This window comes from Enterobacter sp. UPMP2060 (assembly GCF_053709655.1).
On the sequence record NZ_JBSKJQ010000014.1, the window covers coordinates 56,264 to 99,896 of the forward strand.

40 protein-coding genes (1 of these 40 only partly in view) are annotated in these 43,633 nt (G+C 55.1%); 15 read left to right on the plus strand and 25 right to left on the minus strand.

The genetic code is table 11. The features are described 5' to 3' along the window. From yidC to ACWKXN_RS20305, 6 genes are all read left to right on the plus strand, one after another. Positions 1-1,323: the 3' portion of a membrane protein insertase YidC gene (gene yidC / locus ACWKXN_RS20280; protein WP_033144356.1), read on the plus strand. The gene continues 321 nt to the left of window position 1, outside the view; the window shows 1,323 of its 1,644 coding nt (coding positions 322-1,644); the start codon falls outside the window, past its left edge; the stop codon is at positions 1,321-1,323. A gap of 72 nt (positions 1,324-1,395) precedes the next feature. Continuing rightward, a complete protein-coding gene (gene mnmE, locus ACWKXN_RS20285) occupies positions 1,396-2,760 on the plus strand; it encodes a tRNA uridine-5-carboxymethylaminomethyl(34) synthesis GTPase MnmE (protein ID WP_454544265.1) in 1,365 nt (454 codons plus the stop codon). 111 nt (positions 2,761-2,871) lie between these two features. Continuing rightward, complete coding sequence (locus tag ACWKXN_RS20290) at positions 2,872-4,047, plus strand: MdtL family multidrug efflux MFS transporter (protein ID WP_454544266.1); 1,176 nt, start codon at positions 2,872-2,874, stop codon at positions 4,045-4,047. After that, positions 4,016-4,987, plus strand: a complete 972-nt coding sequence (yidZ, locus tag ACWKXN_RS20295; RefSeq protein WP_029741480.1) for an HTH-type transcriptional regulator YidZ — start codon at positions 4,016-4,018, stop codon at positions 4,985-4,987. Before ACWKXN_RS20290 ends, yidZ begins: the two co-directional genes overlap by 32 nt. Before the next feature lie 122 nt (positions 4,988-5,109). Further along, entirely contained in the window at positions 5,110-5,856 is a 747-nt protein-coding gene (locus tag ACWKXN_RS20300; RefSeq protein ID WP_047059239.1) for a 4'-phosphopantetheinyl transferase family protein, read from the plus strand. 36 nt (positions 5,857-5,892) lie between these two features. After that, positions 5,893-6,459 carry an NADPH-dependent FMN reductase gene (locus tag ACWKXN_RS20305; protein WP_023309798.1) on the plus strand — a complete coding sequence of 189 codons (567 nt, stop codon included), beginning with the start codon at positions 5,893-5,895 and terminating at the stop codon, positions 6,457-6,459. 92 nt (positions 6,460-6,551) lie between these two features. Here ACWKXN_RS20305 and adeP read toward each other — a convergent pair whose 3' ends face one another. Then, a complete protein-coding gene (adeP, locus tag ACWKXN_RS20310) occupies positions 6,552-7,889 on the minus strand; it encodes an adenine permease AdeP (protein WP_023309797.1) in 1,338 nt (445 codons plus the stop codon). A 164-nt stretch (positions 7,890-8,053) separates the two neighbouring features. On the opposite strand from adeP, the gene yieH reads away from it, so the two are divergent. After that, positions 8,054-8,719, plus strand: a complete 666-nt coding sequence (gene yieH / locus ACWKXN_RS20315) for a 6-phosphogluconate phosphatase (protein WP_211438807.1) — start codon at positions 8,054-8,056, stop codon at positions 8,717-8,719. Between the two features lie 94 nt (positions 8,720-8,813). Here yieH and phoU read toward each other — a convergent pair whose 3' ends face one another. From phoU to asnC, 20 genes are all read right to left on the minus strand, one after another. Next, entirely contained in the window at positions 8,814-9,539 is a 726-nt protein-coding gene (gene phoU / locus ACWKXN_RS20320; protein WP_008500182.1) for a phosphate signaling complex protein PhoU, read from the minus strand. A gap of 26 nt (positions 9,540-9,565) precedes the next feature. After that, the gene (gene pstB / locus ACWKXN_RS20325) at positions 9,566-10,339 is read right to left on the minus strand and encodes a phosphate ABC transporter ATP-binding protein PstB (RefSeq protein WP_010426574.1); all 774 of its coding nucleotides are present in this window, start codon (positions 10,337-10,339) and stop codon (positions 9,566-9,568) included. 47 nt (positions 10,340-10,386) lie between these two features. Continuing rightward, entirely contained in the window at positions 10,387-11,277 is an 891-nt protein-coding gene (gene pstA, locus ACWKXN_RS20330; RefSeq protein ID WP_023309794.1) for a phosphate ABC transporter permease PstA, read from the minus strand. Continuing rightward, entirely contained in the window at positions 11,277-12,236 is a 960-nt protein-coding gene (gene pstC / locus ACWKXN_RS20335; protein ID WP_023309793.1) for a phosphate ABC transporter permease PstC, read from the minus strand. Before pstC ends, pstA begins: the two co-directional genes overlap by 1 nt. Positions 12,237-12,364: 128 nt before the next feature. Continuing rightward, entirely contained in the window at positions 12,365-13,405 is a 1,041-nt protein-coding gene (gene pstS / locus ACWKXN_RS20340) for a phosphate ABC transporter substrate-binding protein PstS (protein ID WP_008500186.1), read from the minus strand. 321 nt (positions 13,406-13,726) lie between these two features. Further along, entirely contained in the window at positions 13,727-15,556 is a 1,830-nt protein-coding gene (gene glmS, locus ACWKXN_RS20345) for a glutamine--fructose-6-phosphate transaminase (isomerizing) (RefSeq protein WP_023309792.1), read from the minus strand. 362 nt (positions 15,557-15,918) lie between these two features. Further along, a complete protein-coding gene (gene glmU, locus ACWKXN_RS20350) occupies positions 15,919-17,289 on the minus strand; it encodes a bifunctional UDP-N-acetylglucosamine diphosphorylase/glucosamine-1-phosphate N-acetyltransferase GlmU (RefSeq protein ID WP_033144363.1) in 1,371 nt (456 codons plus the stop codon). A 138-nt stretch (positions 17,290-17,427) separates the two neighbouring features. Further along, on the minus strand, positions 17,428-17,847 hold the full coding sequence (locus ACWKXN_RS20355; protein ID WP_006177560.1) for a F0F1 ATP synthase subunit epsilon: 420 nt from the start codon (positions 17,845-17,847) through the stop codon (positions 17,428-17,430). Between the two features lie 20 nt (positions 17,848-17,867). Beyond that, entirely contained in the window at positions 17,868-19,250 is a 1,383-nt protein-coding gene (atpD, locus tag ACWKXN_RS20360; protein WP_006177559.1) for a F0F1 ATP synthase subunit beta, read from the minus strand. Positions 19,251-19,281: 31 nt separating this feature from the next. Further along, on the minus strand, positions 19,282-20,145 hold the full coding sequence (atpG, locus tag ACWKXN_RS20365) for a F0F1 ATP synthase subunit gamma (protein ID WP_008500191.1): 864 nt from the start codon (positions 20,143-20,145) through the stop codon (positions 19,282-19,284). 51 nt (positions 20,146-20,196) lie between these two features. Then, a complete protein-coding gene (atpA, locus tag ACWKXN_RS20370; protein WP_006808751.1) occupies positions 20,197-21,738 on the minus strand; it encodes a F0F1 ATP synthase subunit alpha in 1,542 nt (513 codons plus the stop codon). 12 nt (positions 21,739-21,750) lie between these two features. After that, positions 21,751-22,284 carry a F0F1 ATP synthase subunit delta gene (gene atpH / locus ACWKXN_RS20375; RefSeq protein ID WP_023309790.1) on the minus strand — a complete coding sequence of 178 codons (534 nt, stop codon included), beginning with the start codon at positions 22,282-22,284 and terminating at the stop codon, positions 21,751-21,753. A 14-nt stretch (positions 22,285-22,298) separates the two neighbouring features. Continuing rightward, entirely contained in the window at positions 22,299-22,769 is a 471-nt protein-coding gene (gene atpF / locus ACWKXN_RS20380; RefSeq protein ID WP_014072436.1) for a F0F1 ATP synthase subunit B, read from the minus strand. Between the two features lie 48 nt (positions 22,770-22,817). Next, on the minus strand, positions 22,818-23,057 hold the full coding sequence (atpE, locus tag ACWKXN_RS20385) for a F0F1 ATP synthase subunit C (protein WP_000429386.1): 240 nt from the start codon (positions 23,055-23,057) through the stop codon (positions 22,818-22,820). A 49-nt stretch (positions 23,058-23,106) separates the two neighbouring features. Beyond that, positions 23,107-23,922, minus strand: a complete 816-nt coding sequence (gene atpB / locus ACWKXN_RS20390) for a F0F1 ATP synthase subunit A (RefSeq protein WP_023309789.1) — start codon at positions 23,920-23,922, stop codon at positions 23,107-23,109. Between the two features lie 8 nt (positions 23,923-23,930). Then, positions 23,931-24,311, minus strand: a complete 381-nt coding sequence (gene atpI, locus ACWKXN_RS20395) for a F0F1 ATP synthase subunit I (RefSeq protein ID WP_008500194.1) — start codon at positions 24,309-24,311, stop codon at positions 23,931-23,933. 616 nt (positions 24,312-24,927) lie between these two features. After that, positions 24,928-25,551 carry a 16S rRNA (guanine(527)-N(7))-methyltransferase RsmG gene (gene rsmG, locus ACWKXN_RS20400; RefSeq protein WP_023309787.1) on the minus strand — a complete coding sequence of 208 codons (624 nt, stop codon included), beginning with the start codon at positions 25,549-25,551 and terminating at the stop codon, positions 24,928-24,930. Between the two features lie 106 nt (positions 25,552-25,657). Beyond that, positions 25,658-27,547: a tRNA uridine-5-carboxymethylaminomethyl(34) synthesis enzyme MnmG gene (gene mnmG, locus ACWKXN_RS20405; protein ID WP_454544267.1), complete on the minus strand. Its 1,890-nt coding sequence runs from the start codon at positions 27,545-27,547 to the stop codon at positions 25,658-25,660. 374 nt (positions 27,548-27,921) lie between these two features. Then, a complete protein-coding gene (mioC, locus tag ACWKXN_RS20410) occupies positions 27,922-28,371 on the minus strand; it encodes an FMN-binding protein MioC (RefSeq protein WP_023309786.1) in 450 nt (149 codons plus the stop codon). Between the two features lie 90 nt (positions 28,372-28,461). Continuing rightward, positions 28,462-28,920: a transcriptional regulator AsnC gene (gene asnC, locus ACWKXN_RS20415; RefSeq protein ID WP_023333916.1), complete on the minus strand. Its 459-nt coding sequence runs from the start codon at positions 28,918-28,920 to the stop codon at positions 28,462-28,464. Between the two features lie 151 nt (positions 28,921-29,071). Between asnC and asnA the strand changes: the two genes are divergently transcribed. Then, on the plus strand, positions 29,072-30,064 hold the full coding sequence (gene asnA, locus ACWKXN_RS20420; protein ID WP_454544268.1) for an aspartate--ammonia ligase: 993 nt from the start codon (positions 29,072-29,074) through the stop codon (positions 30,062-30,064). Here the strand turns inward: asnA and viaA are convergent, their stop codons facing one another. Continuing rightward, on the minus strand, positions 30,065-31,516 hold the full coding sequence (gene viaA / locus ACWKXN_RS20425; RefSeq protein WP_058842016.1) for an ATPase RavA stimulator ViaA: 1,452 nt from the start codon (positions 31,514-31,516) through the stop codon (positions 30,065-30,067). Next, a complete protein-coding gene (gene ravA, locus ACWKXN_RS20430; RefSeq protein WP_454544269.1) occupies positions 31,510-33,006 on the minus strand; it encodes an ATPase RavA in 1,497 nt (498 codons plus the stop codon). The genes viaA and ravA overlap by 7 nt, the downstream gene beginning before the upstream one ends. 222 nt (positions 33,007-33,228) lie before the next feature. Between ravA and kup the strand changes: the two genes are divergently transcribed. The 7 genes from kup (at position 33,229) to rbsR (ending at position 41,147) form a co-directional block, all read left to right on the plus strand. Next, on the plus strand, positions 33,229-35,097 hold the full coding sequence (kup, locus tag ACWKXN_RS20435) for a low affinity potassium transporter Kup (protein WP_023309781.1): 1,869 nt from the start codon (positions 33,229-33,231) through the stop codon (positions 35,095-35,097). A gap of 197 nt (positions 35,098-35,294) precedes the next feature. After that, complete coding sequence (gene rbsD / locus ACWKXN_RS20440; protein ID WP_003862392.1) at positions 35,295-35,714, plus strand: D-ribose pyranase; 420 nt, start codon at positions 35,295-35,297, stop codon at positions 35,712-35,714. Positions 35,715-35,721: 7 nt separating this feature from the next. Continuing rightward, positions 35,722-37,227, plus strand: coding sequence for a ribose ABC transporter ATP-binding protein RbsA (rbsA, locus tag ACWKXN_RS20445; RefSeq protein ID WP_023309779.1), 1,506 nt, complete (start codon positions 35,722-35,724; stop codon positions 37,225-37,227). A 4-nt stretch (positions 37,228-37,231) separates the two neighbouring features. Continuing rightward, complete coding sequence (gene rbsC / locus ACWKXN_RS20450; RefSeq protein ID WP_006808742.1) at positions 37,232-38,197, plus strand: ribose ABC transporter permease; 966 nt, start codon at positions 37,232-37,234, stop codon at positions 38,195-38,197. A gap of 27 nt (positions 38,198-38,224) precedes the next feature. Beyond that, positions 38,225-39,115: a ribose ABC transporter substrate-binding protein RbsB gene (rbsB, locus tag ACWKXN_RS20455; RefSeq protein WP_010426610.1), complete on the plus strand. Its 891-nt coding sequence runs from the start codon at positions 38,225-38,227 to the stop codon at positions 39,113-39,115. A 106-nt stretch (positions 39,116-39,221) separates the two neighbouring features. Further along, positions 39,222-40,151 carry a ribokinase gene (rbsK, locus tag ACWKXN_RS20460; RefSeq protein ID WP_454544270.1) on the plus strand — a complete coding sequence of 310 codons (930 nt, stop codon included), beginning with the start codon at positions 39,222-39,224 and terminating at the stop codon, positions 40,149-40,151. A 3-nt stretch (positions 40,152-40,154) separates the two neighbouring features. Then, the gene (rbsR, locus tag ACWKXN_RS20465; protein ID WP_073001901.1) at positions 40,155-41,147 is read left to right on the plus strand and encodes a ribose operon transcriptional repressor RbsR; all 993 of its coding nucleotides are present in this window, start codon (positions 40,155-40,157) and stop codon (positions 41,145-41,147) included. On the opposite strand, the gene mdtD is transcribed toward rbsR, so the two are convergent. Both mdtD and ACWKXN_RS20475 read right to left on the minus strand, forming a co-directional pair. Continuing rightward, positions 41,113-42,546 (minus strand): multidrug transporter subunit MdtD, encoded by a 1,434-nt coding sequence (mdtD, locus tag ACWKXN_RS20470; RefSeq protein WP_033144368.1) that lies wholly within the window; start codon positions 42,544-42,546, stop codon positions 41,113-41,115. The two genes, rbsR and mdtD, sit on opposite strands and share 35 nt — an antisense overlap. Further along, positions 42,543-43,250 carry a FadR/GntR family transcriptional regulator gene (locus ACWKXN_RS20475; protein WP_033144369.1) on the minus strand — a complete coding sequence of 236 codons (708 nt, stop codon included), beginning with the start codon at positions 43,248-43,250 and terminating at the stop codon, positions 42,543-42,545. The genes mdtD and ACWKXN_RS20475 overlap by 4 nt, the downstream gene beginning before the upstream one ends. Positions 43,251-43,633: the final 383 nt, after the last annotated feature.

Consider the following 43,633-nt stretch of genomic DNA (forward strand, 5'->3'; position numbering starts at 1 on the left):
CAGGCGCAGAGCGGCCTGACCGGTCGTGATGGCCCGGATAACCCGGCTAACGGTGCGCGTCCACTGTATAACGTCGAGAGCGACACCTTTGTACTGGCTGATGGTCAGAACGAACTCGCGATCCCGATGACGTACACCGACGCCGCAGGCAACACCTTCACTAAAACCTTCACCCTGAAACGCGGTGAATATGCGGTGAACGTGGGCTACAGCGTACAGAACGCCAGTGCGAAACCACTGGAGCTGTCGACCTTTGGCCAGCTGAAGCAGTCCATCAATCTGCCGTCTCACCGTGACACCGGAAGCAGCAACTTTGCGCTGCATACCTTCCGTGGCGCGGCGTACTCCACGCCAGACGCGAAGTATGAGAAATACAAATTCGACACCATTGCCGATAACGAAAACCTGAACGTTAGTTCCAAAGGCGGTTGGGTTGCGATGCTGCAACAGTATTTCGCAACGGCCTGGATCCCAAACAACGACGGTACGAATAACTTCTATACCGCGAATCTGGGTAACGGTCTTGCAGCCATCGGCTACAAATCCCAGCCGGTTCTGGTTCAGCCGGGTCAAACCGGTAAGATGGCAAGCACCCTGTGGGTCGGCCCGGAAATTCAGGACAAAATGGCCGCTGTTGCGCCGCACCTGGATCTGACCGTCGATTACGGCTGGTTGTGGTTCATCTCTCAGCCGCTGTTTAAGCTGCTGAAGTTCATCCACAGCTTCCTGGGTAACTGGGGCTTCTCCATCATCGTTATCACCTTCATCGTTCGTGGCATCATGTACCCGCTGACTAAAGCGCAGTACACCTCCATGGCGAAGATGCGTATGCTGCAGCCGAAGATTGCGGCGATGCGTGAGCGTCTGGGCGATGACAAACAGCGTCAGAGCCAGGAAATGATGGCCCTGTATAAAGCAGAGAAAGTAAACCCACTGGGTGGTTGCTTCCCGCTGCTGATTCAGATGCCAATCTTCCTTGCGCTGTACTACATGCTGATGGGTTCCGTTGAGCTGCGCCACGCGCCGTTCGCACTGTGGATCCATGACCTGTCCGCACAGGACCCGTACTACATCCTGCCGATCCTGATGGGCGTGACGATGTTCTTCATCCAGAAGATGTCGCCGACCACCGTGACCGACCCGATGCAGCAGAAGATCATGACCTTTATGCCGGTCATCTTCACCGTGTTCTTCCTGTGGTTCCCGTCAGGTCTGGTGCTGTACTATATCGTCAGCAACCTGGTGACCATCATCCAGCAGCAGCTGATTTACCGTGGTCTGGAAAAACGTGGCCTGCATAGCCGCGAAAAGAAAAAGTCCTGATTCGGTAAGTTAACGCTAAAATAAGGGCGGTCGATTGACCGCCTTTTTTATTTGTATTGAACGAGACCAACCATGAGCCATAACGACACTATCGTCGCCCAGGCAACCCCACCGGGACGCGGTGGTGTAGGCATTCTGCGTATCTCCGGCCTGAAGGCGCGCGAGGTGGCCGAAGCGGTGCTGGGTAAACTGCCAAAGCCGCGCTACGCTGATTACCTGCCGTTTAAAGATACCGACGGCACGCCGCTGGACCAGGGCATTGCGCTGTGGTTCCCTGGCCCGAACTCCTTTACCGGCGAAGACGTGCTGGAGCTGCAGGGCCACGGCGGCCCGGTTATCCTCGACCTGCTGTTAAAACGTATCCTGACCCTGCCTGGCCTGCGCATTGCGAAGCCGGGCGAGTTCTCCGAGCGTGCCTTCCTCAACGACAAGCTCGACCTGGCGCAGGCAGAAGCGATTGCAGACCTGATCGACGCCAGTTCTGAACAGGCGGCCCGCTCCGCCCTGAACTCGCTGCAGGGGGCATTCTCCGCGCGCGTAAATCACCTTGTGGAAGCACTTACTCACCTGCGGATCTACGTGGAAGCGGCTATCGACTTCCCGGATGAGGAGATCGACTTCCTCTCTGACGGTAAAATCGAAGCGCAGCTCAACCAGGTGATGGCCGATCTCGACGCCGTTCGCGCCGAAGCGCGCCAGGGCAGCCTGCTGCGTGAAGGGATGAAGGTCGTTATCGCCGGACGTCCTAACGCCGGGAAATCGAGCCTGCTGAACGCCCTGGCGGGCCGTGAAGCGGCAATCGTCACCGACATTGCCGGCACCACCCGCGACGTGCTCCGCGAGCATATCCACATAGACGGCATGCCGCTGCACATCATTGATACCGCCGGCCTGCGCGATGCCAGCGACGAGGTTGAACGCATCGGTATCGAACGCGCCTGGCAGGAGATCGAACAGGCAGACCGCGTGCTGTTTATGGTGGACGGCACCACGACCGACGCCGTTGACCCGGCAGAAATCTGGCCAGACTTTATCGCCCGTCTGCCGGCGAAACTGCCCATCACCGTGGTACGCAACAAAGCGGACGTCACCGGCGAAACGCTGGGCATCAGCGATGTGAATGGTCACTCACTGATTCGCCTGTCCGCGCGTACCGGTGAAGGCGTTGAAGACCTGCGCAACCATCTCAAGCAGAGCATGGGCTTTGACATCAGCATGGAAGGCGGTTTCCTCGCGCGTCGTCGTCACCTGCAGGCGCTGGAAGAGGCGGCAAACCACCTTGTTCAGGGTAAAGCGCAGCTGATCGGCGCATGGGCGGGCGAACTGCTGGCGGAAGAGCTGCGCCTGGCGCAGCAGAATCTGAGCGAAATCACCGGGGAGTTTACGTCGGACGATCTGCTGGGACGGATCTTCTCAAGCTTCTGTATTGGTAAGTAATTCCCGCTAATCCATGGTGATTTCCTCCCGGGAAATCACCATTGTCCAAATGGCAACTCGCCTAATCCCTTTTCACCCCCTATCCTGCATGCCTGCATCTATGGGGGGTTTATGGCGCGTTTTCTGTTTTGTAGTTTCGCATTAGTTCTGCTTTATCCGTCCGGCATTGATATGTATCTGGTGGGATTACCGCACATCGCCCGCGATCTGGGCGCCAGCGAAGCGCAGCTCCACATCGCGTTTTCGGCTTACCTAGCGGGGATGGCGTCGTCGATGGTGTTTGCCGGGAAGATCGCGGATAAAGCAGGCCGTCAGCCTGTCGCCATAACGGGCGCCATCATTTTTGCCCTGGCTTCTCTTATCTGCTCACTGGCGCAAAACAGCACGCTGTTCCTGGCCGGACGGTTTATCCAGGGCATTGGCGCCGGTGGCTGCTACGTCGTCGCGTTTGCCATTTTGCGCGACACCTTAAGCGCCCAGCGTCGCGCCAAAGTGCTTTCGATGCTGAACGGTATTACCTGCATCATCCCGGTGCTGGCCCCGGTCGTGGGATATCTGATCATGCTGAAATTCCCGTGGCAGAGCCTGTTCTGGACCATGGCGGCGATGGGCGCGCTGGTGTTTGTCCTGTCCATCGCCGTGCTGAAAGAGACCCACCCGGGCTCGCAGAATACCGGTCATACCGTAGCCATTCACCCAGCCGAGAAGCTGCTTAACCGCTTTTTTCTCAGTCGTCTGGCCGTGACCACGTTAAGCGTGGCGGTGATCCTGACCTATGTAAACGTTTCCCCGGTTTTACTGATGGAAACCATGGGCTTCGATCGGGGTGAGTATTCAACGGTGATGGCATTAACCGCCATGGTCAGTATGGCAGTGTCGTTTTCTACCCCGTTTGCGCTAAATGTTTTTAGCCAGCGTACGTTGATGCTGACCTCACAGGTTTTATTCCTCACGGCAGGCGCGATCCTGGCAACCGCCAGCTCGCATGCGGTAATGCTGGCCGGCATTACCCTCATTTGCGCCGGGTTCTCGGTTGGCTTTGGCGTGGCGATGAGTCAGGCGCTTGGTCCCTTCTCGCTGCGGGCAGGCGTAGCAAGCTCGGTGCTGGGAATTGCGCAGGTCTGCGGCTCGTCGCTGTGGATTTGGCTGGCGGCGGTCATCGGGCTTAACGCGCTGAATATGCTGATCGGGGTTCTGATTGGCTGTAGCATACTGTGCATCACCTTACTTATGGTCATCCAGCCCGCGGCGCATTATGAAGAAGCCCATCAGCAGTCTCGATCTTAACCTGTTGCTGTGCCTGCAGCTTTTGCTGCAGGAGCGCAGCGTCACCAAAGCGGCGAAACGGATGAACGTGACGCCGTCTGCGGTGAGTAAATCGCTGGCCAAGCTGCGTGACTGGTTTGACGACCCGCTGTTTGTCAAAACGCCGTTGGGGCTGCTGCCGACCCCGCTGACGGTAAGTCTGGAGCAGGATCTGGCTGACTGGATGCAAATCGGCAACCAGATCCTCGATAAATTCCACCATGATTCCCCGGGCGGGCTAACGTTCGTGCTGGCCGCCGAAACGCCGTTGATGCTGATCCGCTTTAACGCCCTGCTGGAGCAGGTGAACCAGCGCTATCCGCAGGCTACGGTGAAGATGCGTCACTGGGATTACGACTCGCTGGACGCCATTACGCGTGGAGAGGTGGATCTGGGATTCACCGGACGCGAAACGCACCCGCGCTCGCGTGAATTGCTGAAGCTAATGCCGTGGTTCATCGACTATGAGATCCTGTTCAGCGACCGTCCGTGCGTGTATCTGCGTGAGGATCACCCCGCGCTACAGGACGAATGGAACCTAGAGACCTTCCTGCGCTACCCGCACATCAGCATCTTCTGGGAACGCAGCGACACCTGGGCACTGGACGAAGTGCTAAAGGAGATGGGTCGGGAGAGAAACATTGCCATGAGCGTGCCGGGCTTTGAGCAGTCGATGTTTATGGCGGCGCAGCCCGGCCATAACTATATCGCCACGGCTCCGCACTACTGCCATCACTACAATCAACTCCACCAGCGGAAGCTGATCGCGCTGCCCATTCCCATTGACGAAGCGCAGGCTGAAAAGCTTACCGTTCCCTTCACGCTGATCTGGCATAAACGGAACAGCCATAATCCGAAAATCCTCTGGCTGCGGGAAACCATCAAGGCGCTGTACGGTGCCAGCGATCCAATTTTTGCCTAAGAAAATGTAAAGTTCGGTCCTGAGGCTTCTCTTACTCCCATTTACTGATTAAAACAGGAGTCAAGTTAAGCGATAATCATGTAACCGTTTAACCGATTACGACCATTATCAAGGAGCGAAAAATGGCTACGCACTTTGCAAGAGGGATACTTACGGAAGGACGTCTCGTATCGGCAAGAATTTCTTCAGCCTGTCACAATGAAGCACTCACTCTCCCGGAACACCGCAGAACGCGGTTTTTAGCTTCCCGGGCGCTTCTCGCAGAACTGCTGTTTATGCTGTACGGCACCAGCGAGCTGCCGGACATCATTACCCAACCCGAAGGTCGCCCGATCTTTGCCGACCCGGATCTCCCTCGTTTTTCGATTGCCTACGCGGGCAATATCATTGGCGTCGCGCTGACCACCGAAGGGGATTGTGGGCTGGATATGGAACTTCAGCGCGCGACACGTAGCTTCCATGGCGGTAATGCGCATGAAGACTATCCGCTCTCCAGCAATGAGAAGCTGTGGGTACGCAACCAGAACGATCCTGTCGAAGCCCGAGCCCAGCTCATTACCCTGCGCCAGAGCATCCGAAAGCTCTGTGGATGCGCCTCAGACGACGCCAGCCTGCTGCAGCTGCTGCCAGGCTCCGGACGTCTGCGTGCCGCCCAGGCCACGCTGGTAGAGGCGCTCAGTGACGCAGAGGATGTGCTCATTTGGTCCATTGCGGTTACCCCCGCCATCGAACGCATGAAAATCTGGGAATTTGACAGCCAACAGGGATGGCGTAGCCTTCCTGATGTGCCCGAGCGCGCCAACGAGCCCGCCGCACGCCTGATGCGTTTAACCAGTTTACCGGCAGAAAAAGCATTCACCCTTAGCTGATCCAATCAGGGTCATCATGATGAAACAGGAGTAATCATGTCTGATACGTTGAAAGTAGTTACGTTACTGGGAAGCCTGCGCAAAGGTTCATTTAACGGGATGGTTGCCCGCACGCTGCCACAGCTGGCACCGGCAGGAATGGAAATTAGCGCCCTGCCGTCTATTGGCGATATTCCGCTGTATGACGCTGACGTACAGCAAGAAGAGGGTTTTCCGCAGAGCGTTGAGGCGCTGGCAGAGCAGATCCGCCAGGCCGACGGCGTGGTCATCGTCACGCCGGAGTACAACTATTCGGTTCCGGGTGGCCTGAAGAATGCCATCGACTGGCTGTCCCGCTTACCTGAGCAGCCGCTGGCAGGCAAGCCGGTGCTGATCCAGACCAGCTCAATGGGCGCGATTGGCGGCGCGCGCTGCCAGTATCATCTGCGCCAGATCCTAGTGTTCCTGGATGCGATGGTCATGAACAAGCCGGAATTTATGGGTGGTGTGATTCAGAACAAGGTCGACCCACAAACGGGTGAAGTGGTGGATCAGAGCACGCGCGATCATCTGTCTGGCCAGCTGACGGCGTTTGGGGATTATATTAAGCGGGTGAAGGCGTAAGCTTATTGCAGCCTGATGCCCTTACCCTGGCCCTCTCCCACAGGGAGAGGGAACAAACATTAAAGCCCTTTTCGAAGAAAAGGGCTTGCTGTTTATTTGGCGTCAATAAACACAATCTTCAGCACAAACAGCAGCGCCACAACGATGACGCAAGGGCTGAGGTCGCGGAAGCGGCCGGTACCGATCTTCATTACGCAGTAAGAGATAAAGCCCAGCGCGATACCTTCGGTAATCGAGAAGCTGAACGGCATCATCACGGCGGTAATAAACGCCGGCACCGCTTCGGTTAAATCATCCCACTTCACGCGTGACAGGCTGGAGGTCATCAGCACCCCCACATAGATCAGCGCGCCGGCTGCCGCATACGGAGGAACCATACCCGCCAGCGGAGAGAGGAAGATCACCAGCAGGAACAGAATACCCACAACCACCGCCGTCAGGCCGGTACGGCCGCCCACGGACACGCCGGAAGACGATTCAATGTACGCGGTAACGGACGAGGTTCCGATAAAAGCACCGGTCACAGAGGAGACGCTGTCCACAAACAGCGCCTGCTTCATGCGCGGGAATTTCCCTTTTTCATCCGCCAGGCCCGCTTTATCGGTCACGCCAATCAGCGTGCCGGAGGAGTCAAACAGGTTGACCAGCATGAAGGAGAAAATCACGCCCGCCAGGCCCAGGTTCAGGGAACCCGCCAGATCGACGTGACCAATCACGGTAGAGACGCTCGGTGGCGCGGAGACGATACCGTTATAGTGAACGTCGCCCAGCATCCAGCCCAGCAGGGTGGTGACAACGATGGACACCAGCACCGCCGCGTGAATATTACGGGAAGCCAGGATCGCGATGATAAAGAAGCCCAGCACGCCCAGCAGCACGTTATGAGAGGTCAGGTGACCGATGCTCACCAGCGTATCCGGGTTCGCCACGATAACGCCGGCGTTTTTCAGCCCCATCATACCGATGAACAGACCGATACCGCTGGTGATGCCCACGCGCAGGCTCACGGGAATGTTCGCAATCATCCAGTAACGCACGCGGAAAATGGTCAGCAGCAGCAGGCCAACCGCGCCCCAGAAGATGGCGCCCATGCCAACCTGCCACGGCAGACCCATAGCCTGAACCACCACGAACGCGAAGAACGCATTCAGGCCCATTGCCGGTGCCAGCGCAACAGGCAGGTTAGCGAACACACCCATCAGGATGCTGCCAAGAGCCGCGATCAGACAGGTTGTCACGAAGACGGCGCTGGTATCCATGCCAGCGACGCCCAGAATTTGAGGGTTCACAAAAACGATATAGACCATCGTCAGGAAGGTGGTGAAACCAGCGATCACTTCGGTGCGTGCCGTTGTGCCGTGCTCGCGCAGTTTAAAAACGCGCTCAAGCAGACCCTGACCAGATGTCTGGGTAGTGTGTTGTTGACTCATCATCAATTCCGAACAAGGAGGGAAAATTCGTCGCTATCCTATACCAAAATGCGACAATAGTGGCGGTTACGTGATACTTTTTTCATTGATTTTGCTTATACGGCAACGATTGCGTGCCGGCGAACTGCCGTACGTAAACGTTAAACTTGTTAAAAGGGAAAGGCATGTCCGGAATTGAAGCGGTATTTTTCGACTGCGACGGTACGCTGGTCGACAGTGAGGTCATTTGTTCCCGCGCGTATGTCACCATGTTCCAGGAATTTGGCATTACGCTGGAACTCGAAGAGGTGTTTAAACGCTTTAAGGGCGTAAAGCTCTACGAGATCATCGACATCATTAACGAAGAACACGGTGTGAATCTGGCGAAAGCCGATCTGGAACCGGTGTACCGCGCCGAGGTCGCACGCCTGTTCGACTCCGAGCTGGAGGTTATCTCCGGAGCTAACGCGTTGCTGGATGCGATGACGGTGCCAGTCTGCGTCGTCTCTAACGGCCCGGTCAGCAAAATGCAGCACTCGCTGGGCAAGCTTGAGATGTTGCACCATTTCCCGGAAAAACTGTTCAGCGGCTACGATATCCAGCGCTGGAAGCCAGACCCGGCGCTGATGTTCCATGCGGCAAAAGCGATGAACGTCAACGTAGAAAACTGCATTCTGGTGGATGACTCGTCTGCGGGCGCGCAGTCGGGGATTGATGCGGGGATGGAGGTGTTTTACTTCTGCGCCGACCCGCACAACAAGCCGATCGATCATCCCAATGTCACGACCTTTACCGATCTGGCGCAGCTGCCAGCGCTGTGGAAGGCGCGCGGGTGGGATATTACTCGCTGAGTTTTCCCCTCACCCCGACCCTCTCCCCAGGGGAGAGGGAGAAAACCGAATTGTCCCCTCTCCCTGTGGGAGAGGGTTAGGGTGAGGGTAAAAATCACTCTTTCGGATCTTTACCCGCCAGCAGCTTGTCCAGCTCGTCGCCGCCCACGTGACGGAAGTCCTGACCTTTCACGAAGTAGAAGATGTATTCGCAAATGTTCTGGCAGCGGTCGCCGATACGCTCAATAGAGCGCGCGCAGAACAGGGCGGTCAGTACGCTTGGGATCGTACGTGAATCTTCCATCATGTAGGTCATCAGCTGACGCACGATGCCTTCATACTCCTGGTCGACCTTCTTGTCTTCACGGTAGATACGCACCGCTTCGTCCAGGTCCATACGCGCAAAGGCATCCAGCACATCGTGCAACATCTGCACGGTGTGGCGGCCCAGCGACTCCAGGCTCACCAGCAGCGGCTGGTGCTGTTGAGAGAACTTCTCCAGCGCGGTGCGGCAGATTTTATCCGCAACGTCACCAATACGCTCCAGCTCGGCGATGGTTTTGATGATCGCCATTACCAGACGCAGATCGCTCGCCGTCGGCTGGCGTTTCGCGATAATGCGCACGCAGGCCTCGTCGATAGCGACTTCCATCATGTTGACGTTTTTGTCGCCTTCAATGACGCGCTTCGCCAGCTCGCTGTCCTGGTTGTGCATTGCCGTAATCGCATCAGAAAGCTGCTGCTCGACCATGCCGCCCATGGTCATTACCTGGGTGCGAATGCTTTCCAGCTCTGCGTTGAACTGGCCGGAAATGTGTTTATTAAGATTGAGGTTGTCCATGGTTTCTCCACATGCACTAAGGCAAATCAACCGTAGCGGCCAGTAATATAATCTTCGGTTTGTTTCTTCGCGGGCCTGGTGAACAGCGCGTCCGTATCGCTGAACTCAATCAACTCGCCCAGGTACATAAACGCCGTGTGATCGGAACAACGTGCAGCCTGCTGCATGTTATGGGTCACGATAACCACGGTGTAATCCTGCTTCAGCTCGGTGATCAGCTCTTCAATACGGCCGGTTGAGATCGGGTCCAGCGCTGAACACGGCTCATCCAGCAGCAACACTTCCGGGCGAATAGCAATACCGCGCGCAATGCACAGACGCTGCTGCTGACCGCCGGAGAGAGAGTAACCGCTCTGGTGCAACTTATCTTTGGTTTCGTTCCATAATGCGGCCTTGGTCAAAGCCCACTGCACGCGCTCGTCCATATCGGCACGGGAGAGTTTTTCAAACAGACGCACGCCAAACGCGATGTTGTCGTAAATCGACATCGGGAACGGCGTTGGTTTCTGGAACACCATCCCCACTTTGGCGCGCAGCAGGGCGATATCCTGCGCCTGGGTCAGAATGTTTTCACCGTCCAGGATGATTTCACCCTCAGCGCGCTGCTCCGGATAGAGCGAATACATTTTGTTAAAGGTGCGCAGCAGCGTGGATTTCCCACAGCCGGACGGACCGATAAATGCCGTGACCTGGTTCTTCGCGATATCCAGGTTGATGTTCTTCAGGGCATGGAATTTGCCGTAGTAGAAGTTCAAATCACGAACCTGAATCTTACCCGGGGCAGTATCAACCATACTCATTGACTCATTTCCTCATTCGGCGCCGCGAGCTGCCGCGCCGTAAAAAATTAACCGTGTTTCTTCTTCGCGAAAATGACGCGCGCCAGAATGTTCAGCAACAGTACGCAAAGGGTAATGATCAGCACTCCGGCCCAGGCCAGCTGCTGCCATTCCGCGAATGGGCTCATCGCAAATTTAAAGATCGTCACCGGCAGGTTGGCGATCGGCTGCATCATGTCCGTGCTCCAGAACTGGTTGGAGAGAGACGTAAACAGCAGCGGCGCCGTTTCACCCGCGATACGCGCAACTGCCAGCAGGATACCGGTCATGATCCCGGAGACGGACGCCTTCAGCGTAATCGCAGAGATCATCTTCCATTTCGGCGTACCCAGCGCATAAGCCGCTTCGCGCAGGCTGTCCGGCACCAGTTTCAGCATGTTCTCGGTGGTACGAATAACAATCGGCACCTGCAGCAGCGCCAGGGCAATAACACCCGCCCAACCGGAGAAGTGTTCCATCTGCGCCACCACCACGGTGTAAACAAACAGACCCACGACGATAGAAGGTGCAGACAGCAGAATGTCGTTGATGAAGCGAATGACTTCCGCCAGCCAGGATTTACGACCGTATTCAGCCAGGTAGATACCCGCCATGATGCCCAGCGGCGTGCCGAAGACCGTCGCCCAGAGGATCAGCAAGCCGCTGCCCGCCAGGGCATTCGCCAGGCCACCACCCGCCGTGTTCGGCGGCGGCGTCATTTCGGTGAAAAGCGACAGTGACATCCCGTCAATCCCGCGAACGACCGTCGAGAAGAGGATCCAGACCAGCCAGAACAGGCCGAATGCCATCGTCGCCATAGAGAGCGACAGGGCAATACGGTTTTTCATGCGGCGTCTGGCCTGCATTTTGCGGCGGGATTCCGCCAGTTCAGCGGTTGCTTGCATTTCGAGAGTTGCCATTAGCGTGCCCCCTCATTTTTAGCGAGGCGCATAATCATCAGCTTGGAAATCGCCAGAACAATAAAGGTGATAACAAACAGAATCAGACCCAGCTCCATCAGCGCCGCCACGTGCAGCCCGGATTCCGCTTCTGCAAATTCATTCGCCAGCGCCGAGGTAATACTGTTACCCGGCATGTAGAGCGACGCGCTGTCGAGCTGGTAGGTGTTACCGATGATAAAGGTGACCGCCATGGTTTCACCCAGCGCACGACCCAGGCCCAGCATCACGCCCCCGATCACCCCATTTTTGGTGAACGGAAGGACAATGCGCCAGATAACTTCCCAGGTGGTGCAACCGATACCGTAGGCCGACTCTTTCATCATCACCGGCGTTTGTTCGAAGACATCGCGCATAACCGCCGCAATGTACGGAATAATCATGATGGCGAGGATCACACCTGCCGCCAGAATGCCGATACCGAAAGCCGGGCCAGAGAACAAGGCACCCACAAACGGAATGGCGGAAAGCACGTTACCGACCGGTTCCTGGAAATACGTGGCGAACAGCGGAGCAAAGATGAACAGGCCCCACATGCCGTAAACGATACTTGGAATGGCCGCCAGCAGTTCGATAGCAATACCCAGCGGGCGTCGCAGCCAGCCCGGCGCCAGCTCCGTCAGGAACAGGGCAATACCAAAGCTCACCGGAACCGCAATCAGCAGGGCGATGAACGAGGTCACCAGCGTGCCGTAAATCGGCACCAGGGCACCGTAGATGTCGTTCGGCGCGTCCCACTCTTTGGTCCACAGGAAGGAAAAACCGAATTTCTGGATGCTCGGCCATGAGGAGAAAATCAGAGACACGATAATGCCGCCCAGCAGCAATAGCACAATCAGCGCAGCCAGTTTCACCAGCGCGCTGAAAATCATGTCACCTTTTTTACCCGGAGGGTTAAATGCAGGCTTGGTTGCAGCCATAAATTACTCTTCTGTTTGAGACGTTTTTACGAATATGCCCGGTGGCGCTGACGCTTACCGGGCCTACAGCTTAAACCGTAGGGCGGGTAAGCGCAGCGCCACCCGCCATCTTCGTTAAATATATCCTGTTAGTACAGCGCTTTACCGCTGCTGTCTTTCACGTTGGTTTTCCATGCAGCGCGAATCTGCTCAACCACGTTGTCCGGCAGGGTGGCGTAATCCAGGGCGTTAGCCTGTTTGCCGCCGTTTTTGTACGCCCAGTCGAAGAACTTCAGCACTTCGGCGCCCTGCTCAGGTTTCTTCTGCTCTTTGTGAACCAGGATGAAGGTGGTAGAGGTGATTGGCCATGCACCTTCGCCTTTCTGGTTAGTCAGATCCTGCGCGAAGGATTTGCTCCAGTCAGCGCCTTTCGCCGCGTTAGCAAAGTTCTCTTCGGTCGGGCTAACCGGTTTGCCGTCGGCTGAAACCAGTTTGGTGTAGGACAGGTTGTTCTGCTTAGCGTACGCATACTCTACGTAACCAATTGAGCCAGGCAGACGCTGTACGAACGCGGCGATACCGTCGTTACCCTTACCGCCCAGACCGGTTGGCCAGTTAACGGTAGAGCCGGAGCCGACTTTAGATTTCCACTCTTCGTTCACTTTTGCCAGGTAGCTGGTGAACACGAAAGAGGTACCGGAACCATCCGCGCGGCGAACCACGGCGATGTTCTGAGAAGGCAGCTTCAGGCCTGGGTTGAGTTTAGCGATCGCTTCGTCATCCCATTTTTTGATTTTGCCCAGGTAGATGTCACCCAGCGTTTTGCCGTCCAGCACCAGCTCACCCGACTTCACGCCCGGCAGGTTGATGGCCAGAACCACACCGCCGATCACGGTAGGGAACTGGAACAGGCCTTCCTGAGCCAGTTTGTCATCAGACAGCGGAGCGTCTGATGCGCCGAAATCAACAGTGTTCGCGGTAATTTGTTTAACGCCACCGGAGGAGCCGATACCCTGATAGTTAACCTTGTTACCGGTTTCTTTCTGGTAGGTATCCGCCCATTTGGCATACACCGGCGCAGGGAAGGTTGCACCAGCGCCAGTCAGGCTTGCTTCTGCAAATACAGAGAACGCGCTCAGAGATAAGGTCGCGGCGACAACAGTTGCGACAGTGGTACGCATAACTTTCATAATGTCTCCTGCAAGATTTTCGTAAATCGTTGTTTAGTGGCTACGATGAGCAAAATAGGACAAACAGGTGACAGATAAATGTACGAATTATGACAGTTTTATGACAACGTAAATTTCACTTAAAAACAAGCAAAAGAAAGCTTATTTTTCATCGCGTTAGCCGCTTTTATGACAAGAGGTTTTCAGAAATATTTTCTTTATGTGACACTGAAAAAAGTAGCTGAAGATGACAAAATGTCATTATTAAAAACGAGAAAGGATTGATTAAAAACAAGCCGGGCAGGATAAAAAGGCTCCACCCGAAGGTGGAGCCTGAAGGGATTATTCTACGGTAACCGATTTCGCCAGGTTACGCGGCTGGTCAACGTCGGTGCCTTTGATCAGCGCAACGTGATAGGCCAGAAGCTGCAGCGGAACGGTGTAGAAGATTGGTGCAATCACCTCTTCCACATGCGGCATCTCGATGATATGCATGTTGTCGTTGCTGACAAAACCGGCATCTTTGTCGGCGAAGACGTACAGAACGCCGCCGCGGGCGCGCACTTCTTCGATGTTAGACTTCAGTTTTTCCAGCAGTTCGTTGTTTGGTGCCACAACGATGACCGGCATATCCGCGTCAATCAGCGCCAGCGGGCCGTGCTTCAGCTCGCCAGCCGCATAGGCTTCAGCGTGAATGTAGGAGATCTCTTTCAGCTTCAGCGCGCCTTCCAGTGCAATCGGATACTGATCGCCACGACCCAGGAACAGGGCGTGATGTTTGTCAGAGAAATCTTCCGCCAGCGCTTCAATGCGTTTGTCCTGAGACAGCATCTGCTCAATACGGCTCGGCAGCGCCTGCAGGCCGTGAACGATGTCGTGCTCAACGGACGCATCTTCACCTTTCAGACGCGCAAGCTTCGCCACCAGCATCAGCAGAACGGTCAGCTGAGTGGTAAACGCTTTGGTGGAGGCCACACCGATTTCTGTGCCCGCTTTGGTCATCAGCGCCAGATCGGACTCACGCACCAGCGATGAGCCAGGAACGTTACAGATAGCCAGCGAGCCCAGGTAACCCAGCTCTTTAGACAGACGCAGCGCTGCCAGCGTATCCGCCGTTTCGCCGGACTGGGAAAGGGTGATCATCAGGCTGTTACGACGCACCGCGGATTTGCGATAGCGGAATTCAGACGCGATTTCCACATCGCACGGCACGCCCGCCAGGGATTCAAACCAGTAGCGAGAAACCATACCGGAGTTGTAGGAGGTGCCGCAGGCCACGATCTGAATATGTTCGACCTTGCCGAGCAGTTCGTTCGCGTTTGCGCCCAGCTCGCTCAGATCCACTTCACCGTGGCTGATACGCCCGGTCAGCGTGTTTTTGATGGCGTTTGGCTGCTCGTAAATCTCTTTCTGCATGTAGTGACGGTAAGCGCCTTTGTCGCCCGCGTCGTACTGCAGATTCGATTCGATCTCCTGACGTTTCACCTGCTCGCCTTTGGTATCGAAGACGGTCACGCTGCGACGGGTCACTTCCGCGATATCACCCTCTTCGAGGAAGATAAAGCGACGAGTGACCGGCAGGAGCGCCAGCTGGTCAGAAGCGATGAAGTTTTCGCCCATGCCCAGACCGATAACCATCGGGCTACCGGAACGCGCGGCCAGCAATGTGGACGGATCGCGGGAATCCATGATCACCGTACCGTACGCACCGCGCAGCTGAGGGATAGCACGCAGCACCGCATCACGCAGTGTACCGCCCTGCTCCAGCTCCCAGTGCACCAGGTGAGCAATCACTTCGGTGTCAGTTTCAGAGACGAAGGTGTAGCCGCGCGCTTTAAGTTCTTCACGCAGCGGTTCGTGGTTTTCGATAATGCCGTTGTGCACGACCACGATGTGTTCAGACACATGCGGGTGCGCGTTACCTTCAGACGGTTCGCCGTGCGTCGCCCAGCGGGTGTGCGCAATACCGGTACCACCGTGCAGCGGATGTTCTTCCGCGGCCTGGGCCAGCATCTGCACTTTACCGAGACGACGCAGACGGGTCATATGACCTTCTGCATCGACGACAGCCAGACCGGCTGAGTCATAACCACGGTATTCCAGACGACGTAAACCTTCGAGAAGGATTTCAGCAATATCACGCTGCGCAACTGCGCCAACAATTCCACACATAATTTTAGATTCCGAATTTAGGCATTATGCCTGCGTTGTCGCTGACCTGTATTTTCCCTGCGTCTTTCACGCTGCGGCTGCGTTGGCTTCTCGTACTCGCCACGGTCACTTACTTAAGTAAGCTCCCATGGACTCATACGCTTGCCGCCTTGCCACAACGCGAAATCCTTTGGGTAACGCCCTTTCCGGGCACCCCGAGCCTTGTAGAGAGTGGGGTTATTTTTATGGGTACTGCTTGTGGGGGGAGGATTATATTATCCCCTCACCCCGGCCCTCTCCCCAAAGGGGCGAGGGAGAAAAACACCGCACCGAACGATCCCCTCTCCCCTGTGGGGAGAGGGTTAGGGTGAGGGGTAAATCCGTTACTTTTTCTTCACCGGGCGTTTCCAGCCCTGCTTGCTGACCTGCGGCACGCGGCTTAACACCAGCTCGTTCTCGGCCACATCGCGCGTAACGGTTGTTCCGGCGGCGATAGTCACCCCGTTACCCACGGTAACAGGCGCCACCAGCTGCGTATCGGAGCCAACGAACACGTCGTCACCGATGATGGTTTTAAACTTATTCGCGCCGTCATAGTTACAGGTAATAGTCCCTGCACCAATATTCACGTTATTGCCAATTTCCGCGTCGCCCAGATAGGTCAGATGACCGGCTTTCGAGCCTTTACCCAGACGCGCTTTTTTCATTTCCACGAAGTTACCCACGTGAGCGCCTTCCAGCAGCTCAGCGCCCGGGCGCAGACGCGCAAACGGGCCGATGGTACAGGCCGCATCCAGACGAGCATCTTCTACCACGCTGTACGGGCTGATTTCGCAATCGTCGCCGATGACGCTGTTTTTAATCACGCAGCCGGCGCCAATTTTAACGCGATTGCCCAGCGTGACGTGACCTTCGAGGATAACGTTCGTATCAATTTCAACGTCACGACCGTGAGATAACGAACCACGCAGATCGAAACGCGCCGGATCGCGCAGCATCACGCCCGCCAGCAGCAGTTTTTCGGCCTGCTCGGACTGATAAACGCGCTCCAGGCGGGAAAGCTGAAGACGGTTATTCACCCCTTCGGTTTCGCTGATGCGCGCCGGATGAACCGCCGCAATCTCACGTCCTTCCTGGTACGCCATCGCAATGATGTCGGTGATGTAGAATTCACCCTGTGCGTTGTTGTTGTTGAGCTGAGACAGCCAGCGCTTCATGTCCGCGCCACTGGCAATCAGAATACCGGTGTTGATCTCCTGAATCTGGCGCTGTTCGTCGCTGGCATCTTTATGCTCAACAATACCCGTGACGTTGCCGTTTTCACGGGTGATGCGGCCATAACCGCTTGGATCGTCCAGCACGACGGTCAACAAACCGATACCGCCCTGCGGTTTGGCTTCACGCAGGCGAGTCAGGGTTTCAACGGAGATCAGCGGGACATCGCCGTAGAGCATCAAAATGTCTTCGTCATCCGCAAAGAAAGGCGCAGCCTGCTGCATCGCATGGCCTGTGCCCAGCTGTTCGGCCTGAAGCACCCAGTTGAGCTTGTCATCGCTCAGCGTCTTTTTAAGCAGATCGCCGCCGTGGCCGTAGACCAGGTGGACCTGACCGGCACCCAGTTCGTTCGCTGCATCAATGACATGCTGCACCATTGGCTTTCCTGCAAGCGTGTGGAGCACCTTAGGCAGATCGGAATACATGCGGGTCCCTTTGCCAGCGGCAAGGATCACCACGCTCATCGCACTGTTTGACATACGCATCCTGACGGTAGTTTGAGTGTGAAGTAAAAACGTTTGATGCTTAAAATTCTACATCTTTTTCATCATGAATTAAGGCCGAAAAAAAAAGCCAGCCTGGTATCCAGACTGGCTTTTGTGCTTTTCAAGCCGGTGTTACATCGCTTTTTTGGTCAACTCGATAACGCGCAGTTTCGCGATCGCTTTGGCCAGCTCCGCAGACGCCTGAGCGTAATCCACGTCACCATGAGAGCTGCTAATGTGCTCTTCAGCCTTACGCTTCGATTCCAGGGCTCGCGCTTCGTCGAGATCCTGTCCACGGATAGCGGTATCGGCCAGAACGGTCACACTGCCAGGCTGCACTTCAAGAATGCCGCCGGAGAGATAGATAAACTCTTCGTGACCGAACTGTTTAACGATGCGGATCATACCAGGCTTAATGGCGGTGAGCAGCGGTGCGTGACCCGGGAAAATACCCAGTTCACCTTCACTACCCGTTACCTGGATTTTCTCGACCAGACCAGAGAACATTTGTTGCTCTGCGCTGACGACGTCCAGGTGGTAAGTCATTGCCATATCACCCTCCGATTAAGGCGTTAAAGTTTTTTGGCTTTTTCCACGGCTTCGTCGATGGAACCAACCATGTAGAACGCCTGCTCCGGCAGGTGATCGTATTCGCCTTCCATGATGCCTTTAAAGCCACGGATGGTGTCTTTCAGGGAAACGTATTTACCCGGAGAACCGGTGAATACTTCCGCAACGAAGAACGGCTGGGACAGGAAGCGCTGGATCTTACGCGCACGTGCTACCACCAGTTTGTCTTCTTCAGACAGTTCATCCATACCCAGGATGGCGATGATGTCTTTCAGTTCCTGGTAACGCTGCAGCAGGGACTGTACGCCACGCGCGGTGTCGTAGTGTTCCTGACCAACAACCAGTGGATCCAGCTGACGGCTGGTGGAGTCCAGCGGGTCAACGGCCGGGTAGATACCCAGAGACGCGATCTGACGGCTCAGTACCACGGTTGCATCTAAGTGCGCAAAGGTGGTTGCTGGAGATGGGTCAGTCAAGTCATCCGCAGGTACGTATACCGCCTGAACGGAGGTGATAGAACCGGTTTTGGTAGAGGTGATACGTTCCTGAAGAACACCCATCTCTTCCGCCAGCGTAGGCTGATAACCTACCGCTGAAGGCATACGACCCAGCAGTGCAGATACTTCCGTACCGGCCAGGGTGTAACGATAGATGTTATCAACGAACAGCAGAACGTCACGGCCTTCGTCACGGAATTTCTCAGCCATAGTCAGACCGGTCAGCGCAACGCGCAGACGGTTTCCAGGTGGCTCGTTCATCTGGCCGTAAACCAGGGATACTTTGTCCAGAACGTTGGAGTCGGTCATTTCGTGGTAGAAGTCGTTACCCTCACGAGTACGTTCACCTACGCCCGCAAACACGGAGTAACCGGAGTGCTCGATCGCGATGTTACGGATCAGCTCCATCATGTTTACGGTTTTACCAACACCCGCACCACCGAACAGACCGACTTTACCGCCCTTCGCGAACGGACACATCAGGTCGATAACTTTGATACCGGTTTCCAGCAGTTCCTGAGAGCTTGACAGCTCTTCGTAGGAAGGTGCTGCGCGGTGGATAGCCCAACGCTCTTCTTCACCGATGTCGCCTTTCATGTCGATTGGCTGACCCAATACGTTCATGATACGACCCAGTGTTGCTTTACCTACCGGGACTTCGATCGGGTGCTCAAGGTCTTTGACTTCCAGACCACGACGCAGACCGTCGGAAGAACCCATCGCGATGGTACGCACGATACCGCCGCCGAGCTGCTGCTGAACTTCCAGCACCAGGCTCTCGTTACCATTCTGTACCTCAAGCGCGTCGTACACGCGTGGTACGGCGTCCTGAGGGAACTCGACGTCCACCACGGCGCCGATTACCTGGACAATCTTTCCAGTAGCCATCTTGAATCCTCTACGTAATTCGTAAACCTGGTTAAACCGCGGCGGCCCCCGAGACGATCTCGGTGAGTTCCTGAGTAATGCTGGCCTGACGAGCTTTGTTGTAAACCAACTGCAGCTCTTTAATCAGGCTGCCGCCATTATCGGTCGCGGCTTTCATCGCCACCATTCGTGCGGCCTGCTCGCTGGCCAGGTTTTCTACAACGCCCTGATAAACCTGAGATTCAACGTAACGACGCAGCAGGGTATCCAGCAGCGGTTTCGGATCGGGTTCATACAGGTAATCCCAGGCTTTTTGCTTCAGCTCGTCATCTTCTGATGCCGGTAACGGCAGCATCTGAGTGAGCGTTGGAACCTGAGACATGGTGTTAATGAATTTGTTGCTGACAACGTACAGTCTGTCCAGACGGCCTTCATCATAGGCCTGCAACATCACTTTAACCGGGCCGATCAGTTCGGACAGGGACGGGTTATCACCCATACCGGTCACCTGAGCGACAATGTTGCCACCAACGGAGTTAAAGAAAGAGACGCCTTTAGAGCCGATCATTGCGATATCGCACTGAACGCCTTTTTCAGACCATGCTTTCATATCCGCCAGCAGTTTTTTGAACAGGTTAATGTTCAAGCCGCCACACAGACCACGGTCGGTCGACACCACCAGGTAGCCCACGCGCTTAACGTCGCGTTCTTCCAGGTAAGGGTGCTTATATTCCAGATTACCGTTCGCAAGGTGACCAATCACTTTGCGCATGGTTTCTGCATAAGGACGGCTGGCCGCCATGCGATCCTGCGATTTACGCATTTTGGAAGCGGCGACCATCTCCATCGCTTTAGTGATCTTTTGCGTGTTCTGGACGCTTGCGATCTTACTACGTATCTCTTTTGCGCCGGCCATGAGCTTCTCCTCAATGCCAGGCGGCTTGTCCTGAGACAAGCCGCCGGACGATTACCAGGATTGGGTTGCTTTGAAGGAATCGAGGATAGCTTTCAGCTTGCCTTCGATTTCGTCGTTATAGCCACCGGTCTGGTTGATCTCTTGCATCAGCGGAGCGTGATCACGGTCGACGTAAGCCAGCAGAGCGGCTTCGAAGCTACCGATTTTCGCCAGTTCCACATCTTCGAGGTAACCGCGTTCAGCCGCGAACAGTACCAGGCCCTGCTGAGCAACAGACATTGGTGCGTACTGTTTCTGCTTCAGCAGCTCGGTCACTTTCTGACCGTGGCTCAGCTGTTTACGGGTTGCTTCGTCCAGATCGGATGCGAACTGAGAGAACGCAGCCAGTTCACGATACTGTGCCAGCGCGGTACGGATACCACCGGACAGTTTCTTGATGATCTTGGTCTGAGCAGCACCACCAACACGGGATACGGAGATACCCGGGTTAACCGCCGGACGGATACCGGAGTTAAACAGGTTGGTTTCCAGGAAGATCTGACCATCGGTAATGGAGATTACGTTAGTCGGAACGAACGCAGAAACGTCACCCGCCTGGGTTTCAATGATCGGCAGAGCGGTCAGAGAGCCCGTTTTACCCTTCACTTCACCTTTGGTGAAGTTCTCGACGTATTCCGCGTTAACGCGGGAAGCACGCTCCAGCAGACGAGAGTGGAGGTAGAATACGTCGCCAGGGAACGCTTCACGTCCAGGTGGACGACGGAGCAGCAGGGAAACCTGACGATAAGCAACAGCCTGTTTAGACAGGTCATCGTATACGATCAGTGCATCTTCACCGCGGTCACGGAAGTATTCGCCCATTGCGCAACCGGCATATGGCGCCAGGTATTGCAGTGCAGCAGATTCAGACGCAGTTGCTACCACAACGATGGTGTTAGACAGTGCGCCGTGCTCTTCCAGTTTACGAACCACGTTAGAAATGGTGGACGCTTTCTGGCCGATGGCCACGTACACACATTTGATGCCGGAGTCACGCTGGTTGATGATGGCGTCGATAGCCATCGCGGTTTTACCGGTCTGACGGTCACCGATGATCAGTTCACGCTGACCACGACCGATTGGGATCATGGCATCAACGGACTTATAACCTGTCTGAACAGGCTGATCTACGGACTGACGGTCGATAACGCCTGGTGCGATAACTTCGATTGGGGAGAAGCCATCGTGCTCAACCGGACCTTTACCGTCGATTGGCGCACCCAGGGTGTTAACAACGCGACCCAGCAGGCCACGGCCAACCGGCACTTCCAGAATACGGCCAGTACACTTAACCTTCATGCCTTCGGCGAGGTCAGCGTATGGACCCATCACAACTGCACCTACGGAGTCGCGCTCCAGGTTCAGTGCGATAGCGTAACGGTTACCCGGCAGGGAAATCATCTCACCCTGCATACAATCGGCCAGGCCGTGGATGCGGATAACACCATCACTTACAGAAACAATAGTACCTTCGTTGTGAGCTTCACTCACAACACTGAACTGAGCAATGCGCTGCTTGATCAGTTCGCTGATTTCGGTGGAATTCAGTTGCATGCTCCAGTCCCCTTAAGACTGCAAGACGTCTGCAAGGCGTTCAAGACGGCCGCGTACGCTGCCATCAATGACCATATCACCCGAACGGATGATTACGCCTGCCATTACAGACTTATCGATTTTGCAATTCAGCTTAACTTTGCGTGACAGACGTTTTTCCATCGCGGCGGTGATTTTCGCAAGCTGTTCATTACTCAGTTCAGTCGCAGAAGTCACTTCAACTTCAGCGGTTGCTTCACTAAGGGCACGTAAGTGCTCAAACTGCTCGAGAACATCCGGGAGCACACGGAGACGACCATTTTCTGCCATCACCTTAATCAGGTTCTGGCCGTTGGCATCCAGTTGCTCTCCGCACACGGCGATAAACGACGCGGCGAGAGTTTCAGGTGCTAACGCACCGGAAAGCAACTCAGCCATTTGTTCGTTTTTCGTCACCTCAGCGGCAAACGCCAGCATATCCTGCCAGCGATCGACATTTTGGTGTTCGACAGCAAAGTCAAAAGCTGCTTTGGCGTAGGGGCGAGCTACCGTAACAAATTCAGACATCAGCCCCTCCCTCCTTACAGTTCAGCGACAAGTTTGTCCACGATGTCGCTGTTAGCAGCTTCATCCACGGAACGTTCGATGATCTTCTCGGCGCCAGCAACAGCCAGAATCGCAACCTGCTTACGCAGTTCTTCACGAGCACGTTTACGCTCAGCATCAATTTCTGCCTGAGCCTGTGTCACGATCTTAGTACGTTCCTGTTCTGCTTCAGCTTTGGCTTCGTCCAGGATCTGAGAACGGCGTTTGTTAGCCTGTTCAATGATTACCTGAGCTTCAGCTTTCGCTTTTTTCAGCTGGTCTGTCGCGTTGGCCTGTGCAAGGTCCAAATCTTTCTTAGCGCGTTCTGCGGAAGCCAGACCGTCAGCAATTTCTTTCTGACGTTTTTCGATGGCAGCCATTAAAGGCGGCCATACATACTTCATGCAGAACCAGACAAAGAGAATAAACGCGATGGCCTGGCCGAGGATTGTTGCGTTCATGTTCACAGCACAATACCTCTTTAATTTCTGTGGCTTAGGGTTTTAAAACTACTACTACGCGACAGCAAACATCACGTACAGACCCAGACCTACAGCGATCATTGGGATAGCATCCACCAGACCCATAACGATAAAGAACTGAGTACGCAGCAGAGGAATCAGATCAGGTTGACGCGCTGCGCCTTCCAGGAATTTGCCCCCGAGGATGCCGATACCGATCGCAGCACCGATAGCCGCCAGACCCATCATCACAGCGGCAGCCATGTACAGCAGATCCATATTCAGGTTTTCCATGACAGTCTCCAGTTTGTTTCAATTAAAACGTAGTAGTGTTGGTAAAAAATCAGTGCTCTTCAGACGCCATCGACAGATAGACGATCGTCAGAACCATGAAGATAAAGGCTTGCAGCGTAATGATCAGGATGTGGAAAATGGCCCATGGCACATTCAGAATCCACTGTGACCACCACGGCAGAAGACCCGCGATCAGAATGAAAATCAGCTCACCCGCATACATGTTGCCAAACAGTCGCAGACCCAGTGAAACAGGTTTGGACAGCAGGCTAACGCCTTCCAGGATCAGGTTGACCGGAATAAACGCCCAGTGGTTGAACGGCTGCAAGGTAAGCTCTTTCACAAAGCCGCTTACGCCTTTCATTTTGATGCTGTAGAAAAGAATCAGGATAAATACGCCCAGCGCCATCGACAGGGTGATGTTCACGTCCGCAGACGGTACAACACGCAGCGCAGGCAGGCCGAAGATGTGCTCGCCGATAAACGGCAGCAGATCGATTGGCAGCAGGTCCATCAGGTTCATCAGGAAGACCCAAACGAACACGGTCAGGGCCAGCGGAGCAATCAGCTTGCTCTTACCATGGTACATGTCTTTGACGCTGCCATGGACGAAGCCGATGATCATTTCGATGAAAGTCTGGAATTTCCCTGGTACACCGCTGGTCGCTCGTTTAGCAACACCGCGGAACATGGCCAGGAACAGAAGACCCAAAACCACCGAGAAGAACATGGAGTCGATGTTGATCGTCCAGAAGGTGGCCGGGGGGTTATGTGGATCCACCAGCGAGAATGTACGCAGGTCCAGCTGAAGGTTATTCAGATGGTGACCTATGTAATCCTGCGGCGTCATATTTTCTGAAGCCATGATGCCTTTTACCCTTTGTTATTGATTACAGCTGGAGCCAGAACTTGTACCACCAGCACCAAAACCCACGTTGCTATCAGCGGCATGAAGACCACTTTCAAAACCGCCAGCGCCATCACCAGTAGAGCAAAGGTCAGCAACACCTTACACACTTCGCCGAGGGCGAAGGACCAGGCCACGCGGCCTTTGGCGGGTGTATGCGCCTGATGACGCCAGGCAAAAATCATAAACAACACGTTTGGCAGCACAACCGCCAAACCCCCGCACACGGCGGAGATGCCCCAGAAGGGGTCTTTGAGGCTAAACAGCAGTCCACTTGCTATCACAGCCAGAAACTGAATGAACAGAAGCTTACGAGCAACGTTTCTACTCAAGAGCGACACAGACATCACGTTTTTACTCCTGCTCCCTTCGAGGTATGCCGCGTGTCGTATAAAACGTCCTTTAAGGCTCAGAGTCAAGCATCAAAAAGCGGTCAAATTATACGGTGCGCACCCGTGATTTCAAACATTAAGTAGCGAAAAGGTGAATAAATGTTTAAATATTTTTCCCCACCGCTATTTTTTAACTTTCGCTTAAAGCGTCAACCTTCGACCAAAACTGCAAACAGCGCGAAAACGTTGGCGATAAAGCGTGCACGAGATCACAAAACACACATTTGCGATAAGGTTGTATTTATCAAAGGCGCAAATCGCGCAAATTTATCTTTATGAAATTAAACGCAAAATGCCGTAACTATTTTCAAAACAGCCCAGTACACAATAAAAACGTTTTATTGACATTCTTAATAAATAATTAACATTGCGTTCTGGTTACTGCCTTCCACTTTTAGCAGACTTATATTTTCACAGATGACTATCTTCTCGGTGAATAAAAGTCGCCAGGTTAACCATAAGAAAAACCTTAGTGAAAAAGAGGTTAAAAGCCCGCCGGTAAATCCTCTGTCTTTGTGCTGTTTTTTAACATGCGAAGAACAGCACAAATTCCACATTTTTTATTAATTTTTTAAAAATTGTTTGGCTTAATTATCACCAGATGACGCTCCCCATCGAGCTGAGGAATGTGTAATTTCTCGATGGATTCAACAGCAAAACCGTCCGGGAGCTGTTCAATTTCATCGCCTGGCAACTGCCCTTTCAGCGCATAAAAGCGGCCATTCTCTGCAGGCAAGTGCTTACACCAGCTCACCATGTCATTGAGTGAAGCAAACGCGCGGCTGATAACCCCGTCAAACGGCGGCTCTGCCGGGAACTCCTCTACCCTGCTCTGCACGGGCGTGATGTTCTCAAGCTTCAGCTCATGCTGTACCTGACGTAAAAAGCGCACGCGCTTGCCGAGGCTGTCCAGCAGCGTGAAGTGGCTCTCAGGGCGAACAATCGACAGCGGAACGCCCGGTAAACCTGGTCCCGTCCCCACGTCGATGAAACGCTCACCTTTCAGCCACGGGGCAACCACGATGCTATCGAGAATATGGCGTACCAGCATCTCGTTGGGGTCACGTACTGAGGTCAGGTTGTACGCTTTGTTCCATTTGTTCAGCATATCGACATAGGCCACCAGCTGATTTTTCTGGTGATCGGTGAGCGAAATACCTGCCTGATCCAGCAGACGAGAGAGTTTGTTGAGCACGGTGAATACCTGTTGGAAAACTTAGATGGCGGGTGGCGCTTCGCTTACCCGCCCTACGGGTTCATCTGGCCCGGTAAGCGCAGCGCCACCGGGCAATGTTCTGGCATTACGCGCTGCGGCGCAGCATGCCCTGCTTTTTCAGCCAGACCAGCAGAATCGAAATCGCCGCAGGCGTGACGCCGGAGATACGGGATGCCTGGCCGATCGATACCGGTTTGTGATCGTTCAGCTTGGCGATCACTTCGTTGGAAAGCCCCGTCACCTGGCGGTAGTCCAGCATTTCCGGCAGCAGCGTGTTTTCGTTACGCTGCTGTTTTTCGATCTCATCCTGCTGACGCGCGATGTAACCTTCGTACTTCACCTGGATCTCAACCTGCTCTGCCGCTTCAGCGTCTTCCAGGCCAGGCGCGAACGCGGTCAGTTTGACCAGGTTCTCGTAGGTGACTTCAGGACGGCGCAGCAGATCTTCCCCGCTGGCTTCGCGCGACAGCGGCGCGGTTAAGTGAGCGTTTACTTCGGCAGCGGTTTCCGCCTGCGGATTCACCCAGGTGGTTTTCAGGCGCTGACGTTCCTGTTCAATGCGCTCCAGCTTTTCGTTGAAGCGCGCCCAGCGTTCGTCATCGACCAGACCCAGCTCGCGGCCCATTTCGGTCAGGCGCAGGTCGGCGTTATCTTCGCGCAGCATCAGGCGATATTCCGCGCGAGAGGTAAACATACGGTACGGCTCTTTGGTACCCAGCGTGCAGAGATCGTCAACCAGCACGCCCAGATACGCCTGAGAACGGCCTGGTGCCCAGCCCTCTTTCTCAGCGGAGAAGCGTGCGGCGTTCAGACCGGCAAGCAGGCCCTGTGCAGCCGCTTCTTCGTAGCCGGTAGTGCCGTTGATCTGCCCCGCGAAGAACAGACCGTGGATGAATTTGCTTTCCAGGGTTGGCTTCAGGTCGCGTGGATCGAAGAAATCGTACTCAATAGCGTAGCCGGGACGAACGATTTTCGCATTCTCCATCCCCTGCATTGAGCGAACAATTTGCATCTGTACATCGAACGGCAGGCTGGTGGAGATGCCGTTCGGGTAAATTTCGTTTGAGGTCAGCCCTTCCGGCTCCAGGAAGATCTGGTGCTGGTTACGATCGGCAAAGCGCATCACTTTGTCTTCGATCGACGGGCAGTAGCGTGGGCCGATCCCTTCGATCACGCCGGCATACATGGGGCTGCGATCGAGGTTATTGCGGATCACGTCATGGGTTTTCTCGTTGGTATGCGTGATATAGCACGGTACCTGCTGAGGATGCTGTGCCGCATTGCCCATGAACGAGAAAACCGGCATGGGGTTATCACCGTGCTGTTGCGCCAGCACGCTGAAATCAATGGTCCGCGCATCAATACGCGGCGGCGTGCCGGTTTTCAGGCGGCTGACGCGCAGCGGCAGTTCACGCAGACGGCGAGACAGTGGAATAGACGGCGGATCGCCGGCACGGCCACCGCTGTAGTTATCCAGACCGATATGAATTTTACCGTCCAGGAAGGTGCCCACGGTCAGCACCACGGCTTTCGCACGGAATTTGAGACCCATCTGGGTCACGACGCCCACGACGCGATCGTTCTCAACGATAAGATCTTCAACCGCCTGCTGGAAGATCATCAGGTTCGGCTGGTTCTCCAGGGCGGTACGCACAGCCTGACGGTAAAGCACGCGGTCTGCCTGGGCACGGGTCGCACGCACAGCGGGACCTTTACTCGCGTTTAGTATCCTAAACTGGATGCCAGCATGATCGATCGCTTTCGCCATCAGGCCGCCAAGAGCATCCACTTCTTTTACCAGGTGTCCTTTCCCAATGCCGCCAATCGCCGGATTACAGGACATTTGTCCCAGCGTGTCGATATTGTGTGTCAAAAGCAGGGTCTGCTGACCCATACGCGCTGCGGCCATTGCGGCCTCAGTGCCTGCATGACCCCCGCCAATGATGATGACGTCAAAAGGATCCTGATAAAACATGGTGGTCTGCCTCGCGTAAAGCGGTATGAAAATGGATTGAAGCCCGGGCCGTGGATTCTACTCAACTTTAGTCTTTCGAGAAAGCATTGGGATCCTGGGCTATTAAAAAGAAGATCTTTTTATTTAGAGATCTGTTCTATTGTGATCTCTTATTAGGATCGCGAACATGTGTGGATAAGTCCGATCTCATAAAGAAGATCATGCAGTTAGAAAGGATCGTTTGCTGTGAATGATCGGTGATCCTGGACAGTATAAGCTGGGATCAGATCGCGACTTTATACACAGGTCAAAAACGATACAACAGTTGTCCTTTGGATAACTACGGGTTAATACGAGCTTTTAACCAGAGTTATCCACATCTGTTCGCGCGATCTTTAATCGTTTTTGAGTAAATTTTTCCATTCCGCGAGCCAGATCTCGGCTGGATCCTCCGGAATGTCATGATCGAGGATGTTGATCTTGAGCGTTTCACCCAGCTGTTTTGCTCCACAAGAGGTAACAGCGGCTTCAACTTTCTCTATTGCCCCGCAAAAGGTGTCATATTCACGACTGCCGATCCCCACCGCGCCAAAACGGACGTTTGACAGGTCGGGCTGCTGTTCCAGCAGTTCGTCATATAAAGGTTGCAGGTTATCCGGCAGATCGCCCGCGCCGTGCGTGGAGGTGATCAGCAGCCAGACCCCGTCAGTCGGGAGATCTTCAAGCAACGGACCGTGCAGGGTTTCAGTAGAAAAGCCCGCATCTTCCAGCTTTTCAGCCAGGTGTTCCGCTACGTATTCCGCACCACCAAGGGTGCTGCCGCTGATAAGGGTAATGTCCGCCATTGATCGCTCGCCCAGATAAAGAGACGGCCATTGTACGCTGTGAACGAGCTGGGATCTACCTGTGGAAAATGTGGGAATGAATTTGCCCGATCACGGGCGGATGGTACGCATGATCGGGTTTTGCAGGGAGATCAGCGTCTCGGTGGACTGAATTTCATCGATTGTTTGGATCTTGTTGATAAGTACCTGCTGGAGGGCGTCGATGGATCGGCACATGACTTTAATAAAGATGCTGTAATGCCCGGTGGTGTAATACGCCTCGGTGACTTCATCCAGCGCGTTCAGCTTCGCCAGGGCTGAAGGGTAGTCTTTGGCGCTTTTAAGAATGATGCCGATGAAGCAGCAGACGTCGTAACCCAGATGTTTAGGACTGACGTCGATGCGTGCGCCGGTAATGATCCCCGCCTGTTTCATTTTCTCTACGCGAACGTGAATGGTTCCTGGGCTGACGCCAAACTGTTTCGCCAGCTCGGCGTAGGCGGTACGGGCATTGGCCATTAACGCCTCCAGGATGCCGCGGTCGAGATTGTCGATCTGATAATTTTCCATAGCTTTTTCTTATGAAGATTAATGAATCACTCTATTCTAGCGTTTAATTTTATCGAATCAAAAGTGAAGGTGGCTTTTTGTTGATGAGTTATTGAATATGATGCCATTTCTGTTGCTTAATCAATATCAACAGGACGCAGGAGTATAAATAATGAAAACCGCTTACATCGCAAAACAACGCCAGATCAGTTTCGTAAAATCCCATTTTTCCCGCCAGCTGGAAGAGAAGCTTGGCCTTATTGAAGTTCAGGCGCCGATTCTGAGCCGCGTGGGTGACGGGACGCAGGATAACCTCTCTGGATGCGAAAAAGCGGTACAGGTGAAAGTGAAAACACTGCCAGACGCTCAGTTCGAAGTGGTTCATTCACTGGCGAAGTGGAAGCGTCAAACCCTGGGACAACACGACTTCAGCGCGGGCGAAGGGCTTTACACGCACATGAAAGCCCTTCGTCCCGATGAAGATCGCCTTTCACCGATTCATTCCGTTTACGTTGACCAGTGGGACTGGGAGCGCGTAATGGGTGATGGTGAACGTCACGTCGGCACGCTGAAATCCACCGTTGAGGCGATCTACGCCGGGATCAAAGCAACCGAAGCGGCCGTGAGCAAAGAGTTTGGTCTGGCGCCGTTCCTGCCGGATACGATCCACTTTGTTCACAGCCAGGCGCTGCTGAGCCGCTTCCCGGATCTCGATGCTAAAGGCCGGGAGCGTGCGATCGCCAAAGAATTAGGTGCAGTATTCCTGATCGGTATCGGCGGCAAACTGTCTGATGGCAAACGCCACGACGTTCGCGCGCCGGATTATGATGACTGGAGTACTGAGGGTGAGGGCGAATTTGCCGGGCTGAACGGCGATATTCTGGTGTGGAACCCGGTACTGGAAGACGCCTTCGAGCTCTCTTCTATGGGGATCCGCGTGGATGCTGACTCGCTGAAGCGCCAGCTGGCGGTCACCGGCGATGAAGATCGTCTCAAACTCGAGTGGCACCAGGCGCTGCTGCGCGGTGAAATGCCTCAGACTATCGGCGGTGGTATCGGCCAGTCCCGTCTGACCATGCTGCTGCTGCAATTACCCCATATCGGTCAGGTTCAGTGTGGCGTCTGGCCGCAGCAGGTACGTGAAAGCGTCGGTTCTCTTCTGTAATTAACGCTGCCAGCGTCTGAGCAGGCGGCTACGCAGCCCGGTATCAAAGCGCCAGATATGATCGAAGATGCGCATGATGCCGGGTTTTCCATGGGCTGACATCGCCACCGCATGAAATCGGTGCTGGTGCACCCGCTGTAACTCCTTCACCTTATTCACCACGTCATCCGGCAGCCGCTGGGCAATAAAATCGGAAATGACCACCGCGTCAGCGTCGTACCAGTCGCCTCCCTGCATACGCTCCACAATGCTGCGAAAGCAGCTGGCCAGATCCGTGCCGCCGCGAAAGCGCTGGCTCAGGAAGCGGATTGCCTGCTCGATACCCTGCTGGTTCGTCAGCTCATAGCCCACCACCTCGCTGGAGAAGAGCATGATGAAGCAGCGGCGGCGATCGGCCAGCGCCACGCGCATCAGTGCCAGACAGAACGCCTTAGCGCACTGCTCGTTAAACCCGCCCATCGAACCGGACGTATCCACGCAAACAATGAATGGCCCGCGCGGCTGTTCATCAAAATCCTGATGGACGACCGGCCGTTGGCTGACTTTCTCACGCCAGGCTTCGCCGTGCAGTCGGTAGGTGAGAAGCTGTTTTTCCACCAGCCGACGATAGAACTCATACTCCAGCTCGGTCATCCCCAGCGTGCTCAGTTCCGTGGGCAGCAGGCGTAAAATGTCATCGCTCTGCTGGAGCCCGTCGACCTGCTCCGGCACGGTAGCCGGTTCGCGCACCAGGGTGCGGAAGGTTTCCATCGGGGCATCTTTCTTTGGGACCGACTTTGCCTCCCTTGAGCGACCCAGCTGTTCTGCAAGCTTCATCAGCTCGGGCTGCTGCGCCAGAAAATCGCCGTATTTGACGATCAGCTGATAATCCCCGCGCCGGAGCTGGCCGGCGCTCATGTCCCACAGGCGTCCTGCGGCGTTTTCATTCTCCACCAGCACCTGTTCTAGCTGGCCGCTCAGCGTCATCCGTTCCTGAACTTCACTGAGCAGCTGTTCACGCTCTTCGTCCAGCAGCTGCTGGTTCAGCGTTGTGGCCTGAACCACCAGGCTGAGGCGCCAGCGCTGTAGGAACAGGGTATGCAGCGCCGGGGTAAAAGTGGCGTTATCCGTAACCAGCGCCCGCGCCTGGCTGGCAAACGGAGAGTGGACTTTATCAAGCAGCGTAAGGGTTTGCGGCAGCTGGACGATAAACTGCGGTGTCGACAGCCGTTGGCACTGCTGATAGCTGGCGACCTCCTCCGTCAATTCAGGCGGGACTTCCGTCTCCTTAAACCGCTGGCGAAGGTTATCGCGCCAGCGCGGAAGATCGTCCGTCATCGCCTTTTTAAGCTTTGGAAATTTTTCAAAAAACGCCGCCAGCTGCGGCGACGCCAGAAGGGTAATGACCACTTCTTCGATCAACCCCTCCTCGCTGACGGCCAGCATGACGTTAAGCGTATCCAGCGTTAGCATTGACGCGCCTGTTTGATCTGCGCGCTGACGTCCTGCAGGCTGGCTTCGATGCGACCTAGCCAGTCGCTATGAATAAAGAGGCATTTTTGCTGCTCGCTAAAGCGGGTGTGCTGCTGATGCCATTCGGTATCCAGCGCTTCCAGCTGCTGCTTAATCTCTTCGGGGACGCTGTCAGAGGCGGTGCCCGGAAGCGCAAGACGCGATCCCAGGAGGCTGACGTCGCGGATCACCAGGTGCTGGCTGCTGTCCACTTCCATATTCAGCGGCTGCGCGAAACCAATGCCGTTGAGTTTTCCTCGGATCTCTCCGCCCTTATCCAGCCACTGCGCCAGCGCCTCGCGCTCAATCGTAATGTGCACCACCTGCATATCATGCAGTTTAAGCGGCTGCTGGAGCAGCAACGTTAGCGTTGCGCCAGTCAGATCCGCGGGAAGCTCGTAGTGCGGTTTGCGGGCGAACATGCCCCCAAGACGATTCACTTTCAGCGCGGTTTTATCACTTTGCAGCTGCTGGAGCTGGATGCGCCGCTGGGCAATCGCCCCCAGCTGGTTGAGCATTGCCTGCTGCCCCCAGGCGTGTCCGGTCATCAAAACGTCAAGCTGCTGCTGCATCAGGTTCATGCCTTCTGCATCGTGCCAGAGGCAGTCTTTCAGCAGGATCAGATCGATTGGCGCAACGGCATCACGCCCGCTGAACAGGGCGCTCGCCTGCAGCAGGCGGATCGCTTTTTTCCAGCGGCGATCGGAGACATAGGGCGCTGAAGGGATGAGATCAAGCTGCTGGCGCAGCAGATAGATCAGCTCGAAGACGGCGTCTGGCAGTTTGATTTTGCCGATATCCTGCTGCCACTGGTGATACTCCTCATCCGTTACCTGCAGCGAAGCGGATACCGGGTTTTCACTTTCATCCTGCTGGCTGACCAGCATGGAGCGGAAGTTGGATTTATCCTGCACTTTGTCCAGCCACAGGCGGATAAGCATACGGTCATACAGCGCTTCCAGACTGCTGTCGGCTTCAGGCAGTTCGTTAGAGGCGGCCACCAGCAGGCGCATCGGGATTTTCTCTTCACTGGCGCCGTTACGGAACCGACGTTCGTTTATCGCCGTGAGCAGGGTGTTCAGAATAGCCGGCCCCGCTTTCCAGATCTCATCGAGAAAAACAATCTCAGCCTCCGGAAGATACCCTTCTGTCAGACGCTGATAGCGCCCCTCATCTTTCAATGCCTGAATGGAGAGCGGACCAAAAACTTCTTCTGGGGTGGAAAACCGGGTCATGAGATATTCGAAGGCGCGGGCGTTCTGAAAAGCAAATTTCAGCCTGCGGGCAATCAGGCTTTTGGCAATGCCCGGCGGTCCCAGCAAAAACACGCTTTCACCGCTCAACGCCGCCAGTAAGCAGAGGCGGATGGCGTGGCTACGCTCGAAAAGGCCTTTTTCCAGCGCGCTGCTGAGGCGGGAAATTCTTTCTGCTAATAAATGTGAGTGAGCCATAATAGTTTTGCATCCTTTCGCCGTCGTGGCGGCCAATTGAAGCGAGTATAGACGTTTCAGTCAGGGCTGGTAATAGACTGAAGTGCGGCGCAATTTTCTTTGCGCTACATTAATGCGGTTGCATTTAGGGGTACGATTTTGCAATGAATCGTGCATACTGTGCGCTTTTTGTGGGCCAAGGGACCGGGAACACATTTGTTATTTAAACGAAAAGACTAGTCTATGAGCACTGATAATAAGCAATCATTACCCGCAATAACGCTTGCGGCGATCGGGGTTGTCTACGGTGATATCGGCACCAGCCCGCTTTATACGCTTCGTGAATGTCTGTCCGGCCAGTTTGGTTTTGGTGTTGAACGCGATGCCGTGTTTGGCTTCCTGTCCCTCATTTTCTGGCTGCTGATCCTGGTGGTTTCCGTTAAATATCTCTCCTTCGTTATGCGTGCTGATAACGCAGGTGAAGGTGGGATCCTGACCCTGATGTCTCTTGCCGGGCGTAATACCTCGGCCAGGATGACCTCTGTGCTGGTCATTATCGGCCTGATTGGCGGCAGTTTCTTCTACGGGGAAGTGGTGATAACGCCGGCTATCTCGGTGCTGTCGGCGATTGAGGGGCTGGAGATTATCGCTCCGCAGCTCGATTCATGGGTGGTTCCGCTGGCCATTATTGTCCTGACGCTGCTGTTCATGATCCAGAAGCACGGTACAGGGCTGGTGGGCAAACTGTTCGCGCCGATTATGCTGGCCTGGTTCCTGATCCTGGCGGCGCTTGGCTTGCGCAGCATTATTGCGAACCCTGAAGTGCTGCATGCGCTGAACCCTTACTGGGCGGTGCATTTCTTCCTCGAATACAAAGTGGTTTCCTTCGTGGCGCTGGGGGCCGTCGTGCTCTCCATCACCGGTGTGGAAGCGCTGTATGCTGACATGGGCCACTTCGGGAAACTGCCTATCCGCGTGGCATGGTTTATTGTGGTGCTGCCGTCGCTGGTGCTGAACTATTTCGGTCAGGGCGCGCTGTTGCTTAAAAACCCGGAAGCGATCAAGAACCCGTTCTTCCTGCTGGCGCCCGACTGGGCTCTGGTGCCGATGCTGATCCTGGCGACGCTGGCGACCGTCATTGCCTCCCAGGCGGTGATTTCCGGCGTGTTTTCTCTGACGCGCCAGGCCGTGCGTCTGGGGTATCTGTCACCGATGCGCATCATCCATACCTCAGAGATGGAGTCAGGCCAAATCTACATCCCGTTCGTTAACTGGCTCCTCTATTTCGCTGTTGTTATTGTTATCGTCAGCTTCGAGCACTCCAGTAACCTGGCGGCGGCGTACGGTATTGCGGTAACCGGTACGATGGTGCTGACATCGCTTCTCTCCACCACGGTGGCGTACCGAAACTGGCACTGGAATAAATTCCTCGTGGCGATGATTCTGGTGGGCTTCCTGTGTATCGACGTACCGCTGTTCTCAGCGAACCTCGATAAAATTGTCTCCGGTGGCTGGCTGCCGCTGACGCTGGGTCTGGTGATGTTCATCGTCATGACCACCTGGAAAAGCGAGCGTTTCCGCCTGCTGCGCCGCATGCACGAGCACGGGAACTCTCTTGAGGCGATGATCGCTTCTCTGGAGAAATCCCCGCCGGTCCGCGTGCCGGGTACTGCGGTATATATGTCTCGCGCGCTGAACGTCATTCCGTTCGCGCTTATGCATAACCTCAAGCACAACAAAGTGCTGCACGAGCGCGTGATCCTGCTGACGCTGCGCACCGAAGATGCGCCGTATGTTCACAACGTGCGTCGCGTGCAGATCGAGCAGCTGTCGCCGACCTTCTGGCGCGTGGTGGCAAGCTACGGCTGGCGCGAAACGCCAAACGTGGAAGAGGTGTTCCACCGCTGCGGCCTGGAAGGGCTGAGCTGCCGGATGATGGAGACGTCGTTCTTTATGTCGCACGAGTCGCTAATCATCGGCAAGCGTCCGTGGTATCTGCGCCTGCGCGGCAAGCTGTACCTCATCCTGCAGCGTAACGCCCTGCGCGCGCCTGACCAGTTTGAGATCCCGCCTAACCGCGTGATTGAGCTGGGGACGCAGGTCGAGATCTAATCCCTTCTGAAAATGCCGGGTGGCGCTTCGCTTACCCGGCCTACCAAACCCCTCGCCAACCCACAATAATTGTCTCTGCATTTCACTTAGCGAAACGTTTCGACGTCGATCACAAATCTGTTACGTCATGATGGTTTTCTGAACATTCTTGAGATTAAACTGATGTCAGCGAAACGTTTCGCTAGTGGAGCAATAAAATGAAGAAAGGCACGGTACTCAACTCAGAAATCTCATCGGTTATTTCCCGTCTTGGGCATACCGATACGCTGGTGGTTTGCGATGCAGGCTTACCGGTTCCGCGCAGCACAACCCGTATCGATATGGCGTTAACGCAGGGTGTACCCTCGTTTATGCAGGTACTGGAAGTTGTGACGGCGGAGATGCAGGTTGAGGCGGCCATTCTCGCGGCGGAAATCAAACAACATAATCCGCAACTCCACGAAACGTTGCTCAGCCATATTGAGCAACTGCAACAACACCAGGGAAACACCATAGAAATTCGTTACACGACGCACGAACAGTTCAAACAACAAACCGCAGACAGTCAGGCGGTGATTCGCAGCGGGGAGTGTTCCCCGTATGCGAATATCATTCTCTGTGCTGGCGTCACCTTCTGAGGCCATCATGGACGCATTACTGCAACTCAAAGGGATCGATAAGTCGTTCCCGGGCGTAAAAGCCCTCTCCGGCGCGGCGCTGAACGTCTACCCCGGGCGCGTGATGGCGCTGGTGGGCGAAAACGGTGCCGGCAAATCCACCATGATGAAAGTGCTGACCGGTATCTATCAACGCGATGCCGGTTCACTCGTCTGGCTGGGTAAAGAGACTACCTTCAATGGCCCAAAATCTTCTCAGGAAGCGGGTATCGGTATTATTCACCAGGAGCTGAACCTCATTCCTCAGCTCACCATTGCGGAAAACATCTTCCTCGGCCGCGAGTTTGTTAACCGGTTCGGCAAAATCGACTGGAAAACCATGTACGCCGAAGCGGACAAGCTGCTGGCGAAGCTGAACCTGCGCTTTAAGAGCGACCGCCTGGTAGGCGATCTGTCCATTGGCGATCAGCAGATGGTGGAAATCGCGAAGGTGCTGAGCTTTGAGTCGAAGGTCATCATTATGGATGAACCGACCGACGCCCTGACCGATACCGAAACCGAATCCCTGTTCCGCGTGATCCGCGAGCTGAAGTCGCAGGGGCGCGGGATTGTCTATATCTCTCACCGCATGAAAGAGATCTTCGAAATCTGCGATGACGTTACCGTCTTCCGCGACGGGCAGTTTATTGCCGAGCGCGAAGTCGCCACGCTGACCGAAGATACGCTCATCGAAATGATGGTGGGACGCAAGCTCGAAGATCAGTATCCGCATCTGGAGAAAGCGCCGGGTGAGATCCGCCTGAAGGTGGACAACCTCTGCGGTCCGGGTGTGAACGACGTGACCTTTACCCTGCGCCAGGGCGAGATCCTGGGCGTGGCGGGACTGATGGGTGCCGGACGTACCGAGCTGATGAAAGTGTTGTACGGCGCACTGCCGCGCACCAGCGGTTATGTCACCCTCGACGGTCATGAAGTGGTCACCCGTTCTCCGCAGGATGGTCTGGCGAACGGCATCGTTTATATCTCCGAAGACCGCAAACGCGACGGCCTGGTGCTGGGGATGTCGGTTAAAGAGAACATGTCCCTGACCGCGCTGCGCTATTTCAGCCATAGCGGCGGTAGCCTGAAGCATAAAGATGAGCAGCAGGCGGTCAGCGATTTTATCCGCCTCTTTAACGTCAAAACCCCGTCGATGGAGCAGGCGATTGGCCTGTTGTCCGGCGGTAATCAGCAGAAAGTGGCGATTGCGCGCGGGCTGATGACGCGCCCGAAAGTGCTGATCCTCGACGAGCCAACCCGTGGCGTGGACGTGGGCGCGAAGAAAGAGATCTATCAGCTGATTAACCAGTTCAAGGCCGACGGTCTGAGCATCATTCTGGTCTCTTCCGAGATGCCAGAAGTATTAGGCATGAGCGATCGCATTATCGTCATGCATGAAGGGCATCTCGGCGGTGAATTCACTCGCGAGCAGGCCACCCAGGAAGTTCTGATGGCTGCCGCTGTGGGCAAGCTTAATCGCGTGAATCAGGAGTAAGAAGATGACTACCCAGGCTGTTTCTGGTCGCCGCTATTTCACAAAGGCATGGCTGATGGAACAAAAATCGCTGATTGCCCTGCTGGTGCTGATCGCGATTGTGTCGACCATGAGCCCGAACTTTTTCACCGTTAATAACCTGTTCAACATTCTGCAGCAAACATCGGTGAACGCCATTATGGCGGTCGGCATGACGCTGGTGATTTTGACCTCAGGTATCGATCTGTCCGTCGGTTCCCTGCTGGCGCTCACCGGCGCGATCGCCGCTTCGATTGTCGGCATTGAAGTCAACGCGCTGGTGGCCGTGGCCGCTGCCCTGGCGGCAGGCGCGGCGATTGGTGCCGTAACCGGCGTGATTGTAGCAAAAGGCCGCGTTCAGGCGTTTATCGCCACGCTGGTGATGATGCTGCTGCTGCGCGGTGTGACCATGGTATACACCAACGGTAGCCCGGTTAATACCGGCTTTACCGATAACGCGGATCTGTTTGGCTGGTTCGGTATCGGTCGCCCGCTGGGTGTTCCGACCCCGGTCTGGATCATGGCTATCGTCTTCCTGGCGGCGTGGTACATGCTGCACCACACCCGTCTGGGCCGTTATATTTACGCGCTGGGCGGTAACGAAGCGGCAACGCGCCTGTCCGGGATCAGCGTTAATAAAGTCAAAATTATCGTTTACTCCCTGTGCGGTCTGCTGGCATCGCTGGCAGGTATCATCGAAGTGGCGCGCCTCTCTTCTGCGCAGCCGACGGCGGGCACGGGGTATGAGCTGGATGCTATCGCAGCAGTGGTTCTGGGCGGTACGAGTCTTGCGGGCGGTAAAGGTCGCATTGTTGGGACATTGATCGGCGCACTGATTCTCGGTTTCCTGAATAATGGTTTGAATTTGTTAGGTGTTTCCTCCTATTACCAGATGATCGTTAAGGCAGTGGTGATTTTGCTGGCGGTACTGGTAGACAACAAAAAACAGTAACTGACGACACTACAGGACATCTTAGATATGAACATGAAAAAACTGGCTACCCTGGTTTCTGCTGTCGCGCTGAGCGCAACCGTAAGTGCTAACGCCATGGCGAAAGATACCATCGCGCTGGTTGTCTCTACCCTGAACAACCCGTTCTTCGTCTCCCTGAAGGACGGTGCGCAGAAAGAAGCGGACAAACTGGGCTACAACCTGGTGGTACTGGATTCACAGAACAACCCGGCGAAAGAGCTGGCTAACGTTCAGGACTTAACCGTTCGCGGCACCAAAATTCTGCTGATCAACCCAACCGATTCTGACGCCGTAGGTAACGCAGTTAAAATGGCAAACCAGGCGAAAATTCCGGTGATTACTCTGGACCGCCAGGCAACGAAAGGCGAAGTTGTTAGCCACATTGCGTCTGATAACGTGCTGGGCGGCAAAATCGCGGGTGATTACATCGCGAAGAAAGCCGGCGAAGGCGCGAAAGTTATCGAACTGCAGGGGATTGCCGGTACGTCCGCAGCCCGCGAGCGTGGTGAAGGCTTCCAGCAGGCTGTGGCTGCGCACAAATTCAACGTGCTGGCCAGCCAGCCGGCAGACTTCGACCGTACTAAAGGTCTGAACGTTATGCAGAACCTGCTGACCGCACACCCTGACGTGCAGGCGGTATTCGCGCAGAACGACGAAATGGCGCTGGGCGCGCTGCGTGCCCTGCAGACCGCAGGTAAATCTGATGTGATGGTTGTCGGATTTGACGGCACGCCGGATGGTGAAAAAGCAGTAAACGATGGCAAACTGGCTGCGACCATCGCTCAGCTGCCTGAGCAGATTGGCGCCACTGGCGTTGAAACTGCCGACAAAGTGCTGAAGGGCGAAAAAGTTCAGGCTAAATACCCAGTTGACCTGAAGCTGGTCATCAAGCAGTAAAAGGCGAATCAGGCAGTCGCTGGCTGCCTGAGGGACACCAATAAAGAAAAGTGTGGCATACGCCACCGGGTAACACCGGTGGCGCTCTCAGATGGACAACCCAACCATGAAAACCGCAGGCAACCTCGTCGTCCTTGGCAGTATTAATGCCGATCACATTCTTAACCTTGAATCGTTCCCTGCACCGGGCGAAACCGTCACGGGTAACCAGTATCAGGTGGCATTTGGCGGTAAAGGTGCCAACCAGGCCGTCGCCGCCGGTCGCAGCGGGGCGAATATTGCGTTTATCGCCTGCACGGGTGATGACGATACCGGTGAGCGCGTACGCAAACAGCTGGCGAGCGACAACATTGATGTCGCATCGGTCAGCGTGGTTGCAGGGGAATCGACCGGCGTGGCGCTGATTTTCGTCAACGCTGAAGGTGAGAATGTCATCGGTATTCATGCGGGTGCTAACGCTGCGCTGACGACGGAGCGCGTAGAAGCGCAACGTGCCATCATCGCCGGAGCGGAAGCCCTGCTCATGCAACTGGAGTCACCGGTTGAAAGCGTGCTGGCTGCCGCGAAAATTGCGCATGAAAATCATACCACTGTCGTACTTAACCCGGCCCCGGCCCGGGTATTATCAGACGAGCTGCTGGCGCTGGTGGACATCATTACGCCGAACGAAACCGAAGCCGAAAAGCTGACGGGCATCCGCGTAGAAAATGATGACGATGCCGCGCGAGCCGCGCGTGCACTGCATGATAAGGGCATCGGTACCGTGATTATCACACTTGGTAGCCGTGGGGTGTGGGCAAGCGTAAATGGCGAAGGCCGTCGCGTGCCGGGCTTTAAGGTCAAAGCGATTGATACCATCGCAGCGGGAGATACCTTCAACGGTGCACTGGTCACCGCGCTGCTGGAAGGCAAGAGAATGGATGACGCTATTCGCTTCGCACACGCTGCTGCAGCGATTGCGGTGACGCGCAAAGGCGCCCAGCCTTCCGTTCCGTGGCGTAAAGAGATCGATGAATTCTTAAGTCAGCAGGGGTAACGCTTGGCCACAATGAAAGATGTCGCCCGCATGGCGGGCGTTTCTACCTCGACGGTCTCCCACGTTATAAACAACGATCGCTTCGTCAGCGAGGCGATTCGTGAGAAAGTCGAAGCTGCGGTAAAAGAACTCAACTATGCGCCGTCTGCGCTGGCGCGCAGTCTTAAGCTCAACCAGACGCGCACCATCGGTATGCTGATCACCGCCAGTACCAACCCCTTTTATTCAGAACTGGTTCGCGGCGTGGAGCGCAGCTGCTTCGAGCGTGGCTACAGCCTGGTGCTGTGCAATACCGAGGGAGACGAGCAGCGCATGAATCGTAACCTGGAAACGCTGATGCAAAAACGCGTCGACGGGCTACTGCTGCTCTGCACCGAAACGCACCAGCCCTCGAAAGAGATCATCCAGCGTTATCCTTCGATTCCCACCGTGATGATGGACTGGGCGCCGTTCGACGGAACCAGCGATCTCATTCAGGATAACTCCCTGCTGGGCGGCGATATGGCGACTCAGTACCTGATTGATAAAGGACACACTCGCATTGCCTGTATTACGGGGCCGCTGGATAAAACTCCGGCGCGTTTGCGTCTGGAAGGGTATCTTTCCGCCATGGAACGAGCGGGGCTTGCCATTCCTGATGGCTACCGGATCACAGGCGACTTTGAGTTTAACGGCGGCTTCGAGGCAATGCAGAAACTGCTAACGCAAAAGCCGCGTCCGCAGGCGGTCTTTATTGGTAACGACGCGATGGCGTTTGGTGCCTATCAGGCGTTGTATCAGGCGGGGCTACGCGTGCCGGACGATATGGCGGTGATTGGCTATGACGATATCGAACTGGCCAGCTACATGACGCCGCCGCTGACCACTATTCATCAGCCGAAGGATGAACTGGGCGAGCTGGCCATCGATGTGTTGATCCACCGTATGGCGCAGCCCACGCTGCAACAGCAACGGCTGCAGCTTACTCCTGTTCTGATGGAACGCGGTTCGGTTTAGCTTTCTCTTTGTGACGCTCTTTAATCAGGTTTCGGCCGTCTTTTGGTTTTAACAGCATAAAGACCAGCGCCGATACCACGGTAAGTGCGCCCATGGTGATAAAGGTATAGTGGAACTGCTCAACGGTATTCGCGCTGTCAAAACCCTCATAAAACCTCAGCACCGCTGCACTCACTGCAACCCCTAAACTGATCGACAGCTGTTGCGTTACCGCCAGCACGCTGTTGCCGCTACTGGCGTTCTCGTCAGTCAGGTCGGCGAGGGTGATGGTGTTCATCGACGTGAACTGCGTCGACATCGCCATGCCCAACACAAACAGCGGCAGGATCAGCATCCAGACGGGTAACGCGGCGGATTGCAGCGAGAACTGCGCAATCATCAGACCGATAAAGACCGTCACGCCAACCAGCGTCTTACGATAGCCAAACCAGCGCAGCACCTGTGTCACGGTTGATTTTGCCAGAATCGAGCCCATTGCCGTGGGCGCCATCATGCAGCCAGCAATCAGGGCCGGGTAGCCGAAACCCACCTGCAGCATCAATGGCATCAGGAACGGTACGCAACCCGTCCCCAGACGAGACGCAATGTTCCCAGCAATCCCTACGGAAAACGTTCGGGTGTTAAAGAGCCCCAGGGAGATTAACGGCGTCGGGTGACGGCGCGCGTGACGTATATAAAGAAGGAATAACAGAATACCGCCGAGGATAACGGAGAGTGCTAACCACGTCGCGACGATCTTCTCGCCAAACAGCTCCATCCCGCTGGAGAATAACACCAGGCTCAGGCCAAACAGGAAAAAGCCGCCCATATCGAAGCTGCGCCTTGGCGTGGTGAAGTTCGGCATATATTTGCGGGCATACAGCAGCCCCGCAACGCCAATTGGAATATTAATCAGGAAGATCCAGTGCCAGCTTGCCCAGGTGACAAACACGCCACCGAGTACCGGGCCAAGAATCGGGCCAACCAGGCCCGGCATGGTGACGAAGTTGAGTACGGGAAGCAGTTCGCTCCTGGGGTAGGCCCGCAGCAAAGCAAGGCGCGCCACCGGCATCATCATCGCGCCGCCAATGCCCTGCAATACGCGGAAGATAACCAGCTCCGTTAAGGATGAGGAGAGCGCACAGGCCAGCGAACCGAGCGTAAAGAGCGTGACGGCCAGCATGAAAACTCTGCGGGTGCCAAAGCGGTCGGCCAGCCAGCCGCTGACCGGAATTAACATTGCGACCGTCAGGGTGTAGCTGATGATGGCGGACTGCATCGCCAGCGGGGAGCGGTTAAGGCTTTGCGCTATAGCGGGAAGCGCTGTGTTGAGGATGGTGGCATCCAGTGCCTGCATAAAAAACGCCATGGCTGCAATCCACGGCAATCCGGCCATGCTGCGCGCTTTTTTCGTTGTCATTTATTTACCTGCTGGTGGGTTGGCGCGGCCAGCAATGCCTGGCACGCACTCAGGGCTCGCTGCCCGTCGCTTTCCTGGATGGCATCAACTATCGCCTGGTGCAAATCCAGTTTTACCACTTCGTTTTGTGTAATAGAGGTAAAGTAGGTGTGATACACCGAATGAAATAAAGAGGCAAAAGAGGTGAGGAACGGATTGGCGCTCATCATATAGATGTGTTCATGCCAGGCCATATCGACCTCAACCCAGCGTTCGCGGTTGAAGTGTTTTTTCAGGAACACCATCTCTTCCATCAATGCGTTAAGCTGCGCTTTCTGCTCTGCTGTTCCTAGCGTGGCGGCAAGCAGGCATGCCTGAGGTTCAAGGCTGCTGCGCATCACCAGAAAGTGATCGACGACCTGATGAAAGTTATCTTCCGTCATCCACCAGGAGAGCAGCTCCTGATCGAGAAAATTCCAGTTACTCTGTGGCATCACGCGCGTGCCAATGCGAGGGCGTGGAAGCACCATACCTTTTGCCGTTAGGGTTTTCACCGCTTCGCGCACGGCGGTACGGCTCACCCCAAACTGCTCACCCAGCTCCATTTCACCCGGCAGGATGCTACCCGGGGGATATTTACCCGCTAAAATCCGCTGAGCCAGCTTTTCTGCCAGCACGTACGACAGGTTTTTTTGGGCGGCCAGCTGTTGTGCGCTTAATGGCATCGCTTTTATTCCTTAAAGATTCATGCTGATAATTATGCCACCTCGAATGTGATTGTGGTTGCAGATACATCAAATAGAACAATTTGTAGCTTGATTTCACCTCTGTTGGTGAAAAAAAACGCGGATGGAAACTTTTTTTAAATTTCCTCTTGTCACGTCGGAATAACTCCCTATAATGCGCCTCCACTGACACGGAACAACGGCACACACGCCGCCGGGTCAGCAGAGAAAAGCGAAATTAATCACTTGACTCTGAAGCGGGAAAGCGTAATATGCACACCCCGCGCCGCTGCGAAAAGCGAAGCGGCACTGCTCTTTAACAATTTATCAGACAATCTGTGTGGGCACTCAAAGTGACATGGATTCTTAATGTCTTCGGACAA

Excerpts from the sequence above, each read along its gene's own strand:
- ACWKXN_RS20305 (WP_023309798.1), top strand. The coding sequence starts at position 5,893 with ATGTCTGATACGTTGAAAGTAGTTACGTTACTGGGAAGCCTGCGCAAA.
- atpG (WP_008500191.1), bottom strand. The coding sequence starts at position 20,145 with ATGGCCGGCGCAAAAGAGATACGTAGTAAGATCGCAAGCGTCCAGAAC.
- yidZ (WP_029741480.1), top strand. The coding sequence starts at position 4,016 with ATGAAGAAGCCCATCAGCAGTCTCGATCTTAACCTGTTGCTGTGCCTG.
- atpA (WP_006808751.1), bottom strand. The coding sequence starts at position 21,738 with ATGCAACTGAATTCCACCGAAATCAGCGAACTGATCAAGCAGCGCATT.
- mnmE (WP_454544265.1), top strand. The coding sequence starts at position 1,396 with ATGAGCCATAACGACACTATCGTCGCCCAGGCAACCCCACCGGGACGC.
- viaA (WP_058842016.1), bottom strand. The coding sequence starts at position 31,516 with ATGCTAACGCTGGATACGCTTAACGTCATGCTGGCCGTCAGCGAGGAG.
- asnA (WP_454544268.1), top strand. The coding sequence starts at position 29,072 with ATGAAAACCGCTTACATCGCAAAACAACGCCAGATCAGTTTCGTAAAA.
- phoU (WP_008500182.1), bottom strand. The coding sequence starts at position 9,539 with ATGGACAACCTCAATCTTAATAAACACATTTCCGGCCAGTTCAACGCA.
- atpD (WP_006177559.1), bottom strand. The coding sequence starts at position 19,250 with ATGGCTACTGGAAAGATTGTCCAGGTAATCGGCGCCGTGGTGGACGTC.
- glmU (WP_033144363.1), bottom strand. The coding sequence starts at position 17,289 with ATGTCAAACAGTGCGATGAGCGTGGTGATCCTTGCCGCTGGCAAAGGG.
- ACWKXN_RS20300 (WP_047059239.1), top strand. The coding sequence starts at position 5,110 with ATGGCTACGCACTTTGCAAGAGGGATACTTACGGAAGGACGTCTCGTA.
- atpB (WP_023309789.1), bottom strand. The coding sequence starts at position 23,922 with ATGGCTTCAGAAAATATGACGCCGCAGGATTACATAGGTCACCATCTG.
- rbsK (WP_454544270.1), top strand. The coding sequence starts at position 39,222 with ATGAAAACCGCAGGCAACCTCGTCGTCCTTGGCAGTATTAATGCCGAT.
- atpI (WP_008500194.1), bottom strand. The coding sequence starts at position 24,311 with ATGTCTGTGTCGCTCTTGAGTAGAAACGTTGCTCGTAAGCTTCTGTTC.
- pstC (WP_023309793.1), bottom strand. The coding sequence starts at position 12,236 with ATGGCTGCAACCAAGCCTGCATTTAACCCTCCGGGTAAAAAAGGTGAC.
- mnmG (WP_454544267.1), bottom strand. The coding sequence starts at position 27,547 with ATGTTTTATCAGGATCCTTTTGACGTCATCATCATTGGCGGGGGTCAT.
- pstS (WP_008500186.1), bottom strand. The coding sequence starts at position 13,405 with ATGAAAGTTATGCGTACCACTGTCGCAACTGTTGTCGCCGCGACCTTA.
- rbsB (WP_010426610.1), top strand. The coding sequence starts at position 38,225 with ATGAACATGAAAAAACTGGCTACCCTGGTTTCTGCTGTCGCGCTGAGC.
- rbsA (WP_023309779.1), top strand. The coding sequence starts at position 35,722 with ATGGACGCATTACTGCAACTCAAAGGGATCGATAAGTCGTTCCCGGGC.
- pstA (WP_023309794.1), bottom strand. The coding sequence starts at position 11,277 with ATGGCAACTCTCGAAATGCAAGCAACCGCTGAACTGGCGGAATCCCGC.
- pstB (WP_010426574.1), bottom strand. The coding sequence starts at position 10,339 with ATGAGTATGGTTGATACTGCCCCGGGTAAGATTCAGGTTCGTGATTTG.
- ravA (WP_454544269.1), bottom strand. The coding sequence starts at position 33,006 with ATGGCTCACTCACATTTATTAGCAGAAAGAATTTCCCGCCTCAGCAGC.
- yieH (WP_211438807.1), top strand. The coding sequence starts at position 8,054 with ATGTCCGGAATTGAAGCGGTATTTTTCGACTGCGACGGTACGCTGGTC.
- atpH (WP_023309790.1), bottom strand. The coding sequence starts at position 22,284 with ATGTCTGAATTTGTTACGGTAGCTCGCCCCTACGCCAAAGCAGCTTTT.
- mioC (WP_023309786.1), bottom strand. The coding sequence starts at position 28,371 with ATGGCGGACATTACCCTTATCAGCGGCAGCACCCTTGGTGGTGCGGAA.
- kup (WP_023309781.1), top strand. The coding sequence starts at position 33,229 with ATGAGCACTGATAATAAGCAATCATTACCCGCAATAACGCTTGCGGCG.
- mdtD (WP_033144368.1), bottom strand. The coding sequence starts at position 42,546 with ATGACAACGAAAAAAGCGCGCAGCATGGCCGGATTGCCGTGGATTGCA.
- ACWKXN_RS20475 (WP_033144369.1), bottom strand. The coding sequence starts at position 43,250 with ATGCCATTAAGCGCACAACAGCTGGCCGCCCAAAAAAACCTGTCGTAC.
- ACWKXN_RS20355 (WP_006177560.1), bottom strand. The coding sequence starts at position 17,847 with ATGGCAATGACTTACCACCTGGACGTCGTCAGCGCAGAGCAACAAATG.
- glmS (WP_023309792.1), bottom strand. The coding sequence starts at position 15,556 with ATGTGTGGAATTGTTGGCGCAGTTGCGCAGCGTGATATTGCTGAAATC.
- adeP (WP_023309797.1), bottom strand. The coding sequence starts at position 7,889 with ATGAGTCAACAACACACTACCCAGACATCTGGTCAGGGTCTGCTTGAG.
- rbsC (WP_006808742.1), top strand. The coding sequence starts at position 37,232 with ATGACTACCCAGGCTGTTTCTGGTCGCCGCTATTTCACAAAGGCATGG.
- atpE (WP_000429386.1), bottom strand. The coding sequence starts at position 23,057 with ATGGAAAACCTGAATATGGATCTGCTGTACATGGCTGCCGCTGTGATG.
- asnC (WP_023333916.1), bottom strand. The coding sequence starts at position 28,920 with ATGGAAAATTATCAGATCGACAATCTCGACCGCGGCATCCTGGAGGCG.
- ACWKXN_RS20290 (WP_454544266.1), top strand. The coding sequence starts at position 2,872 with ATGGCGCGTTTTCTGTTTTGTAGTTTCGCATTAGTTCTGCTTTATCCG.
- rbsD (WP_003862392.1), top strand. The coding sequence starts at position 35,295 with ATGAAGAAAGGCACGGTACTCAACTCAGAAATCTCATCGGTTATTTCC.